Source organism: Pseudomonas sp. GW822-FHT02G04, from assembly GCF_058802085.1.
In genome coordinates this window covers 397,243-454,913 of sequence record NZ_JBXANU010000001.1, presented here as the reverse complement: position 1 = coordinate 454,913, position 57,671 = coordinate 397,243, and the positions used below count along the sequence as shown (strand labels likewise).

The window sequence follows — 57,671 nt, the reverse complement described above, 5'->3', positions numbered from 1 at the left end:
CATGCCGTCGAGCACAATCACGTCAGCCCCGGCTTTTACCGCCAACTTGACGTCGTAATACGGTCGGCTGGCGCCGATTTTTACGTAGATTGGTTTTTCCCAATCGGTGATTTCCCGCAGCTCGGCAATCTTGATCGCCAGGTCATCCGGGCCAGTCCAGTCCGGGTGTCGGCAGGCGCTGCGCTGGTCGACACCGATCGGCAAAGTGCGCATACCGGCCACGCGCTCAGTGACTTTCATGCCCAGCAACATACCGCCACCACCGGGTTTGGCGCCCTGCCCCAGAACGATTTCAATCGCGTCGGCCTTGCGCAGATCGTCCGGGTTCATGCCATAGCGGGACGGCAAATACTGATACACCAAATGCTGCGACTGGCCGCGTTCTTCCGGGGTCATGCCGCCGTCACCGGTGGTGGTACTGGTGCCGGCGATGGTCGCGCCACGGCCCAGGGCTTCCTTGGCATTGGCCGACAAAGCCCCGAAGCTCATGCCGGCGATGGTCACCGGAATCTTCAGGTGAATCGGCTTCTTGGCGAAACGGTTGCCGAGGATCACATCGGTTCCGCACTTCTCCCGATAGCCTTCCAGAGGATAGCGCGAAACGCTGGCACCAAGCAGCAGCAAGTCATCAAAATGCGGCAGTTTGCGTTTGGTGCCACCGCCCCGAATATCGTAGATGCCGGTTTCCGCGGCACGCTGGATTTCCTGGATGGTCAGGCGGTCGAAGGTGGCTGACTCGCGCAGTACGGGAGGCGCTTTTTGGCTGATTGGGTCGCTCATATCTATTCTCCTCGCGCGGATCAGTACGCGGACGCGTTATCGACTTTGAAGTTGTACAACTGACGGGCCGAACCGTAGCGCTTGAAGTCAGCCGCCTTGTGCTCGAAACCGGCGCGGTCGAGCAGCCCTTGCAGCTCTTCCAGGTGCTCGGCGCGCATCTCTTTCTCGATGCAATCCGAGCCCAGAGACTCAACGGTCCCTTTCACGTAGATGTGGGTTTCATACAACGAATCGCCCAGTGCATCGCCGGCGTCGCCGCAGACCACCAGGCGACCGGCCTGCCCCATGAAGCAGCTCATGTGGCCGATGCTGCCGCCGACAACAATGTCGATGCCCTTCATGGAAATCCCGCAACGCGCCCCGGCGTCGCCTTCAATCACCAGCAACCCGCCATGGGCCGTAGCACCGGCCGCCTGAGAGGCGCTGCCTTTGACCCGGACATAGCCGGACATCATGTTCTCGGCACAACCGACACCGACGTTGCCGTGGACGGTGATCGAGGCCTTTTGATTCATCCCCGCGCAGTAGTAACCGGCGTGACCCTGGATATCGATGGACACCGCTTCATTCACCCCGACCGCGAGGTTGTGCTTGCCATCGGAGTGAGTCACTACCCACTCGTGGTCGGTCACGTTATTGACCTGATCGTGCAGCGCCTGATTGAGGTCACGCACGGTGTCAGTGGAAAGATCGATGGTTTTCATGTGTGCGCTCCTTAAGCTGACTCGCGTTCCCAGATGTACAGGGTGGCCGGTGCGGGCTCCCAGATTCTGGCGTTTTCGATTCCCGGCAGGCTCGACAAGGCCTGATACTCGGAGGCCATGGCGACGTAGTCGTCCGTCTCGGCAAGAATCGCCGGCTTGCAGGCGACCGGGTCGCGGATCACCGCAAAACCGTTGCGGGTGCCGATGGCGAAGGTGAAGAAACCGTCGAGATCCTCCAGCGAGTGATCCAGCGCTTCCTTCAATGAATCGCCCTGCTGTAGGCGCCAGGTCAGGTAGCCGGCGGCCACTTCAGTGTCGTTGTCGGTCTCGAAGTGAATGCCTTCGCGCTTGAGTTCCTGACGCAGGCGGAAGTGGTTCGACAACGAGCCGTTGTGCACCAGGCACAGGTCGGCGCCAGTGGAAAACGGATGGCTGCCTTCCATAGTTACCGCGCTTTCGGTGGCCATGCGGGTGTGGCCGATGATGTGGCTACCCTTCATGCCGGCCAGGCCGAAACGCTGGGAGATTTCCTGGGGCAAGCCCATGCCCTTGAGGATTTCGATGCTTTGCCCGGCGCTCATGATGCGCAGGCTCGGTGCGAGTTCCGCGAGGGCCAGGCGTACCGGCGCCTCTTCGGCATGGATCTTCAACACCGCGGCACTGGCGTTCTGGAACCAGTCCAGCGAACAGCCCAGGCGCCCTTCCAATTCACCCATCAGGGTTTTCCAGTCGAAGCCTTCAGTGGTCGCCTGCAAGGTCAGCTTGACCCAGCCGTCCGCCACTTCATCGCCGTAAATGGCGAAGCCGGCACTGTCCGGGCCACGATCGGTCATGGCCTGCAACATCGGTTCAAAGAGCTTGCCGAGCTGGGATTCCAGCTGCGGATTTTTCAGGTAAAGACCTACGATCCCACACATATCAAGTCTCCTTCGGAGGCAGTGAACGCCCGGCGCCGTGCCGGGTGCCCGAATGGTTGTCAAAATGAAAAATCAGAAAAATTCGGTGTAGCGCTGGATTTCCCAGTCGGAGACGTGGCGGCTGTATTCCACCCACTCCATGCGCTTGAGCTTGATGAACTCGCCAACGATCTGTGGGCCAAGTACCTCGGCGAACAACGGGTCTGCTTCGAGCGCGTCGCAGGCTTCCTTGAGCGATTGCGGCAGGGTCTTGATGCCCCGCGCGGCGATCTGTTCGAGGCTCAGGCTGTAGAGGTTTTCATTACAGATGTGATCGATTTCCAACTGGCGGTCGATGCCGTCCAGGCCCGCAGCGATGATCGCGGCACTGACCAGATAAGGGTTGCAACCAGCGTCCGGCAGACGGAATTCGAGGCGGCCGTAAGGCACCCGCACCATGGCTGAACGGTTGTTGGCACCGAAGGCGATAAAGGCCGGAGCCCAGGTCGCACCGGACAACGAATTACCCACCACCAGACGCTTGTAGGAGTTGACCGTCGGCGCGGCGAAGGCACACAGCGCCGGGCCGTGGGCAAGCAGGCCGGCGGCGAAGTGATAGGCCATTTTCGACAGCCCCATGCCGCTCGGATCACTGGCGTCATGGAACAGGTTCTTATTGTCGGCGCTGCTGATCGACAGGTGAAAGTGCATGCCGTTCCCGGCGCGCCTCGGATCAGGCTTGGGCATGAACGAGCAGATCATGCCCAGGTCATTGGCGATTTCGCCGGCGGCCATGCGGAAGAAGGTGAAGCGATCCGCCGAGGTCATGGCGTCGCTGTAGGTGTAGTTGATCTCGAACTGGCCGTTGGCGTCTTCGTGGTCAATTTGATAGACCTCGAAATCCACTGCCTGCAGGGCTTCGGTCAGCCGCTCCAGGAAAACGCGGGAGCGCGACAAGCCTTTATAGTCGTAGCAAGGCTTGTCGAGGTTGTCGCTGGGGTCGACCAATTGCAGCTTGCCCTGCTCGTCGCGCCGCATCAGGTTGAACTCGGGTTCCAGGCCGGTGTTGAGGGTCCAGCCCTTTTCTTCCAGGCGTTGCACTTGTTGCTGCAGCACATAACGGCTGTCATACGGATGCGGCTTACCGTCGACGTGGCCGACGCACACCACCCGGCCGTAACCCGGCTGCCAGGGCACCGGGGTCAGGGTGGACAAGTCGCCGCGAGCCATGAAGTCCGGACCGTGGGGCTCCATGCCCATGCCACTGATCGCGAACCCGGCAAAACCCGCCCCCTCTTCGGCGACGGTCTTGAGCCCACAGATCGGCACCGACTTGGTCTTGGCCGCACCGTGAATATCCACAAATTGCGCAAGCACGTACTTGATCCCGTGCTTGTCGATGATGCGCTGGGTTTCTGCTGGCAACATTGCTCGTCACTCCTCGCGAAAGGCAAAACATCTTGGATGGGCCTTGACCGTCTTTTTATTCCTAAAAAGAAAGTTATTTTCCCAATAGGAATGCAAAGCCCTTGCCAGATTCGCGAGTGAAACGTTGATACACCGTGACAGGCGCTTTTGTGCTGTATGTATGGGAATATTCTTTTCCCTGTGGGAATACTGCCCGCAGGGCAGGCGCCAAGCGTCGCCATTTGCACTTTCTCAGTGCGAAACTAATATTACTGAACGGAAAGTGTGCAGGATCTGATGACTATGTCGACCGAAACCGCCCCGCGCCTCAAGCTTGAGCAATATCTGGGAATGCAGATCAAGCGCCAGCGCCAGGCTCAGGATCTGAAATTGTCTGACGTGGCCAAGATTGCCGATATCAGTCAGGGCATGTTGAGCAAGATCGAAAATGCCCAGGTGTCCACCAGCCTCGATACCCTGAGCCGTCTGTGCGACGTGCTAGGCCTGCCACTGTCCAAGTTGTTCAGCGAATATGACCAACAAGACGGCAGTGCGCTGTTGGTCAAGGCCGATCAGGGCATGGAAGTGGTGCGCCGTGGCACCGAGAAAGGCCATACGTACCATCTGCTCAACCACACTCGCGGGCCTAAGAAGAGCTTCGAGGCCTACATGGTCAGCATGGATGACGCGAGTGAGGAGTTTCCGACCTTCTCCCACCCCGGCACCGAATTCCTTCACCTGCTGGAAGGTGAACTGATCTATCGCCACGGCAATCAGCTGTACCGCATGGAAGCGGGTGACAGCCTGACATTCGAAGGCGAAATCCCTCACGGTCCGGAACAGTTGGTGCACGTGCCGATCCGTCTGCTGTCGATCATGAATTACGGCAGCGACAAAGAGTAACGCCCCCCTCTTCCCCCGCTTTGCCCCACGTTGAGGCCGACCCATGTCGGCCTCACGCATTTTCCTCCCAGTTAAAAAACTTTCTTAAAAGCTCTGGACGCCACACACCGATTTCCCCTATAAAGCCACCAACAGGAATATTTTATTCCCTACAAGAAAATTCGCTCATGGATGAGCCAGCTGTCCGCTGACACTTTTTTCGCTATGCGATGAGCTGCCGCCATCATCCCGAGGACGTGTCATGCAACACGAAAAAAACCATTTCATCATCAAGATCACCTGTCCCGCGGTGTCCGGCATCGTCGCTGCCGTCACCACCTACCTGGCGGACAACAGTTGCTACATCGGGGAGATGGCGCAATTCGATGACGACTTCAGCGGCCGTTTTTTTATGCGTGCGGTGTTCCGCTTCAACGACGGCCATCAGGGCGACATTCAACAGATCAAGGACGGTTTCGCCGACGTCGCCAAGGCGTTCGAGATGACCTGGGAATTGCACGACACCCGCGAGCCGATGCGCGTGCTGCTGATGGTCAGCAAGTTCGACCACTGCCTGACCGACCTGCTCTACCGCTACCACAAGGGCGAGATGGACATGACCATCACCGCCATCGTCTCCAACCACCTCGACTTGCGGCCCATGGCCGAACGTGAGGGCATTCGCTTCATCTACTTGCCGGTGACGAAGGACAACAAGGCCCGGCAGGAAGCCGAGCTGATGAAGATCGTCGACGACACCAGCACTGAGCTGGTGGTGTTGGCGCGCTACATGCAGATCCTCTCCGACGACCTGTGCAAGCAACTCTCGGGGCGGGCGATCAACATTCACCATTCGTTCTTGCCCGGTTTCAAAGGCGCCAAGCCGTATCACCAGGCGTACCAGCGCGGCGTGAAACTGATCGGCGCCACCGCCCATTACGTCACCAGCGACCTCGACGAGGGACCGATCATTGAGCAGGAAGTACAGCGTGTCGATCACGTCTACCTGCCCGACGATCTGGTCGCTACCGGCCGCGACACCGAAACCGTGGCCCTGTCCAAGGCGGTCAAGTACCACCTGGAACACCGGGTGTTTCTCAACCAGGACAGAACGGTGATCTTCCGGTGAACACACACAAACTGATCGACGGAAAGGCCACCGCCGCCCGCGTCCTGGTGCAGGTCCGCGAGGACGTGGAGCGACTGCGCGAGCAAGACATTCAACCGGCACTGGCAGTGATTCTGGTGGGCAGCGACCCGGCCAGCCAGGTCTACGTGCGCAACAAGATCCTGCGTGCCGAAGAGGTGGGTATCCGCTCTCTCGAGCATCGATTGTCCACAGACACCAGTACTGAACAGCTACTCATCTTGATCGCCCGACTGAATGCCGACCCCTCGATCCACGGCATTCTTTTGCAGCTGCCGCTGCCTTCCCATATCAATGAATTACGCGCATTGGAGGCTATCGCTCCGGACAAGGATGTAGACGGGTTCCACAGTCAGAACGTCGGTGGTCTCAGCCAGGGCCGCACCGTACTCGCGCCCTGCACCCCAAGTGGTTGTTTGTATTTGCTGGAGCAAACCTGCGGGGATCTGCGCGGCAAGCACGCGGTGGTGATCGGCCGCTCGAACATCGTCGGCAAACCCATGGCAGCATTGTTGTTGCAGGCCGACTGCTCGGTGACCGTCCTGCATTCGCGCAGCCCGGATCCGCAGGCTCTGTGCCGGCAGGCAGACATCGTCATCGCCGCCGTGGGGCGCCCAAGGCTGATCGACGCCAGTTGGTTCAAGCCAGGCGCAGTGGTGATCGACGTCGGCATCAACCGCATCGAAGACGATGGCCGCAGCCGTCTGGTGGGCGATGTCGACTTCGACAGCGCCCTGCCCCACGTCGCGGCGATCACCCCGGTACCGGGTGGTGTCGGGCCGATGACCATCGCCTTTCTGATGAAAAACACCGTCACCGCAGCCCTTGCGCAACACCAGGCCCAACACAACCAATCGGAGGCCTTATGCCGTTCAATCTATTGAAATATGGGCTGAGTTCGGAGTACCCGGTGGAAGTGGATTTGCCGCCACCGAAGGAACTCAAGTCGAGCTATGACGTGGTGATCATCGGTGCCGGCGGCCATGGCCTGGCTACTGCTTACTACCTGGCCAAGTACCACGGCATCACCAATATCGCGGTGCTGGAAAAGTCCTACCTGGGTGGCGGCAATACCGCGCGCAACACCGCGGTGATCCGCTCCAACTACTTGACCAGCGAAGGCGTGCGCTTTTATGCCGAGTCGGTGCGGATGTTCCAGTCGCTGTCCAACGAATTCGATTTCAACATCATGTACTCCGAGCGCGGCCAACTGACCCTGGCCCACACCGATGCTACGGTGCGTTCGTTCCGGCAGCGAGCCGAGGTCAACAAACACTTTGGTGGCCGTACCGAGATGATCGACCGCCAACAGATACGCGAACTGGTGCCCAGCCTCAACCTAGATCCTGGCCACTTGCCGGTGATCGCCGGTCTCTGGCACATCGACGGCGCCACCGCGCGCCACGACGCCGTGGCCTGGGGCTACGCCAAACAGGCGGCCAAACGCGGTGTGGAAATCCATCAGCTCACCGAAGTTCAGGATCTGATTATCGAGAACGGCGCAATCACCGCGGTCAAGACCAACCGAGGCACCATCAAGTGCGGTTGCGCGGTGCAAGCGATTGCCGGGCACAGTTCGTTGCTGATGGCCAAGGCCGGGATCCGTTCGCCGATCCAGACTTTCCCGCTGCAAGCGATGGTCACCCAGCCGTTCAAACCGTTTCTCGATCCGCTGGTGAGTTCCTCCGCCCTGCACTGCTACGTACAACAGACCAGCCGTGGCGAGGTGGTTTTCGGCGGCGGCTCCGATCCCTATCCGCTGTTCAACACCCGCTCGACGCTGGACCTCAAGGAAAGCTTGCTCGCCCATGCGATTGAGATGTTCCCGTTCCTGGCCAACGCCAAGCTGATGCGCCAATGGGCGGGGATCACCGATATGACCCCGGATTACAGTCCGATCATGGGCCTGTCGCCGGTGAAGAATTACTACCTCGACGCCGGCTGGGGCACCTGGGGCTTCAAGGCCACGCCGATCTGCGGCAAGACCATGGCCGAGTTGGTCGCCAGCGGCGGCAAGGTGCCGGAGCTGATCAAACCCTTCGGCCTCGAACGTTTCTCGACCTTCCAGCAAGTCAACGAAATGGGCGCCACGGCGGCCAGTCACTGACGGAGAGCGGACTATGAAAATCATGAATTGCCCGCTCAACGGGCCGCGCAACATCAGCGAGTTCACTTATGGCGGCGAATTCAAGCCGATGCCTGATCCCGTCAGTTGCAGCGATGCCGAATGGGCCGATTACGTGTTCAACACCGACAACCTCGCCGGCGTGGTGCGCGAGTGGTGGATGCACGCGCCCTCCAGCTATTGGTTTCTCGCGGAGCGTCACACCGTCACCGACGAAATCCTGCGGACCTTCGACCCCAAAGAATTGTTCACCGCCCGCGTCGACTTTAGCGCCGCAAAGGAGATCGCAGGATGAATCGCCTACCCGCCCCCATGGGCTTGCTGATCGACCGTGATCAGCCGCTGGATTTCAGTTTCGACGGCCACCGCTACCAAGGCTTGCAAGGCGACAGCATCGCCAGCGCCCTATTGGCCAACGGGCGTTTCCTGATCTCCCGTTCGTTCAAATACCATCGCCCGCGTGGCCCGCTGACCATGGCAGGCCAGGACGCCAACAGCCTGGTGCAGTTGCCCGAAGAACCCAACGTGCTCGCCGATGCCCACGCCTTGTCCGCCGGATTGCAAGTGACCGCGCAGAACGTCAATGGCTCCCTGGACAATGACCGCGACGCCTATCTGGGTAAGTTCTCCAAATTCATGCCGGTGGGCTTCTACTACCGTTCGTTCTACAAACCCAAGGGCATGTGGAAAGTCTGGGAGCCGATCATCCGCAAGAAGGCCGGCCTCGGTGTGCTCGACCTTAAGTTCCAGCCTGAGTACTACGACAAGGCCTACCTGTTCACCGACGTGGCGGTGATCGGTGCCGGCCCTGCCGGCCTGCACGCGGCGCTGACGGCGGCGAACGCGGGAGCCAAGGTTTTGCTCATAGAGCAACAGCCGGTTCTCGGTGGTTCGCTGACCTATGCCCGCTTCGATATCGAAGGCGGCAGGGCTGAAACCCTGCGCCGCGAACTGCGCGCGGCGGTAGAGCAACACGCCAATATCCAGATTCTGACCGAAGCCACGTGCAACGCCTGGTTCACTGACAACTACCTGCCGGTGATTCAGGGCAAACGCATGTACAAGGTCCGCGCCCGCCAGTGCCTGGTGTGCAGCGGCTCCTTCGATCAGCCGGTGATCTTTCGCAACAACGACCTGCCGGGTGTGATGCTGACCAGCGCTGCGCAACGGTTGATGAAGCTGTACGCGGTCAAACCGGGTAAACGCGCCGTGGTGCTGACGGGCAACGATGACGGTTACCTCGCCGCGCTGGATCTGCATGACCAGGGCGTGGAGGTCGTCGCTGTGGTGGACCTGCGCCATGGTCCTTCGGACGAGTCCCTGCTGCGCGCACTGGTGCAACGCAAGATCTACCATCAGTTCAACAGCACCGTATATGAAGCCCTGCACGAGAAAGGCATGCGCCATATCAACGGCGTCGACGTGCGCAAGATCACCGCACAAGGCCAGGTCGCCGAGAGCGGGCAACATCTGGAGTGCGATTTACTGTGCATGTCCGCCGGTTACATGCCGGTCTATCAACTGCTGTGCCAGGCTGGCGGCAAACTGGCCTACGACGATCAGCGTGCCGAGTTCACTCTCAGCGGCCTGCCAAAGAAACTGAATGTCGCGGGTTCAGTCAACGGTCGTCACCAGCTGGATAACGTGATTGCCGATGGCGTAAATGCCGGAACCGAAGCGGCCCTCGCGCTGGGTCTGACAGTCGGCACGCAACGCGCGTCATTCAGCGGCGAGGCCCGGGTCAACTTCAATTGGCCGATCTTCCCGCACCCCAAAGGCAAGGACTTCGTCGACTTCGACGAGGATCTGCAAGTGGCCGACATCGTCAACGCCACCCGGATCGGCTACCGCGACGTACAACTGGTCAAGCGCTACTCCACCGTCGGCATGGGCCCGTCCCAGGGTCGTCACTCGGCGCTGCCGACCGCGCGATTGGTGGCCTGGGCCACCCAACGCAACATCAGTGAAACCGGCGTGACCACGGCGCGACCACCGTTTGTGGCTGAAAAGCTGGCGCATGTGGCGGGTCGCGCGTTCGACCCGTACCGACAAACGCCGATGCACGCTCGTCACCTGCAAGCCGGGGCGAAAATGATGCCTGCGGGCATCTGGCAACGCCCGGCCTACTATGGCAACACCAAGGATCGCGAGGCATGCATGCAGGCCGAAGCCCTGCACGTGCGCAACAAGGTCGGCATCATCGATGTTTCGACTTTGGGCGGCCTGGACGTGCGCGGTCCGGACGCCGCCGAACTGCTTAATCGGATGTACACCTTCGCCTTTCTCAAGCAGCCGATCGGCCGCTCCCGTTATGCGCTGATGACCAATGAGCACGGCGTGGTGATCGACGACGGTGTCTGCGCGCGGTTTGTCGAGAACCATTTCTACGTCACCGCCACCACCAGCGGTGTCGACCGGATCTATCAGCAAATGCTTAAGTGGAACGCGCAATGGCGTCTGGACGTGGACGTCGCCAACGTCACCGCGGCCATTTGCGCGGTCAACGTCGCGGGGCCGGACTCGCGCAAGGTGCTGGAACAGGTCTGCACCGACCTCGATCTCAGCGCCGAAGCCTTCCCTTATCTGGGCGTTCGTCAAGGCACCGTGGCCGGCATCAAGGCGCGGCTGTTGCGAGTCGGTTTTGTCGGCGAGCTGGGCTATGAAATCCACGTACCCGCGCGTCACGGGCTCAAGCTCTGGGACGCACTGATTGAGGCCGGTAAAGCACATGACATCCGCCCCTTCGGCGTCGAAACCCAGCGCCTGCTGCGGCTGGAAAAAGGCCATGTGATCATCAGTCAGGACACCGATGGAATGACTCACCCGGCGGAAATCGACATGGGCTGGGCGATCAACCGCACCAAGCCGTTTTTCGTCGGCCGCCGCTCGGTAGACATCCTCGAAGCCCAGCCACTGAAACGCAAACTGGTGGGTTTCAGCCTGCCCAAAGGCAGCCTGCAACCGTTGGAAGGCCATCTGGTGCTTAACGGCCCGGACATCAGCGGCAACGTCACCTCCTGCGAGTATTCCGCCTCCCTGGGCAAGATCATCGGCCTGGCTTACGCCGGCATCGACCAGAGCACACCTGGGCAACGGATTCCGATCCGCGTCGAAGGCGGCATCGTGGTCCAGGCCGAGGTGGTGCAGTTGCCCTTCTTCGATCCCGACAACCAACGCCAGGAGCTTTGAGTCATGACCAGTCTGAGAGAACAACACAGCCTCGCCCGACAAACCCTCGCACCGTTGCCGGGGTGCCGCCTGGCGGACCTGACCGACCTGCCGCGGGTCGGTTTCCGCGGAGCCCACAGTGCAGAGTATCTGCGCAGCCGCGGCTTCGTCCTGCCAGATGCGCCCAACCGTGCGGTGATTCAAGCCGATGGCAGTCAGGTGGCACGGCTGTCGCAGACCGAATACCTGCTGCTGGGCAGTCCCGAGGATCAGGGCCAACGAATGGCAGATGAAGAGGCCCGTTGGGAACTCGATCATCAAGCCAACTATCTGCTGCCTCGTCAGGACAGCCATGCCTGTTTTCAGCTGACAGGAGATCACCTGAGCGAAGTATTGGCCAAGCTCTGCGGGGTTGATCTGAGCCCGCAGGCGTTCGGCCCGGGGGCGGTGGCCCAGACGTCGGCGGCACGCATCAACGTGATCGTCATCAATTCCGACACCGTGCAGCAGGCGAGTTTACACATCCTTTGTGACCGGGCGTCGCAGGAGTATTTTCGGGGGGCGTTGGAGGATGCAATGCAGGAGTATTCAGGTCTGGTTACGACTGTGACAACACGCTGACTCTGCCTCCCCACTGGTCATGCATGCTGAGACGAAATTCCGTTCCAAGCATGCATGGGCAGATGCCGACAGTGATGACAATGCCGCTTGTACACGCGGCACCGGCGACTAACCACGCCCCAATAATTAAGCTTCGCAGCGTAGCGAATTCGCTTCTATGAACGCACGACCAATGAGCGCAGTACTGACGCTTCAAGCCAGGATTTCTATGTACGTTTTAATGTACAAAAAAGCGTGGCTGATGATGGTTTTCAGCAGAACTCGCTGGAACGAAAAAAGAGGCCGAAGCCTTTCTTTTCAACGCAGAACGTAAATGTCACGCACAAAAAAAACGCCACTCATTGAGTGGCGTTTTTTGTGAATCTTGGAGCGGGAAACGAGGCTCGCATCTAGTGTCCTACCCATTGAAATCTAAAGGTTTTTTAATACTCCCTCAGCAGGAATGGACTCATTTTTTGACTTGTTCGAAGGGCATGTCAAGAACGAGAAGAACATAAGTCCAAGTCGCGCTACCGAGTGCTTTCTACAGCCACGTGGAGAAGCAGCTATCAGGCCGTGGGTATCATTTTCCGCAGGATTGCCGCGATGGTCGGAGGTGCGTCGATCAGATGTGTTCTCTCGTTTATCGTGGCGATTCAGAAACGACGGCGCCCGGTCGAACACCACTCCAAATATCGAACGCCGCAAAAGCGGCCTCGCCGTCGATGGGCTCTTGATGACCATGGTATCGGAGCTCCCCGCACGTAACTTCAGCCAGCAAATTTTCGGCAGCCTGGATCTGGTCTTTCAACTTCATATGGTTACCCCCGATTCTGAATTAAGCGGCCAACTTTGAAGTGAATATTCGTCGTTCAGGCGCACACCAACGAACTGCTGAAAGGTGCGCACGATATCGGCATAGTCGATGTCTTGTGTAATGAAGACGATGCGCGTGCGCCGGTCAGCTGAAGGCCATGCCGGCAGTCGCTGCGGTGAATGAAATACGTGCTGCACACCGTGTACGACCAGCGGTTCTTCAGGACGCTCAACCAGTTGCACAAGACCTTTCACACGCAACAGGTTTTCGCCGCGCATGGACGCCATCAGGTCCAGCCAGTGGACAAGGGCAGCCTCCTCCACCGGTTCATCCAGCACGATGCAATGAGCCCTGATGCGCTCACCATGGCGGTTCACGTCATGATGAGGGTGACCATGATGGTGATGGCCATCACGGCGTTTCTCATTTGACAGCCAAGCGCCGACGTCGGCCGATTTGCGCAATGGGTCATACTCTTCGGCCCCCAGCACATCGCCGGGGCTGACATTGCCGTCGACCACATATCGTATAGGGGCGGTGGGATTGAGGGCACGTAAACGCGCACTCAGGGTCTCGATCACATCGACAGCCACCAGGTCGGTCTTGGTCAGCAGAAGACAATCAGCCACCGCCGCCTGTTTCACTGCTTCGGTATGACGATCAAGGGTGCCCGCGCCATTGACGGCATCCACCGTCGTCACAACGCAGTCAAGGCGATAGAGCCGAGTGATGTCAGCGTCGACCATCAGGGTGTGCAGCACTGGCGCTGGATCGGCCAGCCCGGTGGTTTCGATGACGACCCGCGTGAACGCGGCGATTTCCCCCCGCTCACGCCTGGCACTGAGCTCCAACAGCGTATCGACCAGGTCACCACGTACCGTGCAACACAGGCAACCGCTGTTGAGTACACGCAGATTTTCACTCACCTCTTCGACCAGCAGGTGATCGATCCCGATCTCTCCGAACTCATTGATGATGACCGCCGTGTTCCCCAACTCGGGAAGATGCAGCAGGTGATTCAGCACGGTGGTTTTCCCGCTACCGAGAAAACCGGTCAACAACGTCACAGGTAGGCGTGAATCGACAACGTCCTTCATGGCGTCTGCTCATACACGATACGGCCTTCGAACCAGGTCGCCAGAACGCGAGTCGCGGCCAGCTCGTCGACCGGGATGTTGAACAAATGACGGTCGAGCACGATCAAGTCAGCGGATTTGCCAACCTCGATTGAGCCGGTCTCGTCTGCGAGACCCATCGCTCGCGCCGGGTTGAGCGTGTAGGCGCGCAACACCGTGGCCAGATCAAGCGCCTGTTCGGGCCAAAGCGCCCCAGGAAACTGCCCGCTGGGATCGCGTCGGGTGACCATGCCCTGAATCCCGGTCCAGGGGCTCGGATCCGGTATCACCGGCCAGTCCGAGCCACCAGCGATCAGCGCACCCGACTCGTGAAGGTCGCGATTTGGCCAATAGTGCTCTGCCCTCTCCTGCGGCACGGTCGCACGAATCGCTTCAATGATGATGCCCGGAAACCAAAGCATGGGCGACAAATCTGCGGCCACGTTGAGCTCGGCGAAGCGCGGTATATCGTCAGGATGGATAAAACTCGCATGGGCAATCTGATGCATCAACCCGGGGCCGTTGAAGCTGCGCACGACCTCAATGGCGTCGAGTGCAGCACGTACAGCGCCATCCCCTGTGCAGTGGATTTTCACAGCGATACCCTGCCCCTCGCAGTCGGATAAAGCACGCGCCAACTGCGGCACACTCAGCAGGGTCGCGCCGCGAAAGCAGCAAGCGTGAAGGGCATCGGGTAGATAGGGTTCCAGCATTGCCGAGGTACGCGTGGTTGGCACACCGTCAAGGAAGATCTTGCCGGCATCGGGGCGGAAATGACGGCTGCGATAGCTATCACGTAGCGCGAACAAGGTTTCGCCCCATTCGCCAGGCGCGAGTGCCGCCTCTACGACGGGCAGCGAACCTACGACCCACGCCGTTAACTGCCCTGAATCGGCAAGCGCCTTGACCGCATCCATCACCGGACGCGACGTGAGTGCTTCCTGCAACCCTGTAATGCCGCAAGCATTGAGTCGACGCAAGGCATGCGCGCCGGCATCAATGTCAAGTTGCGGCGACGATGCGAGCGCCTTGCCCACGGCGGCCTCGACCAGCGATGAAGCCGCCTCCAGCAACAGGCCCGTCGGCTCGCCAGTGGCAGAATCGCGAACGATCTCACCGTTGAGCGGATTCGGCGTGGTGGCATGGATGCCGGCGAGACGCAAGGCAGCGGAACTGGCCCAGCGATTGTGGTGCGAGTCGTCCCTAAGCATTACCGGCCGGCCGCCAGCAGCCTCATCCAAGGCTTTGCGGGCCTCCAACGTCAACTCGCCGAGCAGGCCGCTGCCCCAGATACCGCCGACTACCCAGCCATCGGGCGGCTGCTTCATAGCGGCCTGACGAACCTGCTCGAGCACCTGTTGAAGCGAGAGGTTGGGAGGAAAACCCGTTTCATATAGCTCTGCGCGTCCGGCAAACAGGAAATGGTTATGCACGTCGATGATACCGGGCATGACCATCCGCCCCTGGAGATCGATGACTCGTGCACGGGACGACACTGCTGCACGAACAACGGCCTCGCTTCCCACCGCAATCAGGCGACCGTCACGTATTGCCAGCGCGTCGGCCCATGGGCAATCAGCGTTCATCGTGTAGATGGAGCCATTGAGAAAAATCAGATCCGCATCAGTATTTTGAAAAGTCGTCATAGGAGGTTGGCTCGCAGTTATCATCATTAGGAAAAAAGGCTCATGGGCCCCAGGACCAGATCGCTTTTTACACGTCAGGCAATCGAAAAGTCCGACGCGCAGAAGCAGCGCATCACAGCCACTTCAAAAGCTTTGAGAAATACGCAAAGCGAAGGCATAACCTTCGGGACGGTTACGCGCATCAAATTCCTTGTAGGCATGCAGCCAGACAGGTGGCAGCCCCGGTTTGAAGTAGCTCAACGCCGGCCCGATGGCCATGACGCGGGCGCGATGGCCGCCCTCCAGACCGGGGGCGTCGTCATCACTGAACTGGCGGTAGTAGTAACCACCGATACCGGCCGTCCAGGGGCCCACATGCTGCCCTACAGCGAACTCGTGCCGATACTCGACACCGTTTTTGTAATCGGTCGCCTGATTGCGAGTGTTGATGTCCGCTTGAAAGCTGGACGACACCTCGAAGCCGCTGTCGGTGATGTAAGTTGCATTGACGATTGGCGAAAACGCCCAGTGATTCAGGCCTGGCGAGACTAGGCGATTTTTGTCGTAGTCACCGGTGGGAGCCATGATCTGAAACTGCGCATTGATGAACAGATTCGGCGAAAGGTTCCATTGCAGGATCAAGGGCGACATCAGCAAATCTGCCATGCGAAAGGGATCGGCTTTCAGTTGCAGCGGTCCAGCCGGGGTCGGCACCTCAAGCGAAGCATCCATCTTGAAGAACGGCACCACGCCGCCAAAACCATAGTTGGCCCCCAGCACAGTGTTATCCGTCATACGTACGTATGCGAGACCGAGGGTCAACACGTCCAAAGAAAAATTGTTATCCAGCGAACGTCCGTGACGATCCTTCTGGGCGTTGGCCGAGTAATAAGCCGTGCGCAGGCCAAGGGTTCCGTTGGGTGTCGCAGGCGGCATCATCCCTGCGCCGAAATCATAAACACCGAACGCAGTGGTCGGTATTCCATTTTCAGTCGCCTCAGCCGTTGCGCAAAGGCCGAGCAGCCCCAGAGCAACCAGCGTATGCCTTCTAACGTTTGATTTATGGTTATGATTCATCGAATGCCCCTCTCACCCAATTGGTGTAGGGGTCATCCTAGGGAGCGGGGACGAGCGAGGGTTATCCAATATCGGCAAAGATTTCAGCGATGAAGCGTCTGCGAAGGCAGCTCCCCGAACATAGCCCGATAATCACCGGAAAACCGACTCAAGTGCCAGAACCCCCAACGTGCAGCGACCTTCTGTACAGAGACCGAAGACGTGCTCTCTCGCAGTTCACGGCGCACCGCATTAAGGCGCAGAGCCCGTAAATAAGCCACCGGGTTGATCCCCAGGGTTTCCTGGAAACAATACTGAAGCTTGCGTCGGCTGGTCCCTATACCGTTGCATAGATCGAGGATCGAGAACGGCTCATCAAGGTGGCTCAGGGCATACTCACGAGCCCGGTCGACCATCCGTTTTCGCGCCGTGGGGTTGAGCGGTGGCGTTTGATCCAGCGCAACAACGTCAAGTAGATGCAACATCACCGCATCGCGGATACCACGGCGAATCGACTCATATCCCAACAGGACATCCCCACTTTGGCCGCCCTCCTGTAGCTCATCGAATAATACTTTAAGCTCGCCACCCACTGTTGAGTCGCCGAGCCGGTAACAGGTGGGAAAATCAGTAATCCGAAAACGACTACCCTGACACCCCAGCACATACTCAAGAGCCTGCTCTTCTATAGCCACAATCAGCACATCCATGGTCTGCGGTATACGTATCTCAGGCAGGTTGTCACCGTGTGCCACCAGCACACTTGGCTCACGAATCAGATGCCCGGAACAATAGACATCACCGTGATTGCTCAGAGGCACGCTGAAGGTAATCGTGCCTTCCCTGGCCGCGCCTTTTTTGGTCATGGCCTGATTAGAGCGGTCGCGGACGAGTTGCATCCAATCAGAACGAAACTCGATCAGCTCTCCCTGGAAGCGACCGGGGCTCAACTGCTCATACCCTATCCGCCAACCACTCAGATTGTGAGCATGTTCATCTATGTCGCTGGTTTGGACTCGATGGAGATAGGATGCCTGTTCCGTCGGGAATCCAGAGATCGTTTGTACCAGGATATTATTATTGTTCATTGGAGAAACCTGTCCGTACTCAAGGCTTACAGGTTGAGGCTTACGCAAGTTCCATTCCGTGTCAGTGACCGCCTGGAAATTGTGCCGAAAATGGATAGCAACCAGCTGCATCGCAGTGTCAGCTTCGGCGCTTGCCGATAGCAATTGAATCTCTGGCCTTAACGGGCAAGCGCTGCTCACGAATGTAAAAATAATGCGATCGAAGCAGCGACTCACTCGACCCTTTCAGGTCGAGCGAGCGGCCAATGAGATCAATGCTGCCCGGACAGATAGCAATCCACGAGGTGACGATCTTCAGGGGACTTGAGGCCGGCAAACGGCATGTAAGTGCCGTTCACGTAGGCTTGGGGCTTGGTGATGAACTCTTCGAAGGTTTCAGAACTTCCAGGTAATCCCTTTGTTCTTCATCGCCATCGAGTAGTTGAATCCCTCTGCCAAGCGCCACGATGTGTCGGGTGCAGTCTCGGTATTAAGGTGGCTGGTTTACAACACGTCTGTGGACCACCGTCAGTCATGAAGGATTAATGTCGGATGCAAATGGACTTGGTTTCAGTGAACGCATCGAGCCAATCGACACCAAAGTCCCGCCCGGTTCCAGACTGTTTGAAACCACCGAAAGGCATGTTCGCGTCAATCAGCGTGTGGCTGTTGACCCATACCGTACCGGCCTCGATACGGGGTGTCAGGTCCATGGCTGCCGACAGACTGCCAGTCCATAAACTGGCCGTGAGCCCGTAGTCGCTATCGTTGGCCCTGGCCAGCGCCTCCTCGGCATCGGCAACCCGGGTCAGGGTTACCACGGGGCCAAATACTTCGTCGCGGGTTAGCGAGAGACTGTCGTCGGGGTTGATCAGCAGCGTTGGTGGAACGTAAAAACCTTCAGAGTCCGGCCCCCTTGCGCCACTGATCAACTCAGCATTGTGAGTGAGTGCCTCTGCCAGATAGAACTCGATTTTCAGTTGATGCGCTTTAGAGGCAACCGGATTGATTTGCGTGGTCGGGTCCATGCCCGGCCCTACCGAAAGCCCCTTGACCGCGAGCTCGAAATCACCTGCCAGTCGGTCGAACAAAGGAGCCTCTACGTAAATGCGTGAACTCGCAGCACACACCTGACCCTGATTCAGAAAGCTGCCCATCATCAAGCCTTCAACCACCTGCTGCGGGTCGGCGTCCTTGAGGACGATGGCCGGATTCTTGCCGCCCAACTCAAGGGTAATTCGGGTCAGTCGGTCGACGGCGCTGCGGGCAATGCCCTTACCCGTGGCGGTGGAACCGGTAAAACTGATTTTGCTGATCAGCGGGTGGGTGGTCAGGGTTCTGCCGCACACGCTGCCACTGCCTGTCACCACATTGAATACGCCCGCCGGGACACCGGCTTCGGTGGCCAGTTCGGCCATGCGCATCAACGTCAGCGGAGTGATCTCCGAGGGTTTGAGAACAATCGAGCAACCGGCCGCCAGCGCCGGCATCACCTTCCACATGCCAATCATCAGCGGGAAGTTCCAGGGAACAATCCCGGCGACCACACCGATGGGTTCCTTGCGCGTGTACGCGGTATATCGAGCCCCGGCGGGAACAGGGATCGACAGGTCCAGCGTGCGCCCCGATATCTTGGTGGCTAGCCCTGCGGCATAGCGCATCCAGTTCAACGTGCAGCCCACTTCAAAGGCCCGCGACACAGCAATCGATTTGCCTTGCTCCAGGGTTTCCAACTGAGCGAGCTCTTCAGCATGTTGTTCGAGCAAATCGGCATAGCGCAGCAAAATGCGCTCGCGCTCTGCGGGTAGACGCCGGGACCATACACCAGAGCGAAAGGCTTTATGGGCCGATATCACTGCACGCTGCACATCGAACTCATTGGCGTCGACGGTGAAGGCGATCTGAAGGCCGGTTGAAGGGTCGTAGACCGGCAAGGTGCTGGTGGACTGAGCGCTCACCCAACCGCCATCGATGTACAAACCGTGGCTTCTCTTCAAGAAAGAGTTGACCCTGTCCAGTGTCACGACCCTATTTTGATTCATGATCCTTGCCTCGCGCTGATGATTGAAAATAGCTGCACCGCCGCCACTCAACAGTGCTTTGAGTCAGAGCCTAAATCAGCCATTGCGTGTTTGATTTTTCGTCTGTGCCAGACCGGTTTCTATCCCTGCCAATCTGGATTCGGATGGCTGGACCCGCCACCTTTACAGCAGCCTTCTCCTTGAACTCAGTCCCGACTATTCTCACCTTTGATGATCACCAGCCGGGAAAGCTGATTTAGGCACAGAGCAAAAAGCTTCTGGCAAGAATCAAAAAGAAGTCACCCTCCAGCTGTAGCAAAGTGCATACGTGCCTGTCCTCGGCTCGTCTCAAGGAACTCAGAAATGTTCACGTCCGTAGCGCTGTTAAAAAGAAAACCGCTTGCTCAACTCGCGCTGGCCATCACCTTGGGCACGTTCGGCCTGCCTTGCTGGCTGCCAAATGCAGAAGCCCATGGGACCGCTGCCGAAATGGTGCCTCTGCAATCGACCCTTGAGGAGTTTGGCGCCACGGTCAAATGGGACAACTATGCCAACCTGTTCGTCATTGCCAAGGACGGCGCCTACGTAAAGGTCAAGCCTGACAGCAAGGTGGCAGTGCTCAACGGCAAGCGAATGGAGTTATCCGTACCTGTGGTGTTCAAAGGCAAGACTGCATTCATGTCCAAGGACTTCATCAACCAGGTATTCCAGTCCGGCCTGGACAAGACCTTTGTCGTCGAGACCCGCCCTAACCCGCTCAACCCCCTGAGCGCGGACGAAATCAAGGCGGCGGTGGATATCGTCAAGAATTCCGCCAACTACAAGCCCGGCTTTCGTTTCACCGAAGTTTCCGTCAATGAACCACCCAAGGATCAGGTCTGGAACTTTGTCTATACCGGTCAAAACGTCTCTCAGCCTCGCCAGGCCAATATCGTGGTGCTCGATGGCAAGCATGTAATCGAGGGCCTGGTCGATCTCGACAGCAAGACACTCAAGTCCTGGAAACCCGTCGAGGGCGCTCACGGCATGGTCTTGCTGGACGACTTCGCCACTGTGCAGTCGGCCATTGAATCGAGCCCGGAATACGCGCAAGCACTGGCCAAGCGCGGCATCACCGACGTCAAAAAAGTCGTGGCCACCCCATTGACCGTCGGTTACTTCGACGGCAAAGACGGCCTGGCACAGGACAAAAGACTGCTGAAAATCGTCAGCTACCTCAATACCGATGACGGCAACTACTGGGCGCACCCGATCGAGGGCCTGGTCGCGATTGTCGACCTGGAGCAAAAAAAACTGATCAAGATCGAAGACGAGGCGATCATACCGGTCCCGATGAAGCCAACACCCTATGACGGGCGTGGCCGCAAAGGCACACAGGTCAAGCCGCTGGAGATCATTGAGCCCGAGGGGAAAAACTACACCATTACCGGCAACAGTATTCATTGGCAGAACTGGGACTTTCACGTTCGCCTCGATTCGCGGGTCGGCCCGATCCTGTCCACGGTCACCTATGACGACAAGGGCAAGAAACGCAAAATCATGTACGAGGGCTCGCTGGGCGGCATGATCGTGCCTTACGGCGATCCCGACGTCGGCTGGTACTTCAAGGCCTACCTGGATTCGGGCGACTACGGCATGGGCACCTTGACCTCACCGATCGCGCGCGGCAAAGACGCCCCGGAAAACGCCGTGCTGCTGGACGCCACCATTGCCGACTATACCGGCGCACCGACCTCGATTCCGCGCGCCATGGCCGTGTTTGAGCGCTACGCCGGCCCGGAATACAAACACCAGGAGATGGGCCAGCCCAACCTCAGCACCGAGCGCCGCGAACTGGTGGTGCGCTGGATCAGCACCGTCGGCAACTATGACTACATCTTCGACTGGGTCTTCCAGCAGAACGGGACCATCGGCATCGATGCCGGCGCCACCGGTATCGAAGCGGTCAAGGGTGTGAAATCGAAAAACATGCATGAGGCTACCGCGAAAGAAGACACACGCTACGGCACCCTTCTGGACCACAACATCGTAGGCACCACCCACCAACACATCTACAACTTCCGTCTGGACATGGATGTGGACGGTGAGAACAACTCACTGGTTGAAGTGAACCCGGTGATTGCTCCGAACGACCGTGGCGGGCCGCGGACCAGTACGATGCAGACCGTGCAGCAAGTGGTCAGCACCGAACAGCAGGCCGCACAGAAATTCGACCCCTCGACCGTTCGCTTGATGACCAACTCCAGCAAGGAAAACAAAGTCGGCAACCCGGTTTCCTACCAGCTGATTCCTTATGCCGGCGGTACTCACCCGGTAGCCAAAGGCGCCAACTTCGGCAAAGACGAATGGCTCTATCACCGCCTGAGCTTCATGGACAAGCAGCTCTGGGTGACTCGTTACAATTCGGATGAAAAGTACCCGGAAGGCAAGTACCCTAATCGCTCGGACAAGGACGCAGGGTTGGGGCAGTTCACGAAGGACAACCAGTCCATCGAAAATACCGATGATGTTGCCTGGCTGACCACCGGCACCACTCACATCGCCCGGGCCGAAGAGTGGCCAATCATGCCGACTGAGTGGGTTCATGTGCTGTTGAAGCCCTGGAACTTCTTCGATGAAACACCCACGTTGCACTTGAACGCACCGAAATAAACAAAGCACTAAAAAGGAGGCTCCAGCGGAGCCTCCTTTTTTGTACGTATTTAAAGCCCATCCCCCGAATGCCACAACAATCGTTCAGCGACCATCACTGCATTCAAGCGTGTTGCTTGCGGTATTCCCCAGGAGAGATCCCGAAGCGGGATTTGAACGCCGTTGAGAAGTAGCTCGAGTCGGAAAAACCCCACGAATAACCCAGTGCCGACAGTTTCTGCTCCGTGCCCGATTGGCGCAGGGATTCAGCGCACAAATCCAGACGGCGATTCTTGATGTATCGCGCGACCACCAGCCCCTTCTTGGCAAACATCCGATAAAGGCCACGCATCGATACACCGACTTCCCGCGCCAGCAATTCAGGGCAGAGGTCTTCCGAACGGATATGATCGTCAATGTAGTCGAGGGTTTTGCGGAAGATTCGCTCATGCAAATCACTGCAGTCATCGGTATGGCTGATAGCCGGGCGCAGCAGGCTGACAACAGCCTCCAGGGTCGCTTCGCTTTCCTGCTGGCTCAGGTTTTTCTGGCGAGTGGCATCCAGTATCAGGTGGCGAGAAAGCACCGCGATAGGTGAAGTCGCTGCAATCCGATGACCGCACTTGACTTGATTGAAGCGCAGGGTCTGCTCAACCAACGGGTACGGCAGAATCAGCGACAACTGCCGCGAGTTCTCGCTGTAGGTGAAGTCGCTGGGGCGTGAAGCGTCAATCAGCGTGATATCACCGGCTGACAGTGAAACCCGATTGTCGCCCTGAGCCATACCGGCAGTGCCATCGAGCTGGAATACCGCAAAGTATTTCCCCCCTTCACCCGCGGCGACTTCCAGAGGTGTGCGGTACAGCCGAGCCTGGCAGGCATCGACAAAACTGAGCTTCAACGCGCCGCTTTGGTATTCCCGGATCTGGCCGGAAAACTCAGAACCCAAGGTTTGTGCATTGAAGGCGCCGCAGATCTGATTAATCTGATGGATCCACTGATCAAACCCATCACGGCGATGTGCAGTTGTAGAAATCATGTCAGGTCTCACGCAGGCTTATTTTTATTATCTACGCCAATCCACGATAAATCGGGACGCTTCGGATCTCCTGAACAGCGATTACTCCCTGAACGATGGCAGGCTATTTAAGCCCGCCAAAACGCCGATAGAAACTTTCACCGACGTCCGGCAGCGGGCCATCGGCCGTTTCCAGTGCACTGTTCAGCCACTCTTCGGCCTTGGTGTAGATCAACCGGTAAATATTGCGGCACAGCTGCCGTGCCGCACGCCCTTCCCAGTCCCCGGGCAATAGCTCATCGGGTAACTGCGGGTCGCGCAGCAGCAACTTTCGATATTCATGAATAAGCAGGATTCGCGCCAGGAAGCACTCCGAAGGCTGCAGATTCTCTTGCTCGCGAAGCGCTTGCCAGAGCGGGCGAAACAACTGAATGAACTCACTGTAGTGGGCTGCCAGCTCCTCAATGCTCCAACTCTCGCGCACCTGCATGCGCAGCGCCTTGGACGCCAACACATCCTGGGCGGTGGTTTCAAAAACGATGGTCTCTTCCTGAGCCCCCAAGTCGAGCAAGGTCGCGTTGACGTCAGCACGGTCGCTGCGTGGGCAAGCCAGTACCACCGGCGAAATTGCACCAAAACCTTGCCACTCCAGTTCTTCACGCACTTGTTTGCGCTTTTCCTGCGTCAACTGAGAGAGCATCACCAGGCACCAGGAACCGTCCCACGCCGGCACTGTGGAGCTGTACACACGCTTAAAGGCCTTGTCGAAGCGGCGCCGACCGGCGCCGGTGAGGCTGTAGTAGCTACGGCGACCGACTTTCTCGGCGGTCAGCCAGCCTTCCTTGGTCAGGCGAAAGATCGAGGTACGGATCAGCCGTTCGTTGATACCGATGGGCTCGAGCAACTGGATCAGACTGCCGAGCCAGACTGTCCCGCCGTGGGGTTCGATGGCATCGCCGTACAAGGTGATGATCAGGGAGCTGGCGCGGATCGGCGTCTGTTCCTGGAAGCGGGTGATCAGATAGTTTAACGGTGTCAGGGACGACATGGGCGTACCGAGCTGAAAAAAATGAAAAGGAATATACCGAAATCCTTGTGGGAGCGGGCTTGCTCGCTCCCACATTAGTTCAGCATTTACAGGGCGTTGGCTTTTGGCCGCAAACCGCTGTCGCTGATACGCGGGCGGTCCGGTTCCGGTTCGCTCAGGGGTTCGCAGATTTGCATCTGCTCAAGGCAACGCTTGGCCAGTTGCTGGTACTCGCGGGTGCCCGCCTGCTTCCACGCCACTTCTTCATCGCTGAGCCTGCGCTTGACGCTGGCCGGGGCCCCCATGACCAACGACTGCTCCGGGCATTCGAAGCCGGCTTTGACGAAGGCCGCCGCCGAGACGAATGAACGCGGGCCAATGCGCGCGTTGTCCATCACCACGGCATTCATGCCCACCAGCGCATCGGCGCCGATCCGGCAACCGTGCAGTACGGCGCTATGACCGATATGGCCGTTGCGCTCGACCACGGTGTCGCTGTCCGGGAAACCATGCATCACGCAGGTGTCCTGCAGATTGGCGCCCTCCTCCAGCACGATCCGGCCAAAGTCGCCGCGCAAACTGGCCAGCGGCCCGACGTAGCAATGCGGGCCGATGATCACGTCGCCGATCAGCACGGCGGACGGATGCACGTAAGCAGTGGGATCAACCACCGGGGTCAAGCCATCGAGGCTGTAGCAGGTCATGGGACGTTCCTCTTTGCGCAAAGCGATGCCGATATTGACTCATTTTGTATCACATCGCTTTTATCATCACAAAGATAAAAAACCGTATCACTTAATCCGGCGCTGTCGAGAACGCTCGGCGATGGCGTTTAATTCGCCTTACAAGTCAATAAAACCGGGAGTATATCGCTGAAAAACGACTCCCAAAAACCAGTCACTCAAAATACACCGCCGATCAATAAGACACATTAAATCAGTTTTACTATTGTATTTGCGTATCGCGTTATAGGTATACTCAGGTAAAACCGGCCCACCTGGCCGATCCAATAACGAGCCGGCACATCAGCCGAGCGTGCACCGTGAGGACATCCGCCATGCCTCTAACCCTTGCTGTCGAGTTCCTCGAGCCGGGCGTTCGCCTGATTACCCTGCAACGCCCGCAAGCACTGAACGCGCTGACCACCGAGTTGCTCGGTGAACTGGCGGATGAACTGGATGCTGCGCAAGCCGACCCCGACACCCGCGCAGTGGTCCTGACCGGCAGCCGCAAAGCCTTTGCGGCCGGTGCCGATATCAAGGAAATGGCCGAACGCAATCTGGTCGGCATCCTCGACGACCCGCGCCAGGCCTCATGGCAGACCCTCACCCGCTTCAACAAACCGCTGATCGCCGCCGTCAATGGCTTTGCCCTCGGCGGTGGCTGCGAGTTGGCGATGCACGCCGACATCATTGTTGCGGGTGAAGACGCCCGCTTCGGCCAGCCGGAAATCAACCTCGGGATCATGCCCGGTGCCGGTGGCACTCAACGTCTGCTGCGCGCCGTCGGCAAATCCATGGCCATGCAGATGGTCCTGACCGGCGAGCCGATTGACGCCCGCCAAGCCCAACGCGCTGGGCTAGTCAGTGAAGTGACGCAACCGGAATTCACCGTCGAACGCGCCCTGCAAATCGCCCGCAGCATTGCCGGCAAAGCACCGCTGGCCGTGCGTCTGGCCAAGGAAGCGCTGCTCAAGGCCATGGACACCGACCTGGCCAGCGGCCTGCGTTTCGAACGCCATGCCTTCACCGTGCTGGCCGGCACCCGTGACCGCGACGAAGGCATCCGGGCCTTTCAGGAAAAGCGCACGCCAACCTTTACCGGCGAATAGCTGCCGAAACGACAACGAATTCGAACGACCTCTTAGAGAGCGCCATGACCATGAACTTCGAACACATCCTGTTTTCCATCGAGGCCGGCGTCGCCCTGCTCAGCCTCAATCGTCCGGACCAACTCAACAGCTTCAACGCGCAGATGCACGGCGAAGTGAAGGAAGCGTTGAAACAGGTCCGACAGAATCCAGACGTGCGCGTCCTGCTGCTGACCGGTGAAGGCCGCGGCTTCTGCGCCGGGCAAGACCTTGGCGACCGCAATGTCGCGCCGGGCAGCGCCGTGCCGGACCTGGGTGAATCCATCGAGAAGTTCTACAACCCGTTGATCCGCCAATTGCGCGACCTGCCGCTGCCGGTGATTTGCGCGGTGAACGGCGTGGCCGCCGGGGCCGGCGCCAACATTCCGCTGGCCTGCGACCTGGTGTTGGCGGCGCGCTCGGCGAGTTTCATTCAAGCCTTCTGCAAGATCGGCCTGATCCCCGACTCCGGTGGCACCTGGACCTTGCCGCGCCTGGTTGGCATGGCCCGCGCCAAGGCGCTGGCCTTGCTCGGTAACCGCTTGAGTGCCGAGCAAGCCGAGCAATGGGGGCTGATCTACCGCTGCGTGGACGATGCGGAATTGCGCAATGAAGCGCTGACGCTGGCTCGTCATCTGGCCACGCAACCGACTTACGGTCTGGCGCTGATCAAGCGCAGCCTGAACGCCAGCCTGAGCAACACGTTCGACGAGCAGCTGGAGCTGGAAAAAGACCTGCAACGACTGGCCGGGCGCAGCGAGGATTACCGTGAAGGCGTCAGCGCCTTCATGGAAAAACGCAGCCCAAGCTTCAAGGGGCGCTAAACCATGACGGCACTGAACACCCACGCACGCATCGCGGTGATCGGCGCCGGAGCCATGGGCGCCGGCATTGCACAGGTCGCCGCACAGGCTGGCCATCCGGTACTGTTGCTCGACAATCGTCCCGGCGCTGCTGCACAGGCCATCGATGGTATTGACCGGCAGCTGGGCAAACGCGTCGAAAACGGCAAGCTCTCGGCCGAAGCACGCACTGCAACCATTGCCCGCCTGCAGGCGGTGGAAACCATCGAAGCGCTGGCCGATTGCGCGCTGATCATCGAAGCCATCGTCGAGAACCTTGAGGTCAAACGCGCCCTCTTCCGCCAGTTGGAAAGCATCTGCGGCGAGCGCTGCATGCTCGCCAGCAACACCTCGTCGCTGTCGATCACCAGCATCGCCGCGCAACTGAATCATCCGCAACGCTTGCTTGGCCTGCACTTCTTCAACCCGGCGCCGGTCATGGCGCTGGTGGAAATCGTCTCGGGCCTGGCCAGCGATCCGGCGCTGGCCGAGTGTCTGTATGATACCGCCAAAGCCTGGGGCAAAAAACCGGTGCACACCCGCTCTACGCCGGGCTTCATCGTCAACCGCGTGGCCCGGCCATTTTACGCCGAGAGCCTGCGCCTGCTTCAGGAAGGCGCCGCCGATTGCCCGACCCTCGATGCACTGATGCGCGATGCCGGTGGTTTTGCCATGGGCGCTTTCGAGCTGACCGATTTGATCGGGCATGACGTCAACTATGCGGTGACCTGTTCGGTGTTTGACGCCTATTACGGCGACACCCGATTCCTGCCGTCGTTGATTCAGAAAGAGCTGGTCGATGCCGGGCGGCTAGGACGCAAAAGTGGCCAGGGCTTTTATCGCTACGCCGACGGTGCCTCACGCGCTCAGCCCTCATCAATCAGCAGCGAACGCGCCGTTGAAACCTGCGTCGTGGAAGGCGATTTGGGCATTGCACAGAACCTAATCCCACGCTTGCGCGAGCATGGCGTCGAAATCATCCAGCGCGATGGCCAAGGCTTGCTGCGGGTCGGCGACGCGGTGCTGGCGTTGAGCGACGGGCGCATGGCCAGTCAACGGGCCAAGGAGGATGGCCTGCGCAATTTGATCCTGCTGGACCTGGCGTTCGATTACGGCAAGGTCAGTCGGATCGCGATCAGCTGCTCGGCGGGCATCGATCCATCCGCATTCGAACAAGGCGTGGCGCTGCTGCACCGGGCCGGCCTCAACGTCAGCCTGCTCAGTGACAGCCCGGCCCTCGCCGTGCTGCGCACCGTCGCCATGCTCGCCAACGAAGCCGCCGACGCCCTGCTGCAAGACGTGGCCTCGGCCGCCGACATCGATCTGGCGATGCGCGCCGGGGTCAATTATCCCCAAGGCCCGCTGGCCTGGGCCGATGCCATCGGGCTGTCGCAGATCCTTACCGTGCTGGAAAACCTGCAAGCCGGCTACGGCGAAGAACGTTATCGGCCGTCGCTGCTGTTGCGCCGTCGGGTCGCTGAAGGAAGGACTTTCCATGACAAACCATGAAGCAATGAATCTGGCCAGCACCTGTGCGCAAACGATGTTCAAGCGCGACGCCGCCAGCCAGGCCATGGGCATGCGCCTGCTTTCGGCGGCGCCCGGCTGTGCCCGCGTGGGCATGAACGTGCGCGCCGAGATGATTCAGGGCCACGGCACGTGCCACGGCGGCTACCTGTTTGCGCTAGCCGATTCGGCGTTTGCCTTCGCCTGCAACAGCTACAACGAGGCCACGGTGGCCATCGGTTGCAGCATCGACTACATCGCCCCGGCGCGCCTGGGCGACACCTTGACGGCCGATTGCACCGAGCAAAGCCGTTCCGGTCGCACCGGCAACTATGACGTACGCATTGAAAACCAACAGGGCCAACTGATCGCCCTGTTCCATGGCAAATCTTACAAAGTGCGCGGCGCTGTGCTGACGCAGGAGAACCCGAATGAATGACGCCTTGATCATCGACGCGGTGCGGACCCCGATCGGTCGCTACGCCGGAGCCTTGAGCAGCGTGCGCGCCGACGACCTCGGCGCGGTGCCGCTGCGCGAACTGCTGCGCCGTCACCCGCAGGTCGACTGGAATGCCGTCGATGACGTGATCTACGGCTGCGCCAACCAGGCCGGCGAAGACAACCGCAACGTCGCGCGCATGTCGGCGCTGCTGGCCGGGTTGCCGGTCAGCGTGCCCGGCACCACGCTCAACCGTTTGTGCGGTTCCGGGCTGGATGCGATCGGCACGGCGGCGCGGGCGATTCGCTGCGGCGAGGCCGGGCTGATGCTGGTGGGCGGCGTCGAATCGATGTCCCGCGCACCGCTGGTGATGGGCAAGGCCGAGCAGGCGTTTTCCCGCGACGCGCAGCTCTACGACACCACGATCGGCTGGCGCTTCGTCAATCCGCTGATGAAAAAAGCCTACGGCATTGACTCGATGCCGGAGACTGCCGAGAACGTCGCCGAGCAGTTCAACATCTCCCGCGCCGACCAGGACGCCTTTGCCCTGCACAGTCAGCAACGCGCCGGTGCGGCCCAGGCCAGTGGACGGTTTGCCAGGGAAATCGTCGCGGTGGAAATTCCCCAGCGCAAAGGCCCGGCCAAAGTCGTCGAACACGACGAGCACCCGCGCGGCGATACCACGCTGGAACAATTGCAGAAGCTCGGCACGCCGTTTCGCGAAGGCGGCAGCATCACCGCCGGCAATGCGTCCGGGGTCAATGACGGCGCTTGTGCACTGTTGCTGGCCAGCCCGGAAGTCGCCAAACGCCACGGCCTGAAAGCACGCGGCCGGGTCGTCGCCATGGCGACCGCAGGGGTTGAACCACGGATCATGGGCATCGGCCCGGTGCCAGCGACACGCAAGGTGCTGGAGCTGGCCAACCTGAGCCTGGCCGACATGGACGTGATCGAACTCAACGAAGCCTTTGCCGCACAAGGTCTGGCGGTATTGCGCGAGCTCGGCCTGAGCGACACCGATGCGCGGGTCAACCCGAACGGCGGCGCGATTGCCCTCGGGCATCCGCTGGGCATGAGCGGCGCACGCCTGGTGACCACCGCCCTGCATGAACTGGAAGAACGTCAGGGCCGCTACGCCTTGTGCACCATGTGCATCGGTGTCGGCCAGGGCATCGCGCTGATCATCGAGCGTCTTTGCGACTAAAGAACCGCGATTCCCGAGGAGCCGAGAGGTATCCTTGGGGCATGCACTCAAAGCCCTTGTGCAAAAGGGCTGAAACACAAAAATAATTCGAGTGAAGTTATGAACATGCCAATTGCCAACGCCGTGCTTGATCCCGTGCAGGACCCGCTGGAAACCGCCAGCATCGACGAACTCCGTCAGCACCAGCTGGAACGCCTGCGCTGGAGCCTGAATCACGCTTACAACAATGTGCCGCTGTACCGTCAACGCTTCGATGCGCTGGGCGTCCATCCCGATGACATCAAGTGCCTGGAGGACTTGGCGAAGTTTCCCTTCACCACCAAATCCGACCTGCGCGACAACTACCCTTACGGCATGTTTGCCGTGCCGATGCATGACGTGGTGCGCCTGCACGCATCCAGCGGCACCACCGGCAAACCGACCGTCGTCGGCTACACCCAGAACGACATCGACACCTGGGCCAACGTGGTCGCGCGTTCGATCCGCGCGGCGGGCGGGCGGCGCGGCGACAAAGTGCATATTTCCTATGGCTACGGTCTGTTCACCGGTGGACTCGGCGCGCACTACGGTGCTGAACGCCTGGGGTGCACGGTGATTCCGATGTCTGGCGGCCAGACTGAAAAACAAGTTCAGCTGATCCGGGATTTCCAGCCGGACATCATCATGGTCACGCCGTCGTACATGCTCAACATCGCCGATGAAATCGAGCGTCAGGGCATTGATCCGCACATGCTGGCCCTGCGTTTGGGCATCTTTGGCGCCGAGCCGTGGACCGCCGAACTGCGCAGCGCCATCGAGAACCGTTTGGGCATTACTGCGCTGGACATCTATGGCCTCTCGGAAATCATGGGACCGGGTGTCGCCATGGAATGCGCGGAAACCAAGGACGGGCCGACGATCTGGGAAGATCACTTCTATCCGGAAATCATTGACCCGGTCACCGGTGAAGTGCTGCCGGACGGGCAGATGGGTGAACTGGTGTTCACCTCTCTGAGTAAAGAAGCCTTGCCGATGATCCGCTATCGCACCCGTGACCTGACACGTTTGCTGCCGGGGACTGCCCGGCCGATGCGGCGGATCGACAAAATCACCGGGCGCAGCGATGACATGCTGATCATTCGCGGGGTCAATGTGTTTCCGACGCAGATTGAGGAGCAGGTGCTGAAAATCAAACAGCTTTCAGAGTGTTATGAGATTCATCTGTATCGCAATGGGAATTTGGACAGTGTGGATGTTCATGTGGAGTTGAAGGCTGAGCACCAGCACCTGAACGATGAACAGCAGAAGGCTGTTTGTGGGGAATTGAGCAAACACATCAAGACGTACATCGGGATCAGTTCGCGGATCGTCTTGCAGCCGTTCCATTCGATCAAACGCTCGGAAGGCAAGGCTTGCCACGTATTGGACAAACGCCCTAAAGCATGACTGCTGCACCCCTTACGGCCCCGCTTTTGCGGGGCTTTTTTTTGCCTGGACTTACCGATTTTCAAGCCGAACCCAATCCCTGTGGGAGCCAGCCTGCTGGCGATGGACGTCAACGATGACGTGCCCTGCCTGAATGATCGCGGTATCCGGGCGTTTTTCGCCAGCAGGCTGGCTCCCACAGGGAATGGGATACATCCGGTGGCGATTGGTCGGCTGTCAGGCCGCCATCGCTGGCAAGCCAGCTCCCACAGAGGAGCGAAACGGATACACACACCGATCTACCTCCTTCAAACACTGCCTTCCATCCAAAGCGACACAAAAAACAAATACGACACGTTATTTTATGTTTGATATTAAATTCTGTATCGCTTATAAAGTTCTCCATGCCCTCGATAAGATTCAAGGCGGGAGACCCCCCATGTACGCACAGCTCGTAGAAACCGGCGTAAAGCGCATCAAAGACCTCTCGGAGATGTCCGACCAGGAACGCGCCTTCCAGGAAAAAATCGATTCAGAAATCAAGATCGAAGCCAAAAACTGGATGCCTGATGCCTATCGCCAAACCCTGATCCGGCAGATCTCCCAGCACGCCCACTCGGAAATCGTCGGCATGCTGCCCGAAGGCAACTGGGTCACCCGCGCGCCGTCGCTCAAACGCAAACTGCAATTGATGGCCAAGATTCAGGATGAAGCCGGCCACGGCCTGTACCTCTACAGCGCCATGGAAACCCTCGGCGCCGACCGTGACGAAGAAATCGCCAAGCTGCACAGCGGCAAGGCCAAGTACTCGAGCATTTTCAATTACCCGACGCTGAACTGGGCCGACATGGGCGCGGTGGGCTGGCTGGTGGATGGTGCGGCGATCGTCAATCAGGTGGTGTTGCAGCGCACCTCCTACGGCCCCTACTCCCGGGCCATGGTGCGGATCTGCAAGGAAGAAAGTTTCCACCAGCGCCAGGGCTACGAAATTCTCCTGACCATGATGCGCCACGGTAATCAGGCGCAAAAAGACATGGTCCAGGATGCGATCAATCGCCTGTGGTGGCCGTCGCTGATGATGTTCGGCCCGAGCGATGAACACTCGCCGAACAGCGCCCAATCCATGGCCTGGAAAATCAAGCGTCAGAGCAACGACGAACTGCGCCAGCGCTTCATCGACCAGACCATCCCGCAACTGGAATTGCTGGGCTGCACCTGCCCCGACCCGGACCTGAAGTGGAACGCCGAGCGCGGCCACTACGACTTCGGCGAAATCCAGTGGAGCGAATTCTACGAAGTGCTCAAGGGCAACGGTCCGTGCAACCAGGAACGTGTGGCCACCCGCCGTAAAGCCATTGAAGACGGTGCCTGGGTCCGCGAAGCCGCGGTCGCCCACGCTCGCAAAAAACAGAACAAGAACGCCGCCTGATCGGCCACCTGATGTGGAGTCACTGCAATGTCTGAATGGACCCTTTTTGAAGTTTTCGTGCGCAGCAAGCACGGCCTCAACCACAAGCATGTCGGCAGCGTGCATGCCGCCGACACCACCATGGCCATCGAGAACGCGCGCGAGTTGTACACCCGCCGCAGTGAAGGCGTGAGCCTGTGGGTGGTGCCTTCGGCGCTGATCACTGCTTCGTCGCCCGATGAAAAAGACCCGCTGTTCGACCCGGCGGACGACAAGGTCTATCGCCACGCCAGCTTCTACGAGCTGCCGGCCGAAGTCGGGCACATGTGAGGTCGACCATGAACACTAAGACTGATCTGATCGAATACCTGCTGCGCCTCGGCGACAGCGCCCTGATCCAGGGCCAGCGCCTGTGCCAATGGTGCGGCAAGGCCCCGGCGCTGGAAGAAGAACTGGCGCTGATGAACGTCGGCCTCGACCTCGTCGGCCAGGCACGCAACTGGCTGGACTACGCCGCCGAATTGCTGGACGACGGTCGCGACGCCGATCACCTGGCGTTCCGCCGCGATGAGCGCGCCTATCGCAACCTGCTGCTGGTGGAACAACCCAACGGCGATTACGCGGTGACCCTCCTCAAGCAATTCCTCTACGACGCCTGGCACCTGCAAGTGCTCAGCGGGCTGAGCCAGTCCAGCGACGAGCGAATCGCCGGGATCGCCGCCAAAGCAGTGAAGGAAGTCACCTATCACCTGCGCCGCTCCGGCGAGTGGGTCGAGCGTCTGGGTGACGGCACCGAGGAAAGCCACAAACGCATGCTCGCGGCCATCCCCGAGGTCTGGCGTTTCACCGTCGAACTGACCAGCGCAGATGACAGCGAACAGCGTCTGTGCGAAGCCGGCATCACCCCGGACACCGCGCAAGTCGCTGCGGCGTGGCAAGCCAAGGTCAGCGAGATTTTCGCCAGCGCCACCCTGCCCGTGCCTGCCGCGCCGAGCTATTTCTACCTGAATGCGCGCAAGGGTCTGCACACCGAACACCTCGGCATCCTGTTGGCGGAAATGCAATTCCTGCCACGAGCATACCCCGATGCAACCTGGTGAGCTGATCGCCAGCGACCTCGGCGCCCGGCCGGCCCAACCGACCGACCTGGCCGCCGCGTGGGCGACCCTGGCGCAGGTTATGGACCCGGAAGTGCCGGTGGTCAGCGTGGTCGATCTCGGCATCGTGCGCGATCTCGACTGGCAAGCCGGCCACTTGCACGTGGTGGTCACGCCGACCTACTCCGGCTGCCCCGCCACCGAGGTGATTGAAAGCGACATCCGCGATGCGCTGGAGCTTGCCGGCTTCAGGGCACCGCAACTGGAACGCAAATTGACCCCGGCGTGGACCACCGACTGGATCACCGACATCGGCCGCGAACGCCTGCGCGCTTATGGCATCGCACCGCCGGACGGCAGCACCAGCAAACGCAGCCTGCTCGGCGAAAGCCCGGTGATCGTCTGCCCGCAATGCGGCAGCGCGCACACCGAAGTGCTCAGCGAGTTCGGTTCCACCGCGTGCAAGGCGCTGTACCGCTGCGTCGATTGCCGCGAGCCGTTCGACTATTTCAAGTGCATCTGAGCGGCGATCGGCCGTCCCAGCTGGAGAACAATAATGAGCAAATTTCACAGCCTGACCATCAAGGACGTGCGCGCCGAAACCCGTGACGCGGTGTCCATCGCCTTCGATGTTCCGCAGCACCTGCAAGACAGTTTTCACTTCACCCAGGGCCAGCACCTGGTGATGCGCACGCAGATGGACGGCGAAGAAGTGCGCCGCTCGTATTCGATCTGCACCGGGGTCAATGACGGTGAACTGCGCATCGCCATCAAGCGCGTGGCCGGCGGACGTTTTTCCGCGTTTGCCAACGAACAGCTGAAGGCCGGTCACAGCCTGGAAGTGATGCCGCCCGCCGGGCACTTCCATGTCGAACTCGATCCGACTCGCCATGGCAACTACCTGGCCGTTGCGGCGGGCAGCGGCATCACGCCGATCCTGTCGATCATCAAGACCACCCTGCAAACCGAACCGCACAGCCGCGTCACGCTGCTTTACGGCAACCGTTCAAGTTCCGGCGCGCTGTTCCGTGAACAGCTCGAAGATTTGAAAAACCGCTACTTGCAGCGTCTGAACCTGATCTTCGTGTTCAGTCGCGAGCAGCAGGATGTCGACCTGTACAACGGCCGGATCAACGCCGAGAAATGCGAGCAACTGTTCTCCCGCTGGCTCGATGTCAAAGCCCTTGATGCGGCATTCATCTGTGGCCCGCAGGAGATGACCGAAACCGTGCGCGACAGCCTCAAGGCCAAGGGCATGGCACCGGAGCGCATCCATTTCGAACTGTTTGCCGCCGCTGGCAGCCAGCAAAAACGCGAGGCTCGTGAGGCTGCACGGCAAGTTGATGCGGCGGTCAGCCAGATCACCGTCATCAGCGACGGCCGCGCGCTGGCCTTCGACCTGCCGCGCAACAGCCAGAGCATCCTCGACGCAGGCAACGCCCAGGGCGCCGAACTGCCCTACTCGTGCAAGGCCGGCGTGTGCTCGACGTGCAAATGCAAAGTCATCGAAGGCGAAGTGGAAATGGACAGCAACCACGCCCTGGAAGACTACGAAGTGGCTGCCGGTTACGTGCTGTCGTGCCAGGCGTATCCGGTCAGCGACAAAGTCATCCTGGATTTCGACCAACTCTGAAGATCACCACAACCCTTGTAGGAGCCGGCTTGCCGGCGATGAGGTCCGTTAAATCACCGCGAACGTCAGACTGTCATCGCTGGCAAGCCAGCTCCTACAGGTTTCGTGTACTGCCTGCCGGAATCCGGTTTCTGTAGGCATTACGCCGAAACACCACGTTTCACCCCACAACAAAAACAACAGAGAGCGTGCCATGACACCCACTGACGTAGAACTCATCCGCCAGCACCCCGATTTCATCCAGCTGGTTCGTCGCAAACAAAACCTGTACTGGTCGCTGTCGCTGATCATGCTGGTGATCTATTTCGGCTTCGTGTTGCTGGTGGCGTTCTCCCCCGCCACCCTCGGCCAGTCCTTGAGCGGCGGCGTGACCTCGGTGGGCATGCTGGTCGGGGTGGTGATTGTGGTGTTGGCCTTCGCGCTGACCGGTTTCTACGTCTATCGCGCCAACAACGTGATTGATCCGCTCAACGAAAAACTGAAACAGGAGTGCGCCCGATGAGCCGTCTCCTGGCGTTGTTCCTGTTGCCGCTGGCAGCGGTCACCGACTTCGCGGTCGCCGCCGACGGCGCGTCCCGCCCATTGAACTGGAACGCCATCGGCATGTTCCTGGTGTTCGTACTGTTCACCCTCGGCGTCACGCGTTGGGCCGCATTGCGCACCCGTTCCGCCAGCGATTTCTACACCGCCGGCGGCGGCATGACCGGCTTCCAGAACGGCCTGGCGATTGCCGGCGACATGATCTCGGCGGCGTCCTTCCTCGGCATCTCGGCGATGATGTTTCTCAATGGCTACGACGGCTTGCTCTACGCCCTGGGCGTGTTGGCGGGCTGGCCGATCATCCTGTTCCTGATCGCTGAGCGCCTGCGCAACCTCGGCAAATATACGTTCGCCGACGTGGTCTCTTATCGCCTGGAACAAACCCCGGTGCGCCTGACCTCGGCCTTCGGCACCCTGACTGTCGCGTTGATGTACCTGGTGGCGCAGATGGTCGGTGCCGGCAAATTGATCGAGTTGCTGTTCGGCATCGACTACCTCTACGCGGTGATGCTGGTCGGTGTGTTGATGGTGTTCTACGTGACCTTCGGCGGCATGCTCGCCACCACGTGGGTGCAGATCATCAAAGCGGTGATGCTGCTGTTCGGCACCACGTTCATGGCATTCATGGTGCTCAAGCATTTCGGTTTCAGCACCGAAGCGATGTTCGCCGGCGCCACTGCCGTGCACGCCAAGGGCAGCGCGATCATGGCGCCCGGTGGTTTGCTGTCGAACCCGATCGATGCGATCTCGCTGGGGCTGGGCATGATGTTCGGCACCGCCGGCCTGCCGCATATCCTGATGCGTTTCTTCACCGTCAGCGATGCCAAGGAAGCGCGTAAAAGCGTGTTCTACGCCACCGGTTTTATCGGCTACTTCTACTTGCTGCTGATCATCGTCGGCTTCGGCGCCATCGTGATGGTCGGCACTGATCCTGCGTTCCGCGATGCCAGCGGCGCGATCATCGGCGGCGGCAACATGATCGCCGTGCACCTGGCGCAAGCCGTGGGCGGCAACCTGTTCCTCGGCTTCATCTCGGCAGTCGCGTTCGCCACCATTCTGGCGGTGGTTGCAGGCCTGGCGTTGTCCGGCGCCTCGGCGGTGTCCCACGATTTGTATGCCTGCGTGATGCGCAAGGGCCAGGCCACCGAGCAACAGGAAATCCGCGTGTCGCGCATTGCCACGCTGTGCATCGGCGTGCTGGCGATCATCCTCGGCCTGCTGTTCGAATCGCAGAACATTGCGTTCCTTTCCGGCTTGGTGCTGGCCATCGCCGCGTCGGTGAATTTCCCGGTGCTGTTCCTTTCGATGTACTGGAAAGGCCTGACCACTCGCGGCGCGGTCACCGGCAGCCTGACGGGGTTGGTCTCGGCGATTGTCCTGCTGGTGCTGAGCCCGGCGGTGTGGGTCAACGTGCTGCATCACGACAAGGCGCTGTTCCCGTACTCCAACCCGGCGCTGTTTTCCATGAGCCTCGCGTTTTTCAGTGCCTGGCTGTTTTCGGTCACCGACACCTCGCCGCGAGCGGCCCTTGAGCGCGGCCGCTACCTGGCGCAGTTCATCCGTTCGATGACCGGCATCGGTGCCTCCGGCGCCAGCAAGCACTAATCACGACCGACTGATGGCAGGGAATAAAAACAATGAAGCCCGCACGTTCTGCACCTTACGAATCACTGTTTTCGCTGGCCGCCGCATTGAGCCTGCCCATGGTCGCCCCCAGCGCCATGGCCGACTTTATCGATGACAGCAAGGCCCGCATTGAAATGCGCAACCACTACATCAATCGCGATTTCCGCCAGGACAACGCGCCACAATCCAAGGCTGAAGAATGGGCGCAGGGTTTCACCGCGCGCATCGAGTCCGGGTTCACCGACGGTACTTTAGGCTTCGGTCTCGATGCGCTGGGGGAGCTGGGATTGAAACTCGACTCCAGCCCGGATCGCCGTGGCACCGGGCTGCTGCCCTTCGGTCCGAAAAGCCATGAGCCAGCGGACGAGTTCAGCGAGTTGGGGCTGACCGGCAAGCTGCGGGTGTCGAAAAGCGTGTTGAAGCTCGGCACCCTGCAACCCCTGCTGCCGGTGGCGACTTACAACGACACTCGCCTGCTCGGTTCGACCTTTGAGGGCGGCTTGCTGACCAGCCAGGAAATCAGTGGCCTGACACTGAATACCGGGCGCCTGACCAAGGCCAACCTGCGGGATTCCTCCAGCAACGATGACATCGGTTACGCCGCCGCCAGCAGTGATCACTTCGACTTTGCGGGTGGCAGCTACGCGTTCAGTCCGCAACTGAACCTGAGCTACTACTACGGCAAGCTCGATCAGATTTATCGCCAGCAATTTGTCGGGTTGGTGCATACCCAGCCGCTGGGCAACGGTTTCAACCTGCGCAGCGACTTGCGCTATTTCGACAGCCGGGGCGACGGCGCCGAACGCGCCGGGCGCATCGACAACCGCAACTTCAACAGCATGTTCACCGTGTCCCACGGTGCCCACAAGGTCAGTGCCACCTACCAGCAATTGTCCGGCGACAGTGCCTTTCCGTTTCTCAACGGCGGCGATCCGTACGTGGTCAACCTGGTGACCTTCAATACCTACACCCGCGCCGACGAGGACTCCTGGCAGTTGCGTTACGACTACGACTTCGCGGCGCAAGGCATTCCCGGCCTGACCTTCATGACCCGCTACACCGACGGTCGCCACGTCAAGGCCGGCACCGTCGACAACGGCCGTGAGCGCGAACGCGACACCGACATCAGTTACGTCATCCAGAGCGGCGTGTTCAAGGACGTCAGCCTGCGCTGGCGCAACGTGACCTTCCGCTCCGGCAATGGCCTGAACACCGCCCTCGATGAAAACCGGCTGATCGTCGGTTACACCGTGGCGCTTTGGTAATCCCTGAAGGGCGCGGTTACCGCCGCGCCAACACCTTTCACAACCTGGAGGAATCGTGATGTCTCACGCCCCTACCCTGCAAAGTTTCATCGCCGGTCGCTGGATCGGCCAACACGGTGCCCAGGTGCTGCGCAGCGCCATCGACGGCCACGAGATTGCACGCACCCACGAGGAACGCCCGGACTTCGCCGAAGCCGTCGAGCACGGTCGTCGCCAAGGCATCAGCGGCTTGATGGCGCTGGACTTCCAGCAACGGGCGCAACGTCTCAAGGCACTGGCCTTGTACCTGAGCGAACGCAAGGAACAGCTCTACGCGATCTCCCACCACAGCGGCGCCACCCGCGCCGACAGCTGGATCGATATCGAGGGCGGCAACAGCACGCTGTTCACCTACGCCAGCCTCGGTTCCCGGGAACTGCCGTCGGGCAACATCGTCCACGAAGGCCCGGCGATGCAGCTGAGCAAGCTCGGCACCTTCGCCGGCACGCACATTCTGGTGCCGCGCGGTGGTCTGGCGGTGCACATCAATGCGTTCAACTTCCCGATCTGGGGCATGCTGGAAAAATTCGCCCCGAGCTTTCTCGCCGGCATGCCGTGCATCGTCAAACCGGCCAGCGCCACCAGCTACCTGACCGAAGCCGTGGTGCGCCTGATGGACGAATCCGGCTTGCTGCCGGCGGGCAGCCTGCAACTGATCATCGGCAGCACCGGTGACTTGCTCGACCGTCTGCAAGGCCAGGACGTGGTGACGTTCACCGGTTCCGCCGACACCGCCGCCAAGCTGCGGGTCAATCCGAATCTGATTCGTAACTCGGTGCCGTTCAACGCCGAAGCCGACTCATTGAACTGCGCGATCCTCGCCCCGGACGTGACCCCGGACGACGAAGAGTTCGAGTTGTTCATCAAGGAAGTCGCGCGCGAGATGACCACCAAGGCCGGGCAGAAATGCACCGCCATCCGCCGCGCGATTGTCCCGGCCAAACACATCGATGCGGTCGCCACTCGCTTGCGCGATCGACTGAAAAAAGTTGTGGTCGGTGACCCGTCGGTGGAAGGCGTGCGCATGGGTCCGTTGGCCTCCCACGATCAGCAAACAGACGTCGCCGAGCGCCTGGAAAGCCTGTTGCAGAGCAGCGATCTGTTGTTCGGCGCCCGCGACGGTTTCGAACCACGCGGCGAAAACGTCAGCCAGGGTGCGTTCTTTGCGCCGACCCTGTTGCAGGCCCGCGACCCTCACGCCGAAGGCGGCGCTCACGACATCGAAGCGTTTGGTCCGGTCAGCACCTTGATGGCCTACGACGATCTGGATGAAGCATTGGTTCTGGCCGCTCGCGGCAAGGGCAGCCTGGTGGCCAGTCTGATCACCAAGGACCCACAAATCGCCGCCAAGGCCATCCCGGTCGCCGCGGCCTGGCACGGACGCTTGCTGGTGCTGGACCGCGAATCCGCCGCCGAATCCACCGGCCACGGCTCGCCCCTGCCACAACTCAAGCACGGCGGCCCGGGTCGTGCCGGTGGCGGTGAAGAACTCGGCGGCTTGCGCGCGGTGAAACACTACCTGCAACGCGCCGCGGTGCAAAGCTCGCCGACCATGCTCGCCGCCGTCACCGGCGAATACGTGCGTGGCGCCAAGGTCATCGAAACCGAAGTGCACCCGTTCCGCCGCTTCTTCCAGGATTTGCAGATCGGTGAATCGCTACTGACCCACCGCCGCACCGTGACCGAGACCGATCTGGTGAACTTCGGTTGCCTGTCCGGCGACCACTTCTACATGCACTTCGACGACATCGCCGCCAAGGAATCGCAATTCGGCAAACGCATCGCTCACGGCTACTTCGTGCTCTCGGCCGCAGCCGGCCTGTTCGTGTCCCCGGCACCCGGCCCGGTCCTGGCCAACTACGGCCTCGACACCCTGCGCTTCATCAACCCGGTGGGCATCGGCGACACCATCCAGGCACGCCTGACCTGCAAACGCAAAATCGACCAGGGCAAAAAGAGCCCGCAAGGCATTCCGCAAGGCGTGGTGGCGTGGGATGTGGAAGTGACCAATCAATTGGGAGAACTAGTGGCCAGCTATGACATTTTGACTTTGGTGGTGAAACGCGAGGAGTAATCCGACCAAAGCCTTGAATGGCCAAGCCCGCTTTCGCAGCCCCACACACGTTGTGGGGATGCATCTAACTCGAGCAGGCACCTAGCGACGCGCCGTCATTTACGAGTGATTCGTGCACCGCGAATGACAGTCAATAACTGAAATCATGCCCCAACTCTTTCTGCATCCATTCCAGGAATCGTCTGACCCTGGGAAAGTTTGAGTGGGCCCTTGGGAAAACCAAATGGTGTGCAGTAATTGAAGCGCTCAGCTCCGGTGCTACCTCTACCAAAGCACCGCGCGCGAGATAATCCTGCGCCAGCAATGTGCTTTCCAAAGCAAAGCCAAGCCCGTGGCTGGCGGCCTCTAATGTCATGTAAGACCGGTCGAAGCTCAGCGAATAGGGTTTTTCTGGACGTGACAAGCCATGTTGTGCAAACAGCTGTGGCCACTTGATCAGCGTGGCCTCCGAAAGGATCAGATTGCTGTCCAGCAGATCCGCGACCATTCGGATCGGGTGCTTTTCCAACAGTTTCGGGGACGCCATCACCGCAATTTTTTCATCACGTATCGTTCGCACCTCGAAGCTCGGCCAATTGGGCATCCCATGGCGGATGTCGACATCGATCTTGTCTCGACTGAAGTGCAGCGATTCGTAGGAACACGAGAGGTTGAGCTGAATATCGGGATGGCTCTGGCGAAACTGCTCCAGACGCGGCATCAGCCATAACAGGCCAAAACTGGGCGAGGAGTGCAATCGCAGACAATCAAGGCTGACATCACTGGCGGCGCGCTCGGTCGCCACGGCGAGACTGTGCAGGATGCCGGAAACCTCAGTGAGGTATTGCTCGCCGATCGGGGTCAGCGTCACGCCTCTGGCCGTTCTGAAAAATAACTGTCGACCGATCATCGCCTCCAGTTTGGCCAACTGGTGGCTGACCGCCGAGGGTGTCAGGTCGAGCAGCTCAGCCGCGCGCGCTACATTGCCAAAGCGGGCGGTCTGTTCAAAGGCCTGAATGGCTTTCAGGGGTGGCAGTATCGCAGGTGCATCGCCGGGTGAACGCATGATTATTGTTATTCCGCTGCAAGTGGCATAGGCCGGGCGCTCACCTATTCAACCATCCGATCATTTCATTGGCGAGTGCTGAATTTTTTTCAGCATCCAGTGAAGTTCACGTTATTGCTCAAGGCGGGGCTGCGGAACAAGCTGAGCCATCGATTCGTTTCGGGTCGACCCAATAACAACAATCAGAGGTACCCTCCATGCTTCTTCAAGGCAAAGTCGCGATCATCACCGGTGCAGCCTCCGCACGTGGCATTGGCCGCGCTACAGCGACCACCTTCGCACAACAAGGCGCCCGCGTCGTGATCCTCGATCTGGATGAATCCGCCGCACGTGATGCCGCTGCTTCCCTGGGCGAAGGTCATCTCGGTCTCGCGGCCAACGTCGCTGACGAATCGCAGGTTCAACAGGCAGTCGCCAAAATCATCGAGCATTTCGGCCGCATCGACATTCTCGTCAACAACGCCGGCATCACCCAACCACTCAAGACCCTGGACATCCGCCCTGCCGATTACGACAAGGTGCTGGACGTCAGTCTGCGCGGCACCCTGCTCATGTCGCAGGCAGTGATTCCAACCATGCGTAAACAGTCCTCCGGCAGCATCGTGTGCATGTCGTCCGTTTCTGCTCAGCGTGGCGGCGGCATTTTCGGTGGCCCTCATTACAGTGCCGCCAAAGCGGGCGTGCTGGGTCTGGCCAAAGCCATGGCGCGCGAATTGGGGCCGGACAAGGTACGCGTCAACTCCATTGCACCTGGTTTGATTCACACCGACATCACCGGCGGTCTCATGCAGGACGAACGCCGCCACGCGATCATCGACGGCATCCCACTGGGTCGTCTGGGTGAGGCCCAGGATGTCGCCAACGCCGCCCTGTTCCTGGCCAGCGACCTGTCCTCCTACCTGACCGGCATCACGCTGGATGTGAACGGCGGAATGCTGATTCACTGATGACACCTGGCGGGCCTCGCGGCCCGTGCGGTTCTGGATCGACGATGCAGCCGGGCCTCATGGCCTGGCGGTCAATAAAAACAAGAGATCAGACCATCATGACAACCTTGTCGCTCGAAGCGGTTTCGACCGTGCGCTCCAACGCCTACCGTAAAACCGCGTGGCGGTTGATGCCTTTTCTGATGCTGTGCTACCTGTGCGCCTATCTTGATCGGGTCAATGTCGGCTTTGCCAAGCTGCAAATGATGAACGATCTGGCACTCAGCGAAACGGTCTACGGACTGGGTGCGGGCATGTTCTTCATCGGTTACTTCCTGTGCGAAGTCCCCAGCAACATCATTCTCCATAAGGTCGGTGCACGCGTGTGGATCGCGCGCATCATGATCACCTGGGGCATCGTCTCCGCGCTGTTCGCCTTCGTCGAGACGGCCTGGCAATTTTATGCGCTGCGCTTTCTGCTCGGCATTGCCGAAGCGGGCCTGGCGCCGGGGCTGCTGCTGTATCTGACCTACTGGTTTCCGTCGTACCGGCGTGCCCGCATGACCGTGCTTTGGTTTATCGCCATTCCGCTGTCGGGAATGGTCGGCGGCCCGCTCTCCGGCTGGATCATGACTCACTTCGCTGGCATGCACGGCTGGGCCGGCTGGCAATGGATGTTCGTGCTGGAGGCGGTGCCCACGGTCGTTGTCGGGTTGCTGGTGCTGAGCTATCTCAAGGACGGCGTGCATCAGGCCAGTTGGCTCGATGATGACGAGAAAGCACTGATCAGCCGCGAACTGGCCGAGGACGACCAGCAGAAAGTCACCCATGCCTCGGTGGGCGAGTTCATCCGCGATCGTCGTCTGTGGTTGCTGGCCGGCATCTACTTCTGCGTGGTGATGGGACAGTACGCAATCACCTTCTGGCTGCCTACCCTGGTGCGTAACGCAGGGGTTTCCGATCCGCTGCACATCGGCTTCCTGACCAGCCTGCCCTACCTCTGTGCGATTGTGGCCATGCTGTATGCCGGACGCAGCGGTGACAAACATCGTGAGCGCCGCTGGCATCTCATTGTACCGATGATCGCGGGTGCTATCGGGCTGAGCCTGGCAGCTCTGATGGGGGGGAATATAACGCTCTCTATTCTCAGCCTTTGCCTGGCCGCTTCCGGAATTCTGTCGGCGACATCGCTGTTCTGGATGCTACCCACCACGCTGCTGGGTGGTGTGTCCGCCGCCGCAGGCATCGCGGCGGTCAACAGCTTCGCCAACCTCGCCGGCTTCTGCTCCCCCTACCTGATCGGCTGGATCACCACACAGACCGGTTCCAGCGCCATCGGCATGTACCTGATCACCGGCGTACTGCTGTTCGGTGCCACGCTGGTGCTGCGCATCCCCGCCGCCTTGGTCAATCGTTGATTTATTGGAGTTTTCACTATGACTGCTCATCCTGCATTCGCGACATCCACGACTCTGGCGCAACGTGCCCACAACATCCGCCGCCACGCATTGCGCATGGGGCAGGTTCAGGGACAAGGCTACGTCGGCCAGGCCCTCGGCGCCGCCGACCTGCTGGCCGTATCCTACTTCCACGCATTGAACTATCGACCCGAAGACCCGGAATGGGAAGCCCGCGATCGCTTTTACCTGTCCATCGGTCACTACGCGATTGCACTGTATGCGGCCCTGATCGAAGCCGACATCATCCCGCTCGATGAACTGGAAACCTACGGCGCGGACGACAGCCGCCTGCCGATGTCGGGCATGGCCACCTACACCCCCGGCATGGAGATCACCGGCGGTTCGCTCGGTCAGGGCCTGGGCATCGCGGTCGGTGCCTGCCTGGGCCTCAAACGCAAAGGCTCAACTGCCTTCGTCTACAACCTGCTGTCGGACGGCGAGCTGAATGAAGGCTCGACCTGGGAAGCGGTGATGTCGGCGTCGCACTGGAAGCTCGACAACCTGATCGCCATCGTCGACGTCAACAACCAGCAAGCTGACGGTTACTCGAGTGAAATCCTCTCGTTCGAGCCGATCGTCGATCGGTGGCAGGCGTTTGGCTGGTTCACCCAGCGCGTCGATGGCAATGACCTGAATGCACTGGTCGCCGCCTTCGACGCTGCACGCAACCACCCTGGCACCCAGCCACGCGTGATCATCTGCGATACCAAAATGGGCAAAGGTGTGCCCTTCCTCGAAACCCGGGAGAAAACGCATTTCATCCGCGTGGAAGAACACGAATGGGATCTGGCACTGAGCAACCTTGAAGAAGGAAAAAAACAATGAGCAACGCAACCAACACTCCGACTTCTACTGGCGAGCCGGCCAAAAAACGCCTGACCACCTCGGCGATGATCGCGTCGATTGCCTGTGAAGGCCAAGCCACGAAATCCGCGCCTTTTGGAAATGCGTTAGCCGCGCTGGCGGATCAGCGTCCGGATATCGTCGGACTGTCCGCCGACTTGTCCAAGTACACCGACCTGCACATTTTCGCCAAGGCGCATCCGGATCGTTTCTATCAGATGGGGATGGCCGAGCAACTGCTGATGAGTGCGGCCGCCGGCATGGCCCGGGAAGGTTTCGTACCCTTTGCCACGACCTACGCCGTGTTCGCCTCCCGCCGCGCCTACGACTTCATCTGCATGGCGATTGCCGAGGAAAATCTCAACGTCAAAATCGTCTGTGGATTGCCAGGCCTCACGACCGGCTATGGCCCAAGCCACCAGGCCACAGATGACCTGGCGATCTTCCGCGCCATGCCCAACCTGATGATCGTCGACCCGTGCGATGCGCTTGAAATCGAACAGGCCGTGCCCGCCATCGCAGCGCACCAAGGCCCGGTTTACATGCGCTTGCTGCGCGGTAATGTGCCGCTGGTACTGGACGAGTACGGCTACAAATTCGAGATCGGCAAAGCCAAGACCCTGCGTACCGGCAACGATGTTCTGATCATCTCCACCGGTTTGATGACCATGCGTGCACTGGAGGCTGCAAAAGAGCTGCAAGCGGACGGGGTTGATGTTGCCGTGCTGCACGTGCCGACGATCAAACCGCTGGATGAACAAACCATTCTGGCTGAAACCCGCAAACCAGGTCGCCTGGTGGTCACCGCAGAAAACAGCTCCATTATTGGTGGACTGGGCGAGGCAGTCGCCGGCGTGTTGCTGCGCAATGGCGTGACGCCGACCTTCAGGCAGATTGCATTACCCGATGCATTCCTGGATGCGGGTGCGTTACCCACGTTGCATGACCGGTATGGAATTTCGACCAAGGCAGTGTGTGCCCAAATCAAAGGCTGGCTGTAGGGAGATCATAATGGAAGCGTCGACACAGGCGCTTTCACTCCTTTCAACGGCGCCGAATGTTATCACTTCGGTGTGCAAAGACTATGGGGCTAGCCCCCCCCCATTCTCCGAGAGGTGAGGTGATTGCTCTAGCTCTAAGAATAATGCAAACCCGGTTGGGCGTTTCAGCGGAGTCGTCAAACAAGGGACCGCTAACAAAACAGCGGGGATAAGCGAAACATTATCAACGGTTTCGTTCAGACTCTGCTTGATCGAGTCAATGACAAAACCAACGACGATTACACAATAGCCATAAGATAAAAAACAAATAACAAACAATCACGCCTAGGTAAACCAAAAACCTTGTTCAGAGCGAACGGCTTCTTCCCCACCTTCGGCAGGCGAGTGACGGACGTTATTCATGCTGATCTCGACTGAGCACTGCCAAATTAGACAATGTTAACGAGCGGTATTAAAAGAAGAAACCGACCACCAATTGCGAATATAGGTTTTTTTCGTTTGAGCCTAGTTGCGAGCCTCCCTCATCACTGCTGAACTTAGGTTTATAGAGGCCTAACAAGGGTGAAATCATTATATGTGGCGTCACCATCCACTGTGCGTAGACATCAAGTTCTCGACCACTCAGATCGGCCTGCCCATCGGTATTCAGCGACTTCAAATTATAGTAAATGACACCAAGGGTCAGCGATTCCGACGGACGCATAGTTAACTGCAGGGTGTGCACCTGAGCATTCGAATTGAACGGCCCCGCATAATTGCCTGCGACTTCACCCTGAAACCAACTGCCATACTCGGTGAATGCATTGAACAGTGGGTCCCAATGTCCCGAATAACGGGCGTAGCGATAACTTAACGAGGGGGTATAGAGCAGCGAACTGAACGTGTAACCGCCCTTGATATACCAGGCATTCTCGTTACCACCCTGCTTACGGTCCTCGGCGGCGTACTCAAAGGCAAAGTGCGCATCGTCCAACCCGGCACTACCCGCTCCATTGAGACTGTAGACATTCATGCCTTTGCGATCGGTCAACGTGGTCGAACCGGTCATATCGAACATGCGTTCTGCCAGGCGACTATCGACATCACTGTTATGCAGCACGGTCAGTTCCAAGGTACCAGGCTTTGCCGTGTAGGCCAGCGTTGCCGCCTTGAACTCGGACTTGGCTTGCGCGTAGAGGTCGGACTTGAACGATGCCAGCGTTCCATGCCAGCCATTGGTGCCGCCCAGCTTGATGACGGCAACGTCCTCGAAGGAACGGCGGGCACCCAGGTAATACGCCCCTCCCGTATTGTATCCCCTGCCATAAGTGGAATTACCCAGATTGGGCCCATTGGCGGTCACCAGAAATCCGCTGCCCAGCATGAAGTGTTGCCGGCCAAACGAGACATCGATTCCGTTATCGCCGAGTACCGAAAATATTCCCCCGGACCGCCACCCCAGGAAAGCATCCTCAAGTTTGGTGGTACCCTCGGAACCATCAGATCCGCCAGACGGGTCACCATCTCCCCTAGTCGCCGAGGATACATAGGACAGGCCACCGTATATTTGGCCGGCATCAGCCAGGACATAATCAAAGGTAAAGCCCGGTTTAAAGTAACCTTCTTGCCAGAAATAAGATTTTGCTTCGCCGCCGTGAATGTAGCTTTTCTGACTGTGCATTGCCCCCATCATCGCTTCCAGACTAAAAGAAACATGGGCGTCTGACGAACTGTATAACGGTATTGCCGCCTGCACTTGACATGCAGCCAGAGCAGCTCCTAACAAGGCATATTTGGGTGATCGACTTTTCATTAAAACACCTAATTATTAATAGACACCTATAACAAAACATTTCGACTGTGATGTTTATTAGGCACATACCGTGCCAAACTTAAACATCCTCACCAGCAGAACTAAAAAATCAAAAACAGTAAAAGTTTCAGCATTTCAACACATTATCTGCGCGCTACAGCCTGAGCGCTAAAGCTAAAAATTCATGAAGAATTCTGTTGCACTTCGATCGTGCGACAGGGGCCTTCATGCCCAATTACGGTACACTTCCCAATACTCTTAACATCAGGGGCTAGCACTGGAGTCTTCTGCAATTACTTTGTGCCGAGTCGATAAACAGCCGTCACTGGTCACGTTGTCGGCTGCTGCGCTATAATACATTCAGTTGCAACCTCTGTTTGACGGCCGGCATTTCGCAGCGATTGGTATCACCCTTCAAGATAGAGATCACGATGACTAAAAGATCTGTCAAACCCGCTTATGGCGAGGGTCGCCAAGCGTTGATAAATGCCGCTATTTCGTTGGTAGCAAAAAATGGTCTTTCCAGTCTGACCTACCGAGGTCTTGCCGCCGCAGCGGGCATCACTAGCGGCTCGCTGCAACACCACTTCAAATCCATCGATGAAGTCATCGAAGCCTCGTTGACCTACTGCATTGAACGATCCCAGGCAAGTTCCGCAGATATACGCGACCTCGACGACTTTATTGACGTTATCCAAAATCTACTCAGTGAGGAATTTGATCATCAGAACTTCCAGGTTCAAATCTTCGCCGCCGCTCGTATCAGGGAGAACCTCTCGCTTCTGGTCGCCAAGCACCAGGCCGCCTATGGGGAGATTATTCGCTCGCTGCTGGAAGTGATGCGGATCGAGCACGATGACCATCTGATCGATTTCATTTCCGCCGCGGTCGATGGCATCGTTTTTCAAGCCGTTATGCTGGGAGCGGATCAGGTGCCGACCACCAAGGACCAATTCCAGACGCTTAAGCGGATCATCTCCGCTTATGCGCGTATTCCTTAGCGGCCAATCTCTGCTTGCACGTTTCTCGCTTCAACGTTCACCGTTGGTTTCATCCGTGGCGTGCTTAGGCAGCGCGAAAGTGAATGCACAGAAGCACAGCATGACCAACGCCTGGGCGAGCAGATTGGCTTGAAAACCGCTATTCGGCCTGCCCGCATCAAGTGCGGGCAGGAACAGGCTGACGCACAGGGCGATGCCGATCACCGCCGAAATCGCCTGTACCGAAGCGAGCAAACCGGAGCAGGCGCCGATCTCTTCGGCATTCGCGGCGCTGATCACTACGCTGATGATGGACGAAATGATCAGCCCACCGCCCAAGCCGCTGAAGAACAGCACATAGACCAGCGTACTCAGCGCTCCTGGGTCATTGTCCAGCCACAGCCACAAGCCGAGCGCGGTGACCACCTGAATGATCGCGCCCAACTGCAGAATACTGCGCCCCATGTGCTTGAGCAGGCCCCCGCCGGATAACGCCGCACCGACAAAAGTCCCCGCCGTCAGCGGCAAGGCGGCCATGCCCGCAGATACCGCGCTATAACCGTTGCCAAATTGCAGGAACAAGGTAAACACTAGCTGCAAGCCGATGAACATCGAGAAAAACAGCGCCAGGCACACCATACCGGCGCTGACTTTCCGGTTGGCCAGCAGTGACGCCGGTATCAACGGGCGCAGTGTCTTTGCCGAGCGCAGCCGTTGCTGGCGGTAAAACAGCATGAAGGCTACCGCGCAAACGACCAGCGACAGGGTTTTCCACAATGGCCACGCCGCCTGTTGCTCCTCGACCAACGGGAACACCAGGGCAGCACAGGCGACGGCCACACACACGGCGCCCAGCGTATCGACGTCGCGAGGGGCATACAGCCTGGGCGTTTGCGGCACGCAGCAGTAGGCGACCATGAGCATCACAAGGGCAATTGGCACATTGATACCTATCGCGGCGCGCCAGCCCAGTCCGAACACGTCAGCGTTGATCAACAGCCCGCCGAGCACCGGCCCAGCTACTGCCGAGGCGCCCAATATCGGCGCGAAAATGGCCAGCGCCTTGAGTAGCTCGTCCCGATTGAACACATGCTTGAGCAGCGCAAAACCTTGCGGCAGCAACAACGCGCCGCAGATGCCCTGGAGCAGCCGGCCGACGATCAGCATCTCGATGTTGACCGCTGCCGCGCAAACCAAGGATGTCAGAGCAAAGGACCACAACGCGATAAGCAGCATCCGGCGCCGGCCGAACACGTCACCCAGGCAGCCACCGACAATCAGTGTCGCGCCCATCCCCAGTGAATAGATGCCGATGACCCACTGCAATTGGCTCGCGGTCGCGTCGAACGCACGCTCCAGGGCCGGGCCGGCCACATTCAGGATTGAAGCATCCAGCACATCCATGATTTCGCCAGCAAGCATGACCATGAACACCAGCCAACGGTATTTGTAGCGGGGCTGCACCTGCGCCCATTGCGTTGCACTTGCCATGCCCCTCTCCCCTTTGCGAGTGAAACCTTGTGATCGCGCCTCAGACCACCATGAGGCACAGCGATAGCCCGATGAACGAAGGCTCTAGCGCCGACACACGACTCGCACCGCAACTACGTTGCTGGCCCCGATCACTCCAGGCATGGATGCTGAGCCCCACGCCCAGCAACAGCATAAGGCCTCCCAGCAGCCCTTCAGGCGTCGGCGATGGCTGCGTTGACGCAGGCTGGGCGTCGTGATGGACTTGGCCTTCATGCGCTGTGTTGTGATGAGCGTGCGCGCTCATGGTCATGGGCGATGCGGAATCGGCGAGCCCGTCATGCATCGTGAGGATCATCAGCCCCATGAGAGCCGCGCTTATCAACCGGTACGTGCGCAACGACCATTGCGAGCCTTGGCTTTTCGCGCATTCCCAGACAGACGCCATCACCACCAAGGCAGTGACATACAAGGGAGGAAGCACATGGGTAAAGCAGACGTCGATCATCCCCAGCGCCATCACCAGCGAGCATACGACGCTGGCGGCGGTCACGCGCCGGCTGACGTGCGCGCACAGAGTGGCGAGCACCATGGTGACGATCATCGCGATACACACCCCCATGCTCATCGCCCGGCGTCCAGAGTGCGATACGTGGACTTGTGGAAGATCAGCGGTTCCAGGTCTGTGCAGCCGTGGTGGCTTTCAATCTGCAGCAGAACGATGTCGTGATCGCCGGCCGGATACGCTGCCTGCACACTGCATTCCAGCGACAGCACTGAGTCGACCAGAAAGATGGCCCCGTTTGCACTGGTGCACGTGTCAATCTCGTTCCAGCGCTGGGCTTTATCCTTGCCACCCAATTGCCGGCAAGCGGTTTCCTGGGCGGCAGACAATATCGAGACACCGATGGCGGTAGCGTGCTTGAGCAATGGCCAAGTGCTCGAGGTCTTCTGCACCGCGAACGATACCAACGGCGGTGCCAGGGAAATACCGACGGTAAAACTGGCAACCAACAATACATGACGCTCCCCGCCTATATCGGCCGCCAAAGCAGCCAACCCGGTCGGGTAATAGGAAAAGGCTTTACGCAATGCAAGTGAGTCCAACTCGGCAATTGGAGTATTCATAACTAACCCCTGCAATTATATATTTATCAATGTGCGGGCTCGGCGCAGCCGTACCGGCGAGCATGGAAACTCCGAGCCCGGCATCATCAGATTGAAAGTATGTTGTTGTACCTGTTGTAACGGCGCAGATTACTCGTTGTGGCTGCACCCGCCCGCATCAACCTTGCAGCTGCCGCCAGCCGTCGGCGGTACGTCCAGCGTCGGGTTGCGCTCGAAGAAACCCGACGGCGCGAGCGTCACACTGGCGTAGTCGACGGGCATGATCGGCCAGTCTTCGGAACGCGGAAAGTGCGTCAAGCCGAAGGTGTGCCATACCACGATATCTTCATCGTCGATCGACTCGTTCTTCGCCGCATACTTCGCCAGGCCATCATCGCCAGAACTTTGATTGACCATATAACCCGCTGGCCAGTTTTCGTCGCGACGATACTTAGTGACCCACAAGCTCTTGGTCGCAAACTTGGCGCGTTTACTGATCATTGCATCAGGGTGCGCCAACAACAGCGGGCTTGCCTGCGAATGGATCACGTAAGCCGGCGCCTGGCCATTGCGGTTGGTGGCGCTGCCGCTGGAAATTTTCCAGATACGCCCCTTGTCCGGTGCGGTCAGGCGTTGCGCCTGACCTTCGGTCTTGAGGCGGGTGACCACCTGTTTGAACGCGCCACCCCAGATGGGCTGGGACTGGTCATCGATAATGTTAAGAGCCTCGCATTCATCGACATGGTTGAGCGTGCCATCCACCTCGGTGTCCAGGCGCAGGCAGAAAAGGTGCTGGTGCGCTGTGCCGCCCAGATCCGGGGCAATTTTGCAGGAAGGATGCTCATCCTGCTCCCGTGAGCCAGCGGTCACGACCAGGCCGTTGGCCTTGACTTCCAGTTCGACTTTGCCGTCCAGATAGAAATGCCAATAGAAGCCGTAGTCATAGTTGCCGGCCGTGAGGAAGCAGGACACGACCAGGCGGCGCTGACGACGCACTTCGGAATTCTGCGGGTCGAAAGGATCGGTGTGTTTCCACAACACCCCATAGTCCTCTTCATGGATGCAGATACCGTTTGGAACTACAACCGGATTGCCATAGTCATCTGCAAAGGTAATGTCCTTGTAGACGATTTCACCCAGGCAATCGCAACCCAACTTCAGCGAGTTGGCGAACCGCCCGAACTGATATTCACCGGCATCGAAGTAGTTGATCCAGTTCTTGGTGGCGCTGGTATCGCCATAGTTGACCACCATCTCGGCCATCGAAGCGCGATACAGAATAGGGCGTTTCTTGCCTTTGTCTGTGAACGACACTTGGTGGATAGTGAGGCCTTCACGAGCGTTGTAGCCGATGCGAAAATTCCAGTTCTGCCAGGACAGCTCATTACCCTCGACGGTGAAGCTGACCCCTTCCGGCTGGGTGATAAAAATCGGCTTGAGCCCGGAACGCGGTGGCCCCAGCACCTCAGGCGAATGAATGTCGCCAGACTCGGCAGGGATAGGGTGGATCCCCGTGTCGATGATCCGCAGGACTCGCTTGTTAGTGGCGTCGATATCGACCCGAATACCCTCGATCGGGTGTCCCCAGCAACCGGCCAGGGTGCCGAACTCCGGCCCGCTGGCCAGATAGGGGGTCAAGCGGATGACGCGGATTCCGACCTCGTTTTCGTAACCGAAACGGCCTCCTGATAGAGGCATGCAGCGTACACGCTCCATATCCGTGACGCCGCGGGCGTCCATGGCCTTATGAAATTCCGGTTCGCCCATCACTATTTCGATCGCCCCCATCATCTCCTCGAACAGGAAAGGTGCCGTGCCCTCTGCGACGGCGTCGATAGAGCGGAGCTCGACGAGCACATTCTTGCGCACATCAACGCTGACGTGATCGATGGTATGACGTTCGAGATCGTAGATGACGGCAGAGATCTCCCGAGTGAAATCATCGCCGGGCTGGTACGACAACACCTCCCCTTTGTGCGGCTCGCGCAGCATCACATAGCCCAGACGGCTGGACTCGCCAACCAGTCCTTCATCTTGCAGGATATCTCGAAAACGCAGGATTTCTTCGGCAGTGATAGCGTCAAGCGGGTGACTGACTGGGTGGGTTACTGACTGATTCATGGCAACACCTATCGAATGGTTCTGATATTTTCACGCAGCGTTTTGCCGACGTACTCGGTACGAATTGCACCAGCGCCCCGCAAGGCAGGAACCAGGCGCTGCAACACGCTATCCAGGTAAGCTTTCGTCAGGATGTTGGAGGAGATGATCATGAAACCATCGCCACCGACCGCATCCATTTGCTCGATCATTTGCTCGGCGATCTGCTCCGGAGTACCCATGAAGCCCCCACCACCGGCGCCCATGCGAATTTCCATGACGCTCTCGCGCAAGGTCTTGCCCTCGCGACTCATCTGCAGCATGTCTTCGAACAGACCCGTATGCCCCGAAGGCGGAAGGTCGGTGGGCAGGGGTTCATCCAGAGGAAACTGACTTAGATCGAGGTTGAAAGTCGCCGAGCACCACGCCAGTGCGTAGTCCACCTGTGCCTCGCTGAATACCGGCGGCTGAGCAGGGTCGAAATCGTCGGGCAAGATGATCAGAAAGGCCGCATAGATGATCTTGATGGCGTTTGGGGCACGGCCGAATTTAGTCGCCCGCGCGCGGATATCATCGCGATAGGCACGCATTCCTTCGATACCGCCTTCTGTCGGCGCGAAGATCACCTCCGCATGTTTGGCAGCAAAGTCCCTGCCGCGAGGCGAGGAACCTGCCTGAACGATCAGCGGATGACCTTGCGGGGACGGCAACACATTCAGCGGCCCGCGAACCTTGTAGTACTCACCCTTGTGATTGACTTCGCGTACCTTGGTGGGGTCCACATAGGTGTTTGCCGCGAGATCCTTGACCAGTGCATCCGGCTCCCAAGCAGCCCAGAGCTTCTTGGTCAGGGTCAGATACTCATCTGCCATGTCGTAGCGCACAGAGTGCAGCGGCAAGTCTTCCATGCCGAAGTTCTGGGCCGCCGTTGTCTCGGTAGACGTGACAACATTCCAACCGATACGACCACTCGACAGGCTGTCAACCGTGGACAGTTGGCGGGCCAGGATGAACGGTGGGTAAAACGTGGTCGACGCCGTAGCTATCAGGCCAATGCGGTCGGTGTGGCTGGCTAGCACTGGCAGCAACGCCATCGGGTCGTGCTTGGGAGAATAGATATTGAAGCGCAGGTCAGCGTCCATTTTGCCGCCCACGGCACTGGATACAGTCGAGGTATCCTCAAAGAACAGGAAGTCGAACTTCGCCTGTTCGAGCTGCTGTGCCAAATCGATGAAAAAGCGTCCTGTCCACCAGTCTTCACCATTGAGCCTGTCATCATCAGCCTGCCAAGCAGGAGGTCCAAAAGAGGCGAAGAAACCAAGATTGAATTTTTGGTGTGCCATCGAGTATTCACTCAAATTAGTCTTTTGAATTTCATGCCCTCACTGCGGCTGGTTAGCACGCCGCAGTGAGGAGTAGTCACAACTTCAGACGACGGCCGGATTCCATTCGAGAATCTTGTGGCTCTTGACGATACCGGCGGTCACAAACGGATCGTTCTTGACGAACTCCTCGGCGGCTTCCTGGGTGGTAAACACACCCATTGAGCCATCTTCCATCAGGTTCGCGAATGCGCCAAAGCTCAACAACGTGCCTTGCGCGTGATATTTACCGAAGTGCTCGACGTGCTGCGGGAATACTTCCTGAGCCTTGCCCATGGCGCTCAGGTCCGGGGTGTAGAACAGCACAAAGCGGGAATTAGCCACGTTAACTTCCTTCTTTTGGGTGAGATGTGTTGATGTTTTTGTACATAAGCAGATTAAAACATTTCAAATGCAATGTTTTTAATGCATTCCCCATGCCAAGCTCAGGTATGCATTTTGAATCAAAGGGTTAGGTTGGATGCCCAGTGTGCGAAGCGTCCATAGGCGCTTGTCTTGCACCAGTGTCGTGCCGGCGGCGCACCGCGGGTGCACATGAGCGGATGATTCAGATAGCCGCTATTGCGGCACTAGGGTTGCGCGGAACGTGTGCGATCAATGAGCAGATCCAGTAATCAAACTCATGCTCTAGCTCCGCCTCCATCTAGGCGAGGAATCGGCGGACGCCGTGGACACTGGAATGTTTTTTTGGGTAGACCAGGTGATAAGCCGCAACGAGTGCACGCCGACTCCGAGTCGTAATCGAACAGGAAAATTGCCCGCTGCTGGAGAATGCGAGGCTCATGGCGTGAGGGCGGTCATTGAACTGAAGAATATGGTGGGATACTGACGTGGCCGTTTTCTACACCACGCTCTCATCTTGCTCGCCGTCCGACATGGCCTCGTAGAGAAGGCAGCGCTGTCAGCGCAGCCGTTGCAACCGCCCAGGACCGAGGTTGCTCGTTATTCTGACGCAAGCGCCCTTCCCCGCAATCATCGGAGCCACAGCGTCGGCTTCAAAGCGCAGATTTTAACGGGTGATAGCGCCCTTCAGAAAAAACTGCATGACCTGCGTCACCATACCCACCCGGGCAACCCGCCCACGCCGTTCTGCGTCGACAAATCCGTAAATGATCGAGGCAAACATCTCTGTCAGCATCTGGGCACTGATGTCGATGCGAAACACCCCTTCGTGCTGACCACGCAGAAAAAAATCGTCTAGAGCGTCCGAATAAGGCTGCCAGCGACTGCCGCCTGCGCGTTCATCCAGCGAGTCAGGCTTCCACTGGAAGGCCAGGAAAGCCAGAAGTTCACGGTGGGTCAAATGATTTTCGATCAGGCGCTGGAGGGCCTCAAGCGGCGGTGCCTCCTGCAGGTTCGCGTTATCCATGACCTGATTGATCACGACAGAGCCGTAATTGAACAGCATCTCAATGAGGTTGTTACGTGTGCCACAGAAGCGATTCAACGTGGCCTTGCTCACCCCTGCGGCTTCGGCGATGTCTTTGAACGTCCCTGCCGGGTGATCGACCATGGCAATGGCCAGGGCCTTCAACAGTTTCTCGTTCGCTGCAGATAAATCCATTAGGCGTTTCTTCGATTATCAGAATGACGTGCGAGCCATTGTGCAGAAATGGCTCATCTTCTCAAGTGCTATGGCTAAGTTGCTCACAAAAGCACCTTATGAGTCAACATTGACTCATTTGAGAAAATAAACAATCATTCGCATCTTTAGCAGCTAATGGGCGTGGCCCAGGTGAAAGATGAGTACGTCGCGCAGATGGCAAGTGGTTCCGGTACTCCCTTTATTGGCCGCATTGAGCCTGGCAGGTTGTGAAAAGCCGCCGCAGGGTTGGGGCGGACCCGGGGGGCCGCGTGAAGTCGAAGCGATGACAGTCAGCAGCGAACCACTGACCCTGATCGCACAACTACCGGGGCGTGTAGAGCCGGTGCGCGTGGCTGAAGTGCGCGCACGGGTAGCGGGCATCGTGCTGGCTCGGCATTTCGAGGAAGGCGCGGATGTCAAAGCCGGCGATCTGCTGTTTCAGATCGACCCGGCGCCGTTCAAGGCTGCGCTCTCGCGGGCTCAGGGCGAGCTGGCCAAGACCGATGCTGCGCTGTTCCAGGCTCAGACGACCGTCAAGCGTTATGAACCGCTGGTCAAGATCGAGGCCGTAAGTCAGCAGGACTTCGATACCGCCAAAGCGGCCCTGCAAAGCGCTCTGGCAGCCAAGCGCTCGGCCCAGGCCGATATCGAGACAGCCAGGCTGAACCTCGGCTACTCCACGGTCAAAGCCCCTATCGCCGGACGCATCGGCCGAGCCCTGGTCACCGAGGGAGCATTGGTCGGTCAAGGCGACGCAACCATGATGGCGCGCATCCAGCAACTGAACCCGATCTACGTCGACTTCACCCAACCCGCGGCCGATGCATTACGTATGCGCGCCGCCATCGAACAGGGGCGCCTTACCGGCAACGCTGAAACCCCGCTGACCCTGAGTGTCGAAGGCTCAGAGCACCAGAGCCAGGGCGAACTGTTGTTCTCCGATGTCGCCGTGGACCGCACCACCGGCC

General features: G+C 59.0%; 50 protein-coding genes (2 of these 50 only partly in view). 29 read left to right on the top strand and 21 right to left on the bottom strand.

The annotated features are described in order from the left end of the window. From AC1RO5_RS02095 to glnT, 4 genes are all read right to left on the bottom strand, one after another. Positions 1–780, bottom strand: partial view of an FMN-binding glutamate synthase family protein gene (locus AC1RO5_RS02095; RefSeq protein WP_493172308.1) — the 5' portion only. It extends 561 nt beyond the left edge of the window; 780 of the gene's 1,341 nt are visible here — the first part of the coding sequence; its start codon is at positions 778–780; its stop codon lies off the left edge, out of view. Positions 781–800: 20 nt separating this feature from the next. Next, positions 801–1,484 carry a protein glxC gene (locus AC1RO5_RS02090; RefSeq protein WP_493172306.1) on the bottom strand — a complete coding sequence of 228 codons (684 nt, stop codon included), beginning with the start codon at positions 1,482–1,484 and terminating at the stop codon, positions 801–803. Between the two features lie 11 nt (positions 1,485–1,495). Then, a complete protein-coding gene (locus AC1RO5_RS02085) occupies positions 1,496–2,401 on the bottom strand; it encodes a class II glutamine amidotransferase (protein WP_348123050.1) in 906 nt (301 codons plus the stop codon). Positions 2,402–2,473: 72 nt separating this feature from the next. After that, positions 2,474–3,808 (bottom strand): type III glutamate--ammonia ligase, encoded by a 1,335-nt coding sequence (gene glnT, locus AC1RO5_RS02080; RefSeq protein ID WP_493172304.1) that lies wholly within the window; start codon positions 3,806–3,808, stop codon positions 2,474–2,476. Between the two features lie 282 nt (positions 3,809–4,090). On the opposite strand from glnT, the gene AC1RO5_RS02075 reads away from it, so the two are divergent. The 7 genes from AC1RO5_RS02075 to AC1RO5_RS02045 all read left to right on the top strand — a co-directional run bounded on the left by AC1RO5_RS02075 (position 4,091) and on the right by AC1RO5_RS02045 (position 11,730). Beyond that, positions 4,091–4,690 carry a helix-turn-helix domain-containing protein gene (locus tag AC1RO5_RS02075; protein ID WP_415764322.1) on the top strand — a complete coding sequence of 200 codons (600 nt, stop codon included), beginning with the start codon at positions 4,091–4,093 and terminating at the stop codon, positions 4,688–4,690. A 241-nt stretch (positions 4,691–4,931) separates the two neighbouring features. Continuing rightward, positions 4,932–5,798: a formyltetrahydrofolate deformylase gene (gene purU / locus AC1RO5_RS02070; RefSeq protein ID WP_493172302.1), complete on the top strand. Its 867-nt coding sequence runs from the start codon at positions 4,932–4,934 to the stop codon at positions 5,796–5,798. After that, a complete protein-coding gene (folD, locus tag AC1RO5_RS02065) occupies positions 5,795–6,700 on the top strand; it encodes a bifunctional methylenetetrahydrofolate dehydrogenase/methenyltetrahydrofolate cyclohydrolase FolD (protein ID WP_493172300.1) in 906 nt (301 codons plus the stop codon). Before purU ends, folD begins: the two co-directional genes overlap by 4 nt. Beyond that, positions 6,682–7,923, top strand: a complete 1,242-nt coding sequence (locus AC1RO5_RS02060) for an FAD-dependent oxidoreductase (RefSeq protein WP_046052994.1) — start codon at positions 6,682–6,684, stop codon at positions 7,921–7,923. The genes folD and AC1RO5_RS02060 overlap by 19 nt, the downstream gene beginning before the upstream one ends. A 13-nt stretch (positions 7,924–7,936) precedes the next feature. Next, complete coding sequence (locus tag AC1RO5_RS02055; RefSeq protein WP_493172297.1) at positions 7,937–8,236, top strand: sarcosine oxidase subunit delta; 300 nt, start codon at positions 7,937–7,939, stop codon at positions 8,234–8,236. Further along, positions 8,233–11,130, top strand: coding sequence for an FAD-dependent oxidoreductase (locus tag AC1RO5_RS02050; protein ID WP_493172295.1), 2,898 nt, complete (start codon positions 8,233–8,235; stop codon positions 11,128–11,130). Before AC1RO5_RS02055 ends, AC1RO5_RS02050 begins: the two co-directional genes overlap by 4 nt. A gap of 3 nt (positions 11,131–11,133) precedes the next feature. Next, positions 11,134–11,730 (top strand): sarcosine oxidase subunit gamma, encoded by a 597-nt coding sequence (locus AC1RO5_RS02045; RefSeq protein WP_493172293.1) that lies wholly within the window; start codon positions 11,134–11,136, stop codon positions 11,728–11,730. A 792-nt stretch (positions 11,731–12,522) separates the two neighbouring features. Here the strand turns inward: AC1RO5_RS02045 and AC1RO5_RS02040 are convergent. From AC1RO5_RS02040 to AC1RO5_RS02020, 5 genes are all read right to left on the bottom strand, one after another. After that, positions 12,523–13,623, bottom strand: a complete 1,101-nt coding sequence (locus AC1RO5_RS02040; RefSeq protein WP_493172291.1) for a CobW family GTP-binding protein — start codon at positions 13,621–13,623, stop codon at positions 12,523–12,525. Further along, on the bottom strand, positions 13,620–15,287 hold the full coding sequence (locus AC1RO5_RS02035) for an amidohydrolase (protein ID WP_493172289.1): 1,668 nt from the start codon (positions 15,285–15,287) through the stop codon (positions 13,620–13,622). Before AC1RO5_RS02035 ends, AC1RO5_RS02040 begins: the two co-directional genes overlap by 4 nt. A 123-nt stretch (positions 15,288–15,410) precedes the next feature. Continuing rightward, the gene (locus tag AC1RO5_RS02030; protein ID WP_493172287.1) at positions 15,411–16,343 is read right to left on the bottom strand and encodes a SphA family protein; all 933 of its coding nucleotides are present in this window, start codon (positions 16,341–16,343) and stop codon (positions 15,411–15,413) included. Positions 16,344–16,426: 83 nt separating this feature from the next. Then, the gene (locus tag AC1RO5_RS02025; RefSeq protein ID WP_493172286.1) at positions 16,427–17,410 is read right to left on the bottom strand and encodes a helix-turn-helix domain-containing protein; all 984 of its coding nucleotides are present in this window, start codon (positions 17,408–17,410) and stop codon (positions 16,427–16,429) included. Positions 17,411–17,931: 521 nt separating this feature from the next. After that, positions 17,932–19,431 (bottom strand): aldehyde dehydrogenase family protein, encoded by a 1,500-nt coding sequence (locus AC1RO5_RS02020; protein WP_493172284.1) that lies wholly within the window; start codon positions 19,429–19,431, stop codon positions 17,932–17,934. Between the two features lie 342 nt (positions 19,432–19,773). Between AC1RO5_RS02020 and tynA the strand changes: the two genes are divergently transcribed. Next, positions 19,774–22,062: a primary-amine oxidase gene (gene tynA, locus AC1RO5_RS02015; protein WP_493172282.1), complete on the top strand. Its 2,289-nt coding sequence runs from the start codon at positions 19,774–19,776 to the stop codon at positions 22,060–22,062. A 103-nt stretch (positions 22,063–22,165) separates the two neighbouring features. On the opposite strand, the gene feaR is transcribed toward tynA, so the two are convergent. The 3 genes from feaR to paaY all read right to left on the bottom strand — a co-directional run bounded on the left by feaR (position 22,166) and on the right by paaY (position 24,790). Beyond that, complete coding sequence (gene feaR / locus AC1RO5_RS02010) at positions 22,166–23,080, bottom strand: transcriptional regulator FeaR (RefSeq protein ID WP_493172280.1); 915 nt, start codon at positions 23,078–23,080, stop codon at positions 22,166–22,168. A gap of 103 nt (positions 23,081–23,183) precedes the next feature. Then, on the bottom strand, positions 23,184–24,107 hold the full coding sequence (gene paaX, locus AC1RO5_RS02005; RefSeq protein WP_493172278.1) for a phenylacetic acid degradation operon negative regulatory protein PaaX: 924 nt from the start codon (positions 24,105–24,107) through the stop codon (positions 23,184–23,186). Between the two features lie 86 nt (positions 24,108–24,193). After that, positions 24,194–24,790 carry a phenylacetic acid degradation protein PaaY gene (gene paaY, locus AC1RO5_RS02000; protein ID WP_493172275.1) on the bottom strand — a complete coding sequence of 199 codons (597 nt, stop codon included), beginning with the start codon at positions 24,788–24,790 and terminating at the stop codon, positions 24,194–24,196. Between the two features lie 353 nt (positions 24,791–25,143). On the opposite strand from paaY, the gene paaF reads away from it, so the two are divergent. From paaF to paaZ, 15 genes are all read left to right on the top strand, one after another. Then, a complete protein-coding gene (paaF, locus tag AC1RO5_RS01995) occupies positions 25,144–25,917 on the top strand; it encodes a 2,3-dehydroadipyl-CoA hydratase PaaF (protein WP_493172272.1) in 774 nt (257 codons plus the stop codon). 50 nt (positions 25,918–25,967) lie between these two features. After that, on the top strand, positions 25,968–26,759 hold the full coding sequence (gene paaG / locus AC1RO5_RS01990; protein WP_493172431.1) for a 2-(1,2-epoxy-1,2-dihydrophenyl)acetyl-CoA isomerase PaaG: 792 nt from the start codon (positions 25,968–25,970) through the stop codon (positions 26,757–26,759). A 3-nt stretch (positions 26,760–26,762) separates the two neighbouring features. Beyond that, positions 26,763–28,286 (top strand): 3-hydroxyacyl-CoA dehydrogenase PaaH, encoded by a 1,524-nt coding sequence (paaH, locus tag AC1RO5_RS01985; protein WP_493172270.1) that lies wholly within the window; start codon positions 26,763–26,765, stop codon positions 28,284–28,286. Further along, entirely contained in the window at positions 28,273–28,722 is a 450-nt protein-coding gene (gene paaI, locus AC1RO5_RS01980) for a hydroxyphenylacetyl-CoA thioesterase PaaI (RefSeq protein ID WP_401358694.1), read from the top strand. The genes paaH and paaI overlap by 14 nt, the downstream gene beginning before the upstream one ends. Further along, positions 28,715–29,926, top strand: coding sequence for a 3-oxoadipyl-CoA thiolase (pcaF, locus tag AC1RO5_RS01975; RefSeq protein ID WP_493172268.1), 1,212 nt, complete (start codon positions 28,715–28,717; stop codon positions 29,924–29,926). The genes paaI and pcaF overlap by 8 nt, the downstream gene beginning before the upstream one ends. 99 nt (positions 29,927–30,025) lie before the next feature. Then, a complete protein-coding gene (gene paaK, locus AC1RO5_RS01970) occupies positions 30,026–31,351 on the top strand; it encodes a phenylacetate--CoA ligase PaaK (protein WP_493172266.1) in 1,326 nt (441 codons plus the stop codon). A gap of 418 nt (positions 31,352–31,769) precedes the next feature. Further along, complete coding sequence (paaA, locus tag AC1RO5_RS01965) at positions 31,770–32,759, top strand: 1,2-phenylacetyl-CoA epoxidase subunit PaaA (RefSeq protein WP_493172264.1); 990 nt, start codon at positions 31,770–31,772, stop codon at positions 32,757–32,759. A gap of 27 nt (positions 32,760–32,786) precedes the next feature. Then, the gene (gene paaB / locus AC1RO5_RS01960; RefSeq protein WP_003208899.1) at positions 32,787–33,068 is read left to right on the top strand and encodes a 1,2-phenylacetyl-CoA epoxidase subunit PaaB; all 282 of its coding nucleotides are present in this window, start codon (positions 32,787–32,789) and stop codon (positions 33,066–33,068) included. Between the two features lie 8 nt (positions 33,069–33,076). Then, on the top strand, positions 33,077–33,838 hold the full coding sequence (gene paaC / locus AC1RO5_RS01955) for a 1,2-phenylacetyl-CoA epoxidase subunit PaaC (RefSeq protein ID WP_493172261.1): 762 nt from the start codon (positions 33,077–33,079) through the stop codon (positions 33,836–33,838). Next, on the top strand, positions 33,825–34,358 hold the full coding sequence (gene paaD / locus AC1RO5_RS01950; protein WP_008032381.1) for a 1,2-phenylacetyl-CoA epoxidase subunit PaaD: 534 nt from the start codon (positions 33,825–33,827) through the stop codon (positions 34,356–34,358). Before paaC ends, paaD begins: the two co-directional genes overlap by 14 nt. Positions 34,359–34,391: 33 nt before the next feature. Continuing rightward, positions 34,392–35,468: a 1,2-phenylacetyl-CoA epoxidase subunit PaaE gene (paaE, locus tag AC1RO5_RS01945; RefSeq protein ID WP_493172259.1), complete on the top strand. Its 1,077-nt coding sequence runs from the start codon at positions 34,392–34,394 to the stop codon at positions 35,466–35,468. Between the two features lie 193 nt (positions 35,469–35,661). Further along, on the top strand, positions 35,662–35,970 hold the full coding sequence (locus AC1RO5_RS01940) for a DUF485 domain-containing protein (RefSeq protein ID WP_008032377.1): 309 nt from the start codon (positions 35,662–35,664) through the stop codon (positions 35,968–35,970). After that, complete coding sequence (locus AC1RO5_RS01935; RefSeq protein ID WP_008032374.1) at positions 35,967–37,613, top strand: cation acetate symporter; 1,647 nt, start codon at positions 35,967–35,969, stop codon at positions 37,611–37,613. Before AC1RO5_RS01940 ends, AC1RO5_RS01935 begins: the two co-directional genes overlap by 4 nt. Before the next feature lie 32 nt (positions 37,614–37,645). Beyond that, a complete protein-coding gene (locus tag AC1RO5_RS01930; RefSeq protein ID WP_493172256.1) occupies positions 37,646–38,899 on the top strand; it encodes an OprD family porin in 1,254 nt (417 codons plus the stop codon). A gap of 58 nt (positions 38,900–38,957) precedes the next feature. Next, complete coding sequence (paaZ, locus tag AC1RO5_RS01925) at positions 38,958–41,012, top strand: phenylacetic acid degradation bifunctional protein PaaZ (protein ID WP_493172254.1); 2,055 nt, start codon at positions 38,958–38,960, stop codon at positions 41,010–41,012. A gap of 130 nt (positions 41,013–41,142) precedes the next feature. Here the strand turns inward: paaZ and AC1RO5_RS01920 are convergent, their stop codons facing one another. Further along, positions 41,143–42,057, bottom strand: coding sequence for a LysR substrate-binding domain-containing protein (locus AC1RO5_RS01920; RefSeq protein ID WP_008154195.1), 915 nt, complete (start codon positions 42,055–42,057; stop codon positions 41,143–41,145). A 197-nt stretch (positions 42,058–42,254) separates the two neighbouring features. On the opposite strand from AC1RO5_RS01920, the gene AC1RO5_RS01915 reads away from it, so the two are divergent. The 4 genes from AC1RO5_RS01915 to AC1RO5_RS01900 all read left to right on the top strand — a co-directional run bounded on the left by AC1RO5_RS01915 (position 42,255) and on the right by AC1RO5_RS01900 (position 46,287). Continuing rightward, positions 42,255–43,004, top strand: coding sequence for an SDR family NAD(P)-dependent oxidoreductase (locus AC1RO5_RS01915; RefSeq protein WP_493172252.1), 750 nt, complete (start codon positions 42,255–42,257; stop codon positions 43,002–43,004). Positions 43,005–43,102: 98 nt separating this feature from the next. After that, the gene (locus AC1RO5_RS01910) at positions 43,103–44,401 is read left to right on the top strand and encodes an MFS transporter (RefSeq protein WP_493172250.1); all 1,299 of its coding nucleotides are present in this window, start codon (positions 43,103–43,105) and stop codon (positions 44,399–44,401) included. Between the two features lie 18 nt (positions 44,402–44,419). Continuing rightward, on the top strand, positions 44,420–45,268 hold the full coding sequence (locus AC1RO5_RS01905; protein ID WP_493172248.1) for a transketolase: 849 nt from the start codon (positions 44,420–44,422) through the stop codon (positions 45,266–45,268). Beyond that, a complete protein-coding gene (locus AC1RO5_RS01900) occupies positions 45,265–46,287 on the top strand; it encodes a transketolase family protein (protein ID WP_493172246.1) in 1,023 nt (340 codons plus the stop codon). Before AC1RO5_RS01905 ends, AC1RO5_RS01900 begins: the two co-directional genes overlap by 4 nt. Positions 46,288–46,738: 451 nt before the next feature. On the opposite strand, the gene AC1RO5_RS01895 is transcribed toward AC1RO5_RS01900, so the two are convergent. Further along, the gene (locus tag AC1RO5_RS01895) at positions 46,739–48,079 is read right to left on the bottom strand and encodes a hypothetical protein (protein WP_493172244.1); all 1,341 of its coding nucleotides are present in this window, start codon (positions 48,077–48,079) and stop codon (positions 46,739–46,741) included. Positions 48,080–48,510: 431 nt separating this feature from the next. On the opposite strand from AC1RO5_RS01895, the gene AC1RO5_RS01890 reads away from it, so the two are divergent. Continuing rightward, positions 48,511–49,080: a TetR/AcrR family transcriptional regulator gene (locus tag AC1RO5_RS01890; protein ID WP_493172242.1), complete on the top strand. Its 570-nt coding sequence runs from the start codon at positions 48,511–48,513 to the stop codon at positions 49,078–49,080. A 30-nt stretch (positions 49,081–49,110) separates the two neighbouring features. Here AC1RO5_RS01890 and AC1RO5_RS01885 read toward each other — a convergent pair whose 3' ends face one another. From AC1RO5_RS01885 to AC1RO5_RS01855, 7 genes are all read right to left on the bottom strand, one after another. After that, positions 49,111–50,550, bottom strand: a complete 1,440-nt coding sequence (locus AC1RO5_RS01885) for an MFS transporter (protein WP_493172240.1) — start codon at positions 50,548–50,550, stop codon at positions 49,111–49,113. 40 nt (positions 50,551–50,590) lie between these two features. Continuing rightward, the gene (locus AC1RO5_RS01880; RefSeq protein WP_493172238.1) at positions 50,591–51,133 is read right to left on the bottom strand and encodes a hypothetical protein; all 543 of its coding nucleotides are present in this window, start codon (positions 51,131–51,133) and stop codon (positions 50,591–50,593) included. A 20-nt stretch (positions 51,134–51,153) separates the two neighbouring features. After that, on the bottom strand, positions 51,154–51,657 hold the full coding sequence (locus AC1RO5_RS01875; protein ID WP_493172235.1) for a flavin reductase family protein: 504 nt from the start codon (positions 51,655–51,657) through the stop codon (positions 51,154–51,156). Between the two features lie 129 nt (positions 51,658–51,786). Beyond that, positions 51,787–53,757 carry a primary-amine oxidase gene (locus tag AC1RO5_RS01870; protein WP_493172233.1) on the bottom strand — a complete coding sequence of 657 codons (1,971 nt, stop codon included), beginning with the start codon at positions 53,755–53,757 and terminating at the stop codon, positions 51,787–51,789. Positions 53,758–53,765: 8 nt separating this feature from the next. Next, positions 53,766–55,079, bottom strand: coding sequence for an NtaA/DmoA family FMN-dependent monooxygenase (locus tag AC1RO5_RS01865; RefSeq protein ID WP_493172231.1), 1,314 nt, complete (start codon positions 55,077–55,079; stop codon positions 53,766–53,768). 84 nt (positions 55,080–55,163) lie between these two features. Continuing rightward, the gene (locus AC1RO5_RS01860; protein ID WP_493172229.1) at positions 55,164–55,442 is read right to left on the bottom strand and encodes a YciI family protein; all 279 of its coding nucleotides are present in this window, start codon (positions 55,440–55,442) and stop codon (positions 55,164–55,166) included. Positions 55,443–56,127: 685 nt separating this feature from the next. Next, positions 56,128–56,682, bottom strand: a complete 555-nt coding sequence (locus AC1RO5_RS01855) for a TetR/AcrR family transcriptional regulator (RefSeq protein ID WP_493172227.1) — start codon at positions 56,680–56,682, stop codon at positions 56,128–56,130. A gap of 178 nt (positions 56,683–56,860) precedes the next feature. On the opposite strand from AC1RO5_RS01855, the gene AC1RO5_RS01850 reads away from it, so the two are divergent. Then, a protein-coding gene (locus tag AC1RO5_RS01850) for an efflux RND transporter periplasmic adaptor subunit (RefSeq protein ID WP_493172225.1) crosses the window boundary here: on the top strand, positions 56,861–57,671 show its 5' portion. It continues 344 nt past the right edge of the window; only the first 811 of its 1,155 coding nucleotides appear in the window; it begins with the start codon at positions 56,861–56,863; its stop codon lies off the right edge, out of view.

Coding starts and splice junctions, on each gene's coding strand:
- paaC (WP_493172261.1), top strand. CDS start 33,077: ATGAACACTAAGACTGATCTGATCGAATACCTGCTGCGCCTCGGCGAC.
- AC1RO5_RS02020 (WP_493172284.1), bottom strand. CDS start 19,431: ATGAATCAAAATAGGGTCGTGACACTGGACAGGGTCAACTCTTTCTTG.
- AC1RO5_RS01940 (WP_008032377.1), top strand. CDS start 35,662: ATGACACCCACTGACGTAGAACTCATCCGCCAGCACCCCGATTTCATC.
- AC1RO5_RS01915 (WP_493172252.1), top strand. CDS start 42,255: ATGCTTCTTCAAGGCAAAGTCGCGATCATCACCGGTGCAGCCTCCGCA.
- AC1RO5_RS02075 (WP_415764322.1), top strand. CDS start 4,091: ATGTCGACCGAAACCGCCCCGCGCCTCAAGCTTGAGCAATATCTGGGA.
- AC1RO5_RS02025 (WP_493172286.1), bottom strand. CDS start 17,410: ATGAACAATAATAATATCCTGGTACAAACGATCTCTGGATTCCCGACG.
- paaX (WP_493172278.1), bottom strand. CDS start 24,107: ATGTCGTCCCTGACACCGTTAAACTATCTGATCACCCGCTTCCAGGAA.
- AC1RO5_RS01920 (WP_008154195.1), bottom strand. CDS start 42,057: ATGCGTTCACCCGGCGATGCACCTGCGATACTGCCACCCCTGAAAGCC.
- paaF (WP_493172272.1), top strand. CDS start 25,144: ATGCCTCTAACCCTTGCTGTCGAGTTCCTCGAGCCGGGCGTTCGCCTG.
- AC1RO5_RS01905 (WP_493172248.1), top strand. CDS start 44,420: ATGACTGCTCATCCTGCATTCGCGACATCCACGACTCTGGCGCAACGT.
- AC1RO5_RS02045 (WP_493172293.1), top strand. CDS start 11,134: ATGACCAGTCTGAGAGAACAACACAGCCTCGCCCGACAAACCCTCGCA.
- AC1RO5_RS02055 (WP_493172297.1), top strand. CDS start 7,937: ATGAAAATCATGAATTGCCCGCTCAACGGGCCGCGCAACATCAGCGAG.
- AC1RO5_RS01895 (WP_493172244.1), bottom strand. CDS start 48,079: ATGAAAAGTCGATCACCCAAATATGCCTTGTTAGGAGCTGCTCTGGCT.
- paaZ (WP_493172254.1), top strand. CDS start 38,958: ATGTCTCACGCCCCTACCCTGCAAAGTTTCATCGCCGGTCGCTGGATC.
- AC1RO5_RS01880 (WP_493172238.1), bottom strand. CDS start 51,133: ATGATCGTCACCATGGTGCTCGCCACTCTGTGCGCGCACGTCAGCCGG.
- AC1RO5_RS01935 (WP_008032374.1), top strand. CDS start 35,967: ATGAGCCGTCTCCTGGCGTTGTTCCTGTTGCCGCTGGCAGCGGTCACC.
- paaI (WP_401358694.1), top strand. CDS start 28,273: ATGACAAACCATGAAGCAATGAATCTGGCCAGCACCTGTGCGCAAACG.
- AC1RO5_RS02085 (WP_348123050.1), bottom strand. CDS start 2,401: ATGTGTGGGATCGTAGGTCTTTACCTGAAAAATCCGCAGCTGGAATCC.
- paaD (WP_008032381.1), top strand. CDS start 33,825: ATGCAACCTGGTGAGCTGATCGCCAGCGACCTCGGCGCCCGGCCGGCC.
- feaR (WP_493172280.1), bottom strand. CDS start 23,080: ATGATTTCTACAACTGCACATCGCCGTGATGGGTTTGATCAGTGGATC.
- AC1RO5_RS01890 (WP_493172242.1), top strand. CDS start 48,511: ATGACTAAAAGATCTGTCAAACCCGCTTATGGCGAGGGTCGCCAAGCG.
- AC1RO5_RS01885 (WP_493172240.1), bottom strand. CDS start 50,550: ATGGCAAGTGCAACGCAATGGGCGCAGGTGCAGCCCCGCTACAAATAC.
- glnT (WP_493172304.1), bottom strand. CDS start 3,808: ATGTTGCCAGCAGAAACCCAGCGCATCATCGACAAGCACGGGATCAAG.
- paaG (WP_493172431.1), top strand. CDS start 25,968: ATGAACTTCGAACACATCCTGTTTTCCATCGAGGCCGGCGTCGCCCTG.
- paaE (WP_493172259.1), top strand. CDS start 34,392: ATGAGCAAATTTCACAGCCTGACCATCAAGGACGTGCGCGCCGAAACC.
- AC1RO5_RS02090 (WP_493172306.1), bottom strand. CDS start 1,484: ATGAAAACCATCGATCTTTCCACTGACACCGTGCGTGACCTCAATCAG.
- paaH (WP_493172270.1), top strand. CDS start 26,763: ATGACGGCACTGAACACCCACGCACGCATCGCGGTGATCGGCGCCGGA.
- paaK (WP_493172266.1), top strand. CDS start 30,026: ATGAACATGCCAATTGCCAACGCCGTGCTTGATCCCGTGCAGGACCCG.
- pcaF (WP_493172268.1), top strand. CDS start 28,715: ATGAATGACGCCTTGATCATCGACGCGGTGCGGACCCCGATCGGTCGC.
- tynA (WP_493172282.1), top strand. CDS start 19,774: ATGTTCACGTCCGTAGCGCTGTTAAAAAGAAAACCGCTTGCTCAACTC.
- AC1RO5_RS02060 (WP_046052994.1), top strand. CDS start 6,682: ATGCCGTTCAATCTATTGAAATATGGGCTGAGTTCGGAGTACCCGGTG.
- paaY (WP_493172275.1), bottom strand. CDS start 24,790: ATGACCTGCTACAGCCTCGATGGCTTGACCCCGGTGGTTGATCCCACT.
- AC1RO5_RS01930 (WP_493172256.1), top strand. CDS start 37,646: ATGAAGCCCGCACGTTCTGCACCTTACGAATCACTGTTTTCGCTGGCC.
- AC1RO5_RS01910 (WP_493172250.1), top strand. CDS start 43,103: ATGACAACCTTGTCGCTCGAAGCGGTTTCGACCGTGCGCTCCAACGCC.
- AC1RO5_RS01870 (WP_493172233.1), bottom strand. CDS start 53,757: ATGAATCAGTCAGTAACCCACCCAGTCAGTCACCCGCTTGACGCTATC.
- AC1RO5_RS01855 (WP_493172227.1), bottom strand. CDS start 56,682: ATGGATTTATCTGCAGCGAACGAGAAACTGTTGAAGGCCCTGGCCATT.
- purU (WP_493172302.1), top strand. CDS start 4,932: ATGCAACACGAAAAAAACCATTTCATCATCAAGATCACCTGTCCCGCG.
- AC1RO5_RS02050 (WP_493172295.1), top strand. CDS start 8,233: ATGAATCGCCTACCCGCCCCCATGGGCTTGCTGATCGACCGTGATCAG.
- paaA (WP_493172264.1), top strand. CDS start 31,770: ATGTACGCACAGCTCGTAGAAACCGGCGTAAAGCGCATCAAAGACCTC.
- AC1RO5_RS01900 (WP_493172246.1), top strand. CDS start 45,265: ATGAGCAACGCAACCAACACTCCGACTTCTACTGGCGAGCCGGCCAAA.
- paaB (WP_003208899.1), top strand. CDS start 32,787: ATGTCTGAATGGACCCTTTTTGAAGTTTTCGTGCGCAGCAAGCACGGC.
- AC1RO5_RS01865 (WP_493172231.1), bottom strand. CDS start 55,079: ATGGCACACCAAAAATTCAATCTTGGTTTCTTCGCCTCTTTTGGACCT.
- AC1RO5_RS02035 (WP_493172289.1), bottom strand. CDS start 15,287: ATGACGACTTTTCAAAATACTGATGCGGATCTGATTTTTCTCAATGGC.
- AC1RO5_RS02030 (WP_493172287.1), bottom strand. CDS start 16,343: ATGAATCATAACCATAAATCAAACGTTAGAAGGCATACGCTGGTTGCT.
- AC1RO5_RS01875 (WP_493172235.1), bottom strand. CDS start 51,657: ATGAATACTCCAATTGCCGAGTTGGACTCACTTGCATTGCGTAAAGCC.
- AC1RO5_RS02040 (WP_493172291.1), bottom strand. CDS start 13,623: ATGAAGGACGTTGTCGATTCACGCCTACCTGTGACGTTGTTGACCGGT.